The following is a 47017-nucleotide window of genomic DNA, read 5'->3' as shown; positions in this document are numbered from 1 at the left end:
TGGGCGCGCCATGCGCGCCATATGGGGCGCCATGAGGCCGACAAAGCTCAATGGGCCAACAATCAGCGTAGCGGCTGCAGTCAATGTCGAACAAAACAACAAGAGCCCTGCGCGCACGCGCGCAGGGCGCATGCCGATTGATCGCGCCAATGCATCGCCCATCGGCAGGATCTCGATCCAGCGACGAAAAAGCGGCGAAAGCAATAGCGAAAGAACGGCGATGAGTGCGGCGACGATCGCAACCATTCCAGTGGCGCGAAACGTCGGCCCCATTGTCCATGCGAGGACATAGGTTGCGCGCGGATCGCCACTGGCGACGATGACGGAAATGATCGAGGTGACCAATGCCCCCACTGCGACGCCCGCCAGCATGACCGGGCCAGGGGCGAAATTGTGCCGCTTGGCGATGACGAAGATGATGGCGAGTGCAAGAAGAGCGCCGATCATTCCGCCCGCCAATGGCAGGATCGGCGAGCTCATGCCGCCCAAAAACAGGGCCGCAATTATGCCCAAGCCAGCACCGCCGCTCACCCCCAACCCCTCGGGACTTGCCAAGGGGTTTCGCGCAACCGCCTGCAGGACGGCTCCTGCCAACGCCAGCATGGCCCCGGCGGACAACGATGTGAGAACCCTCGGCCAGCGGCCTTGCACAAGAACCGAAACCTCAATGTTCGCAGAAGAAACGTGCTCGCTCAGCGAAAGGACTGCGACCACGATCATCAGCGCGACCGATAGCGGCAGCGCAAGGTTTCTGGTGATGGGGGCCACGGCGTGGTGAACGCGCTCAATAGTTGCCTGGAATGGGGCCGCAGGTACCTCGCGCAGCATGAACAGCATCATGAGTGCGCCTCCAAGAGCGGTGATGGTTCCTGTCGGCACTTCTCCCATGTAAGGCGTCAGGACGAGCACCGCGCCATCGGCCAATAGCAACAAGCCACCGCCGATCAACGCACCCCACACAAGCCTTTGCGTGAACCTCCGCGCGCCACTAAGGCGCGCGATGTGGGGGGCAGCGAGGCCAATGAATGCGATGACCCCAATGCGGGCGACGACCATTGCCGACAGCGTCGTGGCCAGGATGAGCACGGCAAGGCGCAGCTTCGAGAGAGATACCCCAAGACTTCGTGCGCCCGCATCGTCAATCCCGGCAATCGCGAGCGGTCGGACAAAAAGCAGGAGCATTGGGATAAGGACGAGCATTCGCAACGAAAGCGCGCCGGCGTTGGAAAAGTCGTTTTGAATAAGCGACCCACTTCCCCAGATGAACACACTGCGTAGATATTCATGATGGAATAGTGCCATCACCACTGACGCGGAGCCGGCCGCAAAACTGACGATCATTCCCGACAGAAGCAGCGTAACCGGCGCAAAGCCACTCCTGGCTGCAAGCCCGCAGACAAGTGCGACCGCGGCCAATGCGCCGACAACGCCTGCAAGTTCGCGCCCTTGTGCCGACATACTGGCAAAGGTGAGGGAGGCGACCGTAATTGCCAGTTGAGCGCCCGAAAGCACGCCGAGCGTAGATGGTTCCGCAAGCGGATTTTTCAGAAGTTGCTGGAAGATCGTACCCGTAAAGCCCAGGGCCGTCCCTGCAAGAATGGCAACTGCTATGCGCGGCAACAGGGAAAAGTGAACATAGACTTCTCCAAACGCGGCGCTGTCGGGATTGACAAAAGCTTCGAGCAGTCGATCGGCTGGAACGTACCTCATTTGTCCAGTGAGGCTAAGGGCTAACCCGACGATCATGGCGACCCAGTAAAAACGAGCCGGCGTCACGTATTGGTTTTTAAGCAAAGCCAAGCGCCTTTCGAAGAACTTCAGCAAAGCGCATTGCTGATGGAAACGCTCCAAACACCCAGGTCGGAGGAATGGTTGAGACATCGCCCCGCTGGACTGCGGGCAGAGACTGCCACAGTGCGCTTTTCAAGAATGCATCGGGCGGACCGGGTTCGATGATGAGCAGCCGCGCCTCGGGGTGTCTTGCGATGGCGTCGAGGCCCGCTGTAGCAAAGCCCCAATTGTTGGTCGGTTCGTTCCAGGCATTCGTGATGCCGATCTTAGCGAGCACATCGTCGAACAGACTGCCGGTTCCATAGATGTCGATAATGCGGTCATCTGTAAACTTGACGATCATCAGCGGCCGGCCGTCATAGCTAATCATCTCAGCCTTGATGGCAGCCAGCCTGGCATGAGCGCCTTCCAGATACGCATCGGCTGCCGCCAAGCGTCCAATACGGTGTCCAATCGCAACCAGTGCCTCATGGGATCGCCGCAAGGGCTGCTGTTCGGCTGTGTAAAGCGGTAGCGCCATGGTTGGCGCTATGTCTTGCAAACGCGCTTCAGACACGCCGTAATTGGCCTGAGACAGGATAAGGTCGGGGTGCAACGACCTTAGGAGTTCCATGTTGGGCCACGAACGCAGACCAAGGTCGATCGTCTCCTCCGGAAGTGCCGGGACAACAACACGGTCGCCATAAAGTGGCGTTTCCGCGACAGCCTGCGGAGCGACGCCGATCGCCAGTAGGCTTTCTGCCCAGCCCCAATCCAGGACCGCGATCTTGGAATGAGCAAGTTCAGCGGACGCCGCATTCGGCATCATGAACGCAGCCAACGCGGCAGCAAATTGCCGCCGCGTCAGTTGACCGGGATGAGGTTTTCGAGGTCTTTCCACCGTCACCAGCTATACTTCAACGTGGCATAGACGGTGCGTCCTTCGCCCCAGTAGCATCCGGTCGCGGCTATGCAGGTCGACACGTATTTGCGGTCGAACAGATTGCTCACATTGAGCGCTGCTTTCAGCCCCTCCAGCTTCGGATTGGCTTTGCCAAAATCGTAGCGGATGGCGGCGTCGAAGACGGTATAGCTCGGGATGTCGAACTTGTTGGCGTTGTCACCGAATGTCTGGCCCGTGTATCGGGCTCCAGCGCCAAGGCTCAATCCATCCCAGTTCGTCGAGCTCTGCAAGGCGTAGTCCAGCCAGATGGACGCCTGGTTTCGTGGCACGAAGGCAAAGCGGTTGCCTGTATTGCTGACGCCCGCAGCATTCGGATTGTCCTTGGTAATTTCGCTGTCTGTGTATGCATAGGAGGCAATTACCGAGAAGGCGTCGCTCAGCTCGGCCTTTCCTTCAATTTCGAGGCCCTTCATCGTAACCTGGCCCGTCTGCACCCGGAAATTTGTGTTGACGGGATCGGGCGAAAGCACGTTGTCTTGTGTCAGGTGATAGGCCGACAGCGTAACGAAGCTGTTCATCCCTTCCGGCTGGTACTTCACACCGACTTCGAACTGCTCGCCCGTCGTTGGACTGAACGCATTTCCGAACCGATCCGTGCCGCTTGCGGGATTGAAGGACGTCGAGTAGCCCGCGTATGGCGAAATTCCATTGTCGAAGTTGTAGACAATGCCTGTCTTCCAGGTGAAGCGTCCATCATTCTGATCGACTAAGGTGTTGGACGAACTTGTTCGTGTCCGGGTATCGGTATTAGCCCAATCATAGCGACCGCCGACGGAAAACGCGAAACGATCCCATTCGATCTGATCCTGAGCATAGATTCCGAGCTGGCTACGGTGTTGATCGATCCTCGTTGCAATTGGTGGCCTTGTGACAGTGCTGGCGCCGTAGTTGGGATCATAGGCGTTGAACGGCGTCAGAATGCCTGCAAGCGTGGACTCCTCGTAGCGACTGCTTTCATAGGAATAATCGAGCCCGAACAAGGCCGTGTGATCAAACTCACCCGTAGAGAACTTTGCAACGGCCTGATTGTCGACCGTCACAGCCCGTGCACTCTCAGGGAACGCCCAGGCATAGCGATAGAAGCCGGCCGGATTGCACACCGCGGTCGGGCAATATGGCTGTACGCGCTGGGTGTCTGTTCCGATGTAGGAGTATCGCAGGTTCTGGCGAACGGTCCACGTGTCATCGAACTCGTGCTCGAATTCGTAGCCGACCGATGCCTGGTCACTCTTGTAATAGTCGTAGCCGGGTTCGCCGGGAAAGGCTCCACGGGACAGCTCGGGATAGATGCTAGTGTAAAGCGTCCCATTTGCCGGTAACGCCGGCGCACCACCACCACCGGGCGAATAGATCTTCTGGTAGTCAGCGTGAATGGTAAGCGATGTTGCTTCGTCCGGCTTGAACGTGAACGACGGTGCGATGTAGGCCTTCCGTTCCTTGACGAAGTCGTACTGGGTATCCGTTATGCGGCCAACGCCCACGATACGGTACAGGAAGGCATCGTCGCCATTAACCGGGCCACCAAGATCAAAAGCCGTCTGGACACGGTTGTCGGTCCCAAGTTGCAGTTCGACCTCGTTCTTGGCCGTCGCACTTGGTCGCTTCGAGACCATGTTGATCAGGCCACCAGGCTCGCCTTGGCCATACAAGACGGATGAGGGGCCCTTGAGGACTTCTGCCCGCTCCAGGCTGTAGGGCTCGACGCGCGGCTGCGCATAGCCGCGTGAACCGAACGGCAAGCGCAGACCGTCGAGATAACGCCCTGGGCGAAAGCCGCGGATGGTGAACCAGTCATAGCGGGAATCGTCGCCGTACTGGCTGATGACGCCCGGCGTATAGCGAAGCGCCTGTGTCAGTGTCGCAGATCCTTGTGCCGCCATCTGGTCCTTGGTGACGACATTGATGGCCTGAGGCGTCTCCTTCAGCGATGTATCGGTCTTGGTTCCGGTTGCACTCTGTCTGGCAACGATGCCGTCGACGGGGCCGAGGGCCTGTTCGCCGGTCACGCTGATTGGCTGAAGCACCGTCGATCCATCCGAAGGTGCGGAACTGACCCCTCCCGCCGGGTTCATCAAGACAACGCTGTTTGCCGATGAAAACCGGTAAGACAGGCCGGTTCCAGCCAGAAGTCGAGAGAGGCCGGCTTCTGCGGGCATGTCACCCGAAAGCCCGGTGGTGCGCAGATTGCCGGGTAGTGCACCGTCGAAGACGACATCGACGCCTGTGATCGACGAATAACGGACAAGCGCGGCCGATAGCGACTGGCCTGGTATCGAAAACTGATAGCTCTTGGCAGTCTGGGCGTGAAGCGTCGTTACTGCAGCAAATGGGCAAAAGACGACGCAGGTCGCAAGCAGGGCCCCACGCGCCAACCCCAGTACGCTTCGACGATTGCTTGCGAAATAGTTCAACACAGACACTCAACGCCCCCTTAGAAACATGGTCGGACCCCGGCGATACGAGGCTTCAAAGAGAGGGACGAACGAGGGTGGGAAAAACCTGAGTGGTTTTGAAATATTTTTTATCGCGGGTAGATTTTTTATCGCGGGTAGATAAGTGCAAGCCAGGGAGAGTAGGTAGCCACGCGGATTGGCAGCCCGTTCTCCAATGTCTGGAGAATGCTGCCCGCGCGCCTGACATCGACGATCACGGTCACCGGCCGCCGGGCAAGCGCGGTGTCCATGACGATCATCTTGCCAGGGCGCCACTTCGACAATGCTCGAACGGCGTCTTCCAGGGGCGTCGAAATGAAGACCAGCTTGCCGTCGCGCCACGAAAGCCGCGATCCGACATCGGTTTCGGACGGTGTCGAGATCCTGTCGTTGGCGAACACGATGGACTGTCCCTCCTGCACGTCGATAGCTTCGAAGGGCGAAGATACACGGACTGAATGTTCGGCGACCGCGACAACGATGCGATCGTCTTCCGCAGAGACCGAGAATTGCGTTCCAAGCGCAACGGTTTTAAGTGGCCCCGCATTGACGACAAAGGGGCGGGAGCTGTCTTTTGCGACGGTGAAGAATACCTCGCCTTCGACCAGAGTGACGACGCGCTGCGTGATCGTATAGGCAAGGGAGATCGCCGATGCGGTAGATAGTTCGGCGGTCGAGCCATCCGGCAATGTGACGGTTCGGGTCTCGCCTGTCCCCGTCCTGAAGTCTGCCGGGAGAGGGCGCAGATAGGCGGCCGTTGCCAAGGCGGATGACGCGACAACCACGAATGCACTTCCCGTCTTCAGCAGCTTTCGACGCGACAGTCGCGTTGGTTCCGATTTATCCGGTACCATGCCTGCACCCAGCCAAAGCCGTTCAATGTCAGCATAGGCTGCAGCGTGTGACGGATCGGCCTGCAGCCATGCCCTGAAATCGGCCAGGTCATTTGGTGTCGCACTGTCGTCCAGCAGATGCGCAAACCATTCGGCAGCGCTTCGTGATACGTCGCGCGGGTTTTGCGGCTGGGGTCTTTGGCTTGTGTCCTGCATGGATCTCACGGCTCCCGACACACTACCGGGTGATATGGCATCGGCTGCCAGTCATCTGTTACTCATCTGCCAGCATCGCGCTTCTAAGGCGTTCAAGCGCAACGACCATATGGCTGAAAACGGTCTTGGGGGAAATTCCGAGATGGTTCCCGATCTCCTGGTAGGTCAGGCCGTCGATACGAGACATCAGGAAGACCTGCCTTGCACGGGGCGGCATGCCATCGATGACCGCCGAGATACGCCGCAGTTCGTTGAGACCAATCGCCACCTGTTCGGCCGATGGTGAAGGATCGGATACCGCTTCCAGCCCATCGATCCCATCGACGAAGGGCGCGATCTTCTTGCGCCGCTGGTGGTCGAGTGCGAGATTGCGCCCTGTCGTCATGAAATAGCCAGCCAGGTCCGCGACCTCTCGCAATAACGAGCGCCGCTCCCAAAAGCGAAGGAAAGTGTCCTGCAGCAAGTCCGCTGTCGTCGCGCTGCATCGAACTCGCTGGTAGATGACAGCCGAAAGACGCGTGCGTACGTGCAGAAAAGTATCGAGGATTTCGGGTCGATGAACGCTGGTCATGGGATGCTGCTACCATCCGGCGACGGATGGGTGCAATATTAAAGTGGATTATAAAAATCATATTTTTAAGGCGCGGCTCTTTTGTCACAAAGCCTACGCCCTGCAATGATGACCGTCACCCCATGAAGAACCCGGTTGTGCGAGGCAGTGTTCAAACAGACAGGCGCGAAACCCGCCAGACGCCCGGTCGTCGACAGGTGACTATGACGAGCTTTTGCAGCGTCTGGCGGCGATCTTCCGACTATTTCCTGGACAGGAGTTCAGCTCTTTGAGCTGACGTAAGCGGGCGAATTGCGTGCGGACGCAACAGCAGATGCAGCTTGGCAGTTTCTTCAAGCTCCTCGGTTGCGTACTGCGCTTCGCGCAACGTTTTGCCCGCGACGACCGGGCCATGGTTGGCCAAAAGCACCGCGTGGCTGTCCTTTGCCTTGTCCGCGACTGCCGCTGCAAGGGCGGGATCGCCAGGCGGAAAGTATTCGACAAGCGGAAGCGTTCCCACGCGCATCACGTAATAGGCCGTCAAAGGTGGCAATACATCAGCTGGATCGACATCGTCGAGAACGCTGACCGCCACCGCGTATGTGGAGTGAAGATGGACGACGGCGCCACTCATCTTCTGCTGGCAGTACATGCATTGATGCAGAAATGCTTCTTTCGTGGGTTTGTCTCCATCCACGTGGACGCCCTCGGCCGTGAAGCGCGACAGGCGGGCCGGATCCAGATCGCCAAGCGACGCATTGGTCGGCGTCATGAGAACATCACCATTGGCAAGCCGCGCGCTGATATTGCCCGTTGATCCAAACGTCAGCGACCGATCGAACAGGGATCGACCGACAGTGGAGATGTCGTCCCTCAACTTCGTCTCTTCCGAAATGATAGCCACCATCACACCACATCCCATGCACGCAAAAAGAAGTCGTCGCCGCCAAAGTTGCCTGATTTGAGCGCAAGTGCCAGGGGTTCCTTGCGGCCGATGCTAACCGTCCACGGAACCCCCGGATCGATCTCGGGACCGATCAATAGCGCCTGGACGCCGAGCTGATTGACCACCGCGCCAGACGTTTCGCCACCTGCTACGAGGAAGCGGCAGTAGCCGAGGCTCGTCAGGCGGGCGGCCACTTGTGCCAACAGCTGCTCTATCAATTCACCCGCACGATCGCGTCCAAGCGCCTCCTGTGCGCGCCTGACATCGTCTGGTTCGGAGCTCGAATAGACAAGGGGGATCGCGTCAGTGGCGGACATGACCCAGTCGACGACCGCATCAACGGTGGTGCGGCCGGCCGCAATGTCGAGCGGGTCCAGTTTCAGTGCCGGTGTTGCGGCCTCAATCGCGACCGAGACCTGGCGGCGGGTGGCCGCCGAGCAGGACCCCGCGAGGATCACGGCCTTGCCCTGCGGCGCCGCGAAGTCCGCTGCGGTGCTTTGCGAGCGCAGCTTGCCAGCGCGCCGGAAGTTTTCGGGCAGGCCGAGCGCGATGCCAGAACCGCCCGTGATCAGGCGCATTCCGGCTGCCGCGCGTCCGATCGCGCGAAGATCGTAGTCGGTGATGGCGTCGACAATGACGATCTCCTCGCCTCGGGCAGCCGCCTGTGTGAACGCAGCACCGATCTGGTCGCTGCCCTTGCTAACCCAGTCGCGGGTAATCAATCCGACCTTAAGTGCCGTCTGCTGCTGGAGCACGCGAACAAGATTGGACTCCGTCATCGGCGTCAACGGATGGTTCTTCATCGGGCTGTCTGACAAGAGCATGTCGCCGACAAACAGATGGCCGCGATAGACCGTTCGGCCGTTTGCGGGAAAGGCAGGGCATGCCAGCGTGAGCGCCCCGCCCAGATGCCCGTGCAAGGCTTCCGCGACCGGGCCAATATTGCCTTCAGGCGTCGAATCGAATGTCGAACAATATTTGAAGATGACCTGTTCGGCGCCAGCCGCTATCAGGCGGCGGCAGGCCTCGAGAGACAAAGCGACCGCTTCGTCTGCCGCTATGGTTCGCGATTTCAGCGCGACAACCACGGCCTCGGCATCGCCATAGTCGAAGTCGACCGGTGGAATACCGACCACCTGCACCGTCCGCATTCCCTCTCGAGACAGCGTCAGAGCGAGGTCCGTCGCTCCCGTCAAATCATCAGCCACCGCGCCCAACAGCATCTTCATTTACTCCCCAAAGACAGAAATTTTCAGGCCGTTGCGCCATCGATGATATCGAAACCTGTATCGACCACCACGCGTCCCTCCGGCCGGGTAGGGCTCTCCAGAAGCTTCTCGACCGCCGTCTTGCCGATCAGGAACCGGTTAGAGCGTATCGTCGAAAGAGGCATTGGAAGCACCTGGCCGATGTCCAGGCCGTTGAAGCCGAAGAGCGCAAGCCGGTCGCGCACGGCAATGCCGGCCGCAAGGCAATGGAAAAACCCTCCAACGGCCATGTCGTCGTTGGAAAAGACGACAGCATCAATATCGGGTGCGCGCGAACACAAGCTCGCAAGCGTGTCGCGACCCGCCATCGTCGAGCTCGGGCCGTCAAAGCGCTGCTCGGCCCGTAGCGTCAATCCCGCTTCCGACAGGGCCTGGCACAGGCCCTCATATCGCAGCCGGGCACGCCGATCGGCGACCCAGTCGTGACCGACATAGCCGAGGCGTCGGTAGCCACGCTTAATCAGGTGGCGCGCGGTCGCGTATCCGGCCTGGCGGTGAGAGAGGCCAACGGCAACGTCGATCGGCTCGGCATCGATATCCATCAATTCAGCGACGCGCACCCGGCTGTTGTCCAGCATGCGCCGCGCAGCGTCCGTATGGTCGAACCCGGTGGTGACGATGGCGGCCGGCTGCCATGCGAGCAGCGAAGACAGGATATCCTGTTCCTTGTTCGCATCATAATTCGTCACACCCACCATCGGCTGATAGGCGGTGGTGGCAAGCGCTGCATGGATCCCCTGCAGCACTTCAGGAAAGACGATGTTGGAAAGCGACGGCAAGAGAACGCCGATCAACAACGAACCGGAAGAGGCAAGCGATCCCGCCGCGCGGTTCGGTACATAGCCCAGGGTTTCAATTGCCTTGACGACGCGGCTGCGCGTTTCATCGGCGATCGGTCCTTTGTTGCGGATGACGCGCGACACTGTGTTTTCGCTGACACCGGCAAGCTTGGCCACGTGTGCAAGGGTCGGCACTTCATACTGAGTCACAAGGCCCTCCTTTCCGCGGCAATGGATTGAAGCCAAATTCGGTATCTCAGCGCTAACATATTTCGCTTGAAGATTGCTAGTGGATGTGCTTATTATTTTTATGTTAGCGCTGAGATAGTGCTTTTGGGAGCGTTTTTAAGGTTTTCGGGAGGAAACACCGTGAAGAATAATCGGAGAGCCGTCGTCGCGATGGCGGCGTCACTGTGCGCATTTACGACCCTTTCAGGGGCTTGGTCCGCAGCACATGCAGAAGACACGTTTCGGCCGGAGTGCTTCTCGCCGGCACCTGACAACAAGAAGGTCATCCGCTACGAGAAGCGCGAGGGACCATACAAGATTGCCTTCGTAAACGGCTTTGCAGGCAATGACTGGCGCGTGACCGCCATTCAGGGTGCCAAAGCTTGGGCCGCGCGCCCGGAAAACAAGGCAAAGCTCGCCGAGTTCACGGTGGTATCTGTGGGTAACGACAGCGCCGCGCAGATCGCCGCCATCGATAATTTCATCGCCGCCGGCTATGACGGCATCAGCTTCATCGCCGTCAATCCGACGGCATTCAAGGCAGTAATCAAGCGTGCCGCGCAAGCCGGCACCGTTCTTGTCCCTTTCGATAACGTGCTTGATACCGACGAGATCGTCCAGGTCAACGAGAACCAGTTCGAACTTGGAAAGATGAAGGCCCAGGCCGTGGTGGATGCCATCAAGAAGGCCAAGGGCAAGGTCGAAGGCAGCGTGCTCGAAGTCTCGGGCCTTCCGGGCAACGCGACGGACCGCGACAACCACGATGGTATGCGCTCGGTGCTCGACAAGGAAGCAGGTCTCAAGGTCGTGCAGGTCGTGGGAAACTGGGATGCCGGCACGGTGCAGAAGGTGACCGCGGACGCGATCGCGACCAATGGTCAGTTTGATGGCGTGATGGTGCAGGAAGGCTCGATCGGCGCCCTCAACGCCATGAAGAACGCCAGCCATCCGGTCGTCCCCTTCGGCGGCGATGCCGGCAACGGCACGCGGCGGCTGCTTGCCGAAGGCAAGTATCCTGGTGTGACAGCGGCGCAGGCTCCGGTCATGTCGTCGGTTTCGCTAGAGGCAATCGTCTCGCTGCTTGAGGGCAATGCCCTGCCGCAGAAGATCTTCCTGCCGATCCCAAGCAAGGACAATGCCGAACTGAAGGAAGGGGCGGACTTCTTCCCGAAGCTGCCGGACACCTTCTACACGACAACGGGCTACCCGAATTGCTTCCCGGTTTTCATGCCGGAAGAGCTTCTCGGCCAGAAGCCTGACAATACCTGATCGAGGAAGGCCGGGGCAGGGCGCTGCCCATGCTCCGGCCGGATCACGGATAGATCGATGACAGATAATTCCCCCCTGATTGCACTTGCGGGCATATCAAAGACCTACGGCGCTGTGACGGCGCTCAGAGATGTCGATTTCACCTGCGATGCCGGGACGATCCATGCGATCCTCGGCGAAAACGGCGCCGGGAAGTCGACCCTGATGAAGCTTCTCGCCGGCGTCATAGCGCCGACATCAGGAACGATCCGGCTCGACGGCGTGCCCGTGAGTTTCTTCGGCACACGCGATGCGGCAAACCATGGCATCGTGTGCATGTTCCAGGAGCTCTCGCTGATGCCAAGCCTCACCGTTGGCGACAATATCGTCCTGGCGCGTCCACGGACCATGTTCGGTTTCGTCCGGCGCGCAGCCTACCGTGATGCGGCGGCTTGCCTAGCAATGATCGGTGCAGAGCGCATTCGGCTCGACAGCCTGATCAGCGAACTCACGCTTGCCGAACGCCAACTCGTCGAGATCGCCAAGGCGCTCTATCAGAAGCCGCGACTGCTGATCCTGGACGAGGCGACATCAGCGTTGGGCGCCGACGCAGTCGAGCGCGTATTCTCCGTCATACGCCGGCTGCGCGATCAGGGCACGTGCGTGCTGTTCATATCGCATCGCTTCCATGAGGTTCATGCGCTGGCCGACCGCATCTCTGTCTTCCGCAATGGCGCCCATGTGAAGACCTTCCCGGCTGGAACTGTCGATCACCAGGGGATCGTCTCGTTAATGATCGGACAGTCGATGGAGCAACTGTTTCCGCAAAGACGGCCCGCGGTTCCAGCGGACGTCGCACCGCTTTTGAGTGTGCGACACATGTCCTGGGCGGGCGAACTTGACGATGTTACCTTCGATGTGCGCCCCGGCGAAATCTATGGCCTTGGTGGTCTGGAGGGGCAGGGGCAGCAGCGAGTGCTTGAAGCTATCTTCGGCATCCTCAACGGGGTGTCGGGTGCAGTCGAGATTGCTGGCAACCCATTCAACCGTCGCTCGCCCTTCCGTGCCAAAGCCGCAGATGTCGGCATCGCCTTCATCCCTGAAGACCGCAAGACGGAGGGGATGATTCCGGGCCTTTCCATCGAGGATAACATGCGCCTGGCGGGCATCGGGCGCGACGGTATCCTGTCGAGCGACAATGTGGCGCGCGAGGCTCACTACGAGGCTCTGCTCCACCGCCTTGAGCTCGTCTACGGACAGATGTCCGATCCGGTCTCCTCACTGTCTGGCGGCAACCAGCAGAAGGTGCTTTTGGCCAAATGGCTTGCCCTGAAGCCGCGTTGTCTCCTCCTGCTCGATCCGACCCGCGGCATAGACGTCAAGACCAAGGCGCAGATCTATCAGCTGCTGAGCGATCTTGCAGATGCCGGCGTGGCAATCGTGCTGCAGTCAACCGACTACGAAGAGCTCGTCCATCTCTGCGCGAGGGTTGCCGTCTTTTATCACGGGCGCATCGCGCGGGAATTGTCTGGCGATACCCTGACGCCGGAAAACCTCATCTCGGCCGCGATGGGCCTTGGCAGTGAACATGCCGATCAAGGAGAAGCCGCATGACGCGCATTGCACTTCAGCGCAACATCCGCTTTCTCATTCCGGCCGCTGCCTTCATCGTGCTGTTCGCGATATATGTCGGCACTCATCCGCGCGGATTTTCTACCTATGTTGTGACGATCTGGGCAAACCAGGGCGCGCTGCTGGTCTTTGCCGCGTTCGCTCAGTTCTTCGTGGTCCTTGTGCGCGGTATCGATCTGTCGGTTGGCGCCATGGTGGCGCTCAGCAATGTCGTCGCCTCCCATGTCCTTGCGGGAGAGGGCGCCATGCTATGGCCAGGCATCGCCGCCGTTATCGGGACTGGGCTTGTCTGTGGGGTCATAAACGGGCTGGTCGTGACCCTCGGCCGCATTCCGCCGATTATCGCGACGCTTGCGACCGGTGCCGTCTATTCCGGCATCGCACTCTTTCTGCGCCCGACACCCGGCGGTGATGTCAACAGCGACCTCTCCGACGCGCTGACATATTCAATCGCCGGCGTGCCGACGTCGTTGATACTGATCGTCGTCGTGTTGATCGCCTTCGCGCTGATCCTGCGTTACACCGCTTTCGGCCTGTCTTTGTACGGTCTCGGCTCGTCCGAGCATTCCGCGCAACTGACGGGCATCTCGTTGCTGCGGATGCGCATCGCCGCGCACGCGCTTGGTGGTCTGTGCGCTGGGATGGCCGGATTTTATGTAGCGATGGTGACCCTGACCGGAGACGCCGGGATTGGCCCGACCTACACCCTCAATTCGATCGCCGCGATCGTCCTCGGTGGCGTCTCACTTTCTGGCGGCATCGGCGGCCCATTTGGCGTGGTGGTCGGCGCGCTGCTGCTCAAGACGGTTGCCGCTTTGATGTTCTTCTCTGGCCTGCCGCCACTTGCCCAACCATTCTTCGAGGGCCTGATATTGGCGCTTGCCATTGCGCTCGGTTCGCTCGGCATTCTCAAGGTTCGCAATCGTTTGAAGTTGTTTGCACAATGACAGTGATCACCCCAGAACTTCCCCGACGCCTCCTTGGCCGGTTCACTGCTGATCCCGCCATTCCTGTCGTTACAGCGGGCTGTATCCTGTTGCTGGCGATTGGCGGCATAATTTTCCCGGCCTTTCTAAGTCCGGGCTATCTCCTCCAGCAATTGCAGATCGCCTCATTTCTCGGTGTGATAGCCGCCGGAGCGACACTCGTCATTCTGCTCGGACATATCGACCTCTCAGTGCCCGCTGGCATCACGGCAGTCGCGGTGTTGACCACCACGGTCGCTGGTTCGTCCACGCCCTCGGTTGCGGCAGTAGCCATTCCGGTCGGCCTTCTCGGCGGAGCGCTGATCGGGCTGATCAACGGCATCGGCGTTGCCTTCTTCCGCTTACCGTCCATGGTCTGGACCTTGGCCATGAATTCGATGCTCGTCGGCGCGGTGGTGTTCTTCACAGGCGGCTTCAAGCCGCGCGGCGTGGCGCCGCCGCTTTCGATATCGCTGGCGCTCGAGCGCACGCTTGGTATCCCCAACGCCTTCCTCTTTTGGATCGCCGTCATGATCGTCATCGGCCTTCTCTTCAAACGCACGGTCTATGGGCGCTACCTTTTTGCCACCGGCAACTCCGAAAAGGCGGTGTATCTCTCTGGTATCAGGGTACGGCTGGTGACGACGATGACCTTTGTGGCCGCCGGCGTCTTCACCGCCATCGGTGCGATCCTTCTGGCCGGCTACGCCAACCAGGCCTATCAGGGTATGGGCGATGCCTACATGCTACCGGTGCTCACCGCCGTCGTCATCGGCGGAACGTCCATCCTCGGTGGCAAGGGCAGTTACGCCGGAACCGTGGTCGGCGCACTGTTCATCACGCTCCTGTCTTCCATTCTTTCGGTGCTGCAGATGCCGGAAGCATTCCGTCAGATCGTTTTCGGTCTGATCATACTCTCCATGTTGCTGATACGCAGCTTTGAAAGGAACAATCGATAATGGCCGGATCCACCCACGTAGCAATCGTCGGATTGGGCTCGATGGGCCTTGGCATGGCACGCTCGCTTCTGCGGGCCGGCCACACGGTTACTGGCTGCGACATCAGCGATGCGGCCCTTTCCAGCCTCGAGGCCGCCGGCGGAAGGCCAGTTCAGACGCCGGCAATGGCCGCAAGGGATGCGCAGATCGCCGTTATCGTCGTCGTCAACGCGGCACAGACAGAGGCCGTCCTGTTTGGTCCCGACGGCGCTGTTGCGGCGTTGGCGCCCGGCTCCGTCGTGATATCGTCCGCAACCATCTCGCCGGCCGAGGCCAAGAACTTCGCCCAAAGGGCAGGCAAGCATGGGATCCTCTATCTCGATGCCCCGATCAGTGGCGGTTCGGCCAAGGCCGATCAGGGCGCGCTGACGGTCATGGCCTCGGGTTTGCCCCAGAGCTTCGCCGCAGCACGGCCGGCGCTCGATGCGATGGCATCAACCGTTTACGAACTCGGCGACGATGTCGGCGTTGGCTCATCCTTCAAGATCGTCAACCAGCTGCTGGCGGGCGTCCATATCGCCGTTGCCTGCGAAGCGATCACCTTCGCCAAGAGCCTCGGGCTCGATATCTCGCGGGTCTTCGACGTCATTACAAAATCGGCCGGCAACAGCTGGATGTTCGAAAACCGCATTCCGCATGTCGTCGCCGGCGATTACACGCCCCACAGCGCCGTATCGATCTTCACCAAGGATCTCGGCATCGTCTCCGACATCGGCCGGCAGCAGAAATTCCCCCTTCCGATCGCCAGCGCCGCTTTGCAGCTTTTCCTGATGACCGAAGCGGCTGGCATGGGGCGAGACGACGATTCTTCCGTCGCCCGCCTTCTGGCGTCGATCGCCGGGCTGCAACTGCCAGGCATGGACAAGGAGGTTTGAGATGCCACGTTTTGCCGCGAACCTCACCATGATGTTCAACGAACACGCGTTTCTCGATCGCTTTCAGGCAGCAGCCGACGCTGGTTTCGAAGCCGTCGAATATCTCTTCCCATATGACCATCCAGCCGACGTCATTGCCCAGAGGCTCCATGCGACCGGATTGAAACAGGCACTCTTCAACATGCCGCCCGGCGATTGGTCCGCCGGCGCTCGTGGCCTGGCCGCCTTGCCGGAGCATCGAGACGAATTCCGCCAGGCGGTGGGCAAGGCGGTCGAGTATGCCAAGGTCATCGGATCGCCGCTCCTGCACATGATGGCGGGGATCGCGGATGCGAACGATCCAGCGGCAATTGCCTCCTACCGCGACGCGCTCGGCTATGCTGCCGACGCCACGGCGCGCGACGGGATCGGCCTCGTGATCGAGCCGATCAACGGCCGCGATATGCCCGGTTACTTCCTCAACGATTTCAACCGCGCCATCAGCTTCATCTCCGATCTGAACCACACAAACGTGAAGCTGCAGTTCGATATCTATCACCGGCAAATCATCCACGGCGACGTGCTTGTCGGCCTGGAAAGGGCAATGCCTGTGATCGGGCATGTGCAGACCGCATCGGTACCCAGACGCAACGAGCCGGGAACAGGAGAGCTCGACGATTTCAGGATTTTCGCCGCGCTCGATGGCCTTGGCTATAAGGGCTATGTCGGCTGCGAATATCGCCCGGCGGGCGAAACGGTTGCCGGGCTTGGATGGATGAAGCGGCACTGAGGCGATCGACAGGACGGGAGGGGATGACGTGCTGACAAAATGGTTCGAAGTGCGCGACGAGCGGTTTGAAAAACTCGTGCTGCCGAATGTTCATGTGGACACGCTGTTTTCCGAGGGAAGATGGCTGGAGGGACCGGTCTATGTACCGGCCGGCCGCTATCTGCTTTTTTCGGATATCCCGAACAACCGCGTGCTGCGCTTCGACGAGGTCACAGGCCTCGTCACCCCGTTCCAGCACACCGCCAGCTTCACCAATGGTCACACGCTCGATGCACGGGGGCGCGTGTTATCGTGCGAGCATCTGTCGCGCTCGGTGACACGTGTGGAGCATGATGGCAGCGTCACGGTGATCGCGGACACGTTCGAAGGCCGGCGGCTGAACTCGCCCAACGACGTGGTTGTCGCTTCCGACGAGGCGGTGTGGTTTACCGATCCGACCTATGGAATCTCCACCGAATATGAAGGCGGGCGGATCAAGAGCGAGATCGGCAGTCGCAACGTCTATCGCGTTGCGACGGACGGATCGATCAAGGCGGTGTTGACGGATTTCGTCCAGCCCAACGGGATCGCTTTTTCACCGGATGGCCGAACACTCTATGTCGTCGACAGCGGCCGTAAGCCGGCAGCGCTTTATGCCTTTGATGTCGGCCATGACAACGTTCTGGAAAACAAACGATTGCTGCGTGAATGCGATATTGGCATCTATGACGGTATTCGCCTCGACCGGCACGGCAACATCTGGGCCGGGGTTGGCGATGGCGTTCAATGCCTGGCGCCAGACGGCGCGTTGCTCGGCCGGATCATCCTGCCGGAAGCCGTCGCCAATCTGAGCTTCGGGGGACCAGCCAGGAACAGATTGTATATCTGTGCGACGCGTAGCCTTTTTGCTGTCTACCTGAACACGACCGCCGCGCATCCGCAGCAGGCATATCGCACGGATGCGACCGGAGTATGATCCGTCACGGTGGAGGAGGTCGTCAAGCTGCCTGGCCGGCCAGCCGAATTTGCCCGGCCGTCGATGGCAAACAGCCTGTGCCACCAGTGCGAACATCGGCGCTCCATTTGCATCGGGCGATCGCCAGGACACAAGCTCCAGGGTCGAGCACCTGACGATACCAGCCAGTCTAGCCGCTCTACTGCACCCTTTGCGGCCGGCATTTGAAGCGAGATGCAGTGACGCCCGGCGAGAGATTTGCAGACTGCATTGAACCCTGTCACCTTACTGGTTACGACCGCTGGGGGGCCATCCGCATGACGAGCGATCAGAAGCCAACGAGACACTATCCTGCGCTCGACGGAGTTAGGGGTGTGGCCGCGCTGTCGGTCGTGCTTTTCCACCTCGAACGATGGCTTGGTGAGCCGGGGCTCGCAACGAACGGAAATATGTCCGTCGACATGTTTTTTACCCTGAGCGGGTTCGTTCTAGCGGTAGCATATTCCCGGCGGATCCATTCCATGAGCCTGTGGGAGTTTCTGCTGAAGCGCGCGATCAGGTTCATGCCGATAATCGTTCTGGCAACCGTGATAAGCAGTTCGTACCTTCTGTCGAAAGCCATATGGCGAACCGACGAGATCTTGTATTCAACATTGTTGCTCGCGTTTTTGACTGGCGCTTTGAACCTGCCTTTTTTCGGTGCCCCGTCCAACATAGGTGGCCCGCAGCTCTTTCCACTCAATGGACCTCAGTTTTCACTGTTTTTCGAAGTGGTTGCAAACGGTGTCTGGTGGGCTGTCCGGTTTGGGCCTCAAGTCTCCATTGCGGTTGCAACCTTCCTTCTTTCGGCATCTTGCGTCATTGTTTATGGCATTGGTGGCGATACGACAGCCACGTTCTGGCTCGGTTTCGCACATGTCGGTTCATCGTTCTCATTAGGTGTGCTGATTTATCACCTGAACGAAGCTCTAGCGCCAAAAAAGCGCCATGCGCTCAGCGCTCTATTTTGGTGCTTGGCACTGCTGATGCTAGGGCTGTTTTGCATTCAGGTTGAGGCCCCATTTTCCATCAAGCTGCTGTGGAAGTTCGCGTTTGCCCCCGCTCTTGTCTGGACTGGCTCAAGTGTGGACCTCAGCGCAATCCAGACCAGGCTCTGTCGCTATCTGGGAGACCTTTCCTATCCAATATATGCATTGCATTATCCCATCTTTTGCTGGGTAAATGGCGTAATTCAGGCGTTTACAGGTGGAAAAAATCCCGCACTGGAGACGCTGGTCGTGGTGTTTGCCGTACTGGCAGCCAGCCATCTGTTCCTTCAACTATACGACAAGCCTGTTCGGTCATATCTCGACAGACGTGTCGCGTGGAGGCGCTCAACAAACTCCGCGACGCCGTCCGGGTCCTGACAATATCCAGCCTGTCAGGCCTTCCTCGATGATCGCCACGGCTCGGTCACTGCCAGCCATTGCCGCGTTCTCGCCTCGGGATCAGCGTTGCGGGTGATGTCGGTCACGACAGCGGCGCTATCTGCGCCATGGACAAATACGCCCTCGATGCGTTCGACGTTCAGGCCGCCGATCGCCACCAAAGGCAAGTCGCCAATCCGTTCTTTCCATCCACGCAATCGCTCGAGCCCCTGTGGCGCCCATTTCATCTCCTTCAGGATCGTCGCGTAGACTGGACCGAGCGCGACATAATCGGGCCGCGCGACGAGGGCGGTCTGAAGTTCGACCGCGTCGTGGGTGGACAGGCCGAGCTTGACGCCGGCGGCGCGGATGGCGGCAAGGTCAGCGGTTTCCAGATCCTCCTGGCCGAGATGGACAAAATCGCAGCCTTCCTCGATCGCCAGCTGCCAGTAATCGTTGACAATCAGCTGGCAGCGATGCTGCACGCAGATCGCCCGAGCGCTGCGGATCTCTTGGCGTAGAGCGGCCATGGAGCGATCCTTGATGCGCAGTTGCACCAACTTGACGCCAACAGGTACCAGCCGCTCGATCCAGTCGGCACTGTCGACGATGAGGTAGAAGGGATCGAGCTTCATGAAAATACCGCCTTTCCGATAACGGGAGTTGATGGGACGGCGATGTCGCGCGGTTCCAGCACCCCCGCCTCGAAGGCCTTGCGGCCCGCCTCGATGGCGGCGCAAAAGGCGCCGGCCATCAAGACAGGATCGCCAGCACCCGCGACCGCTGTGTTGAGCAGAACGGCGTCGAAGCCGAGTTCCATCACGACAGTTGCGTGCGAGGGTCGGCCGATGCCGGCGTCGACAACAACAGGCACGTCAGGGAAATGCGCGCGAATGGAGCGCAGCGCCATTGGGTTTAGCGGGCCGGCGGCGCTACCGATCGGTGCGCACCATGGCATCAGCACCTGGCAACCGGCCTCTAGCAGCCTTTCGGCGACGACGAGGTCGTCAGTCGTATAGGGGAAGACCTGAAAGCCTTCACTGACCAGAATGCGGGCCGCCTCGACGAGGCCGAAGACATCCGGCTGCAGCGTGTCGTGGTTGCCGATCACTTCGAGCTTAATCCAGTCGGTGGCAAACAGCTCGCGCGCCATCTTCGCCGTCAGCACCGCCTCCGACACGCCATGGCAGCCGGCAGTGTTGGGAAGCACCTTGACGCCGAGCGAGCGGACCGTGTCGAAGAAGGCGCCACCATTGCGGCCGCCCGCCGTCTCACGTCGGAGCGACACGGTGACAATTTCGGTCCCGGAGCGGCTGACCGCTTCGGCCATGATTGACGGTGACGGGTAGCGTGCCGTGCCCAGAAGAAGGCGCGAGCTCAGCTTCGTTCCGTAGAGTTCAAGCATCGGTCACCCTCCCTGCATCGGCGACAGGATCTCGATCCGGTCGTCAGTATTCAGCGAGTGCACGGAGCGGTCCTCCCGATGAACGAGCTCACCGTTCACGGCGGTCGCCAGCCAGTCGCCTTCGTAATCCATCAGCGCCAGCAATTCCTCGAGCGTTACGGCGGCAATCTCCTTGGGTTCGCCATTGACGATCAGTTTCATGATGTGTGCCCTCCTGCAGTATCGGGGTTAAAGACAAGGTCGATCGCTTTCGCGGCCATGGCGGGCGCCAAGAGAAAGCCGTGGCGGTAGAGGCCGTTCAGCGAGATTAGCTTTCCGCGTCGCTCGACACGGGGGAAGTTGTCGGGAAAGGCGGGGCGGATGCCGGCGCCGGTTTCCACCACGATCGCATCGGCGAATGCCGGGTGCAGCGCGTAAGCGGCGTTCAACAGCTCCATCAGCGAGCGGGCGGTGATCGGGCCTGCGAACTCCGTCTCGATCATCGTCGCGCCGACCATGAAGAGGCCGTCGCCGCGCGGGACGACATAGACGGGGATGCGCGGATGCAAAAGCCGAACCGGGCGCTCAAGGCGGACCTCGGCAGTCCTGAGACAGAGCATCTCGCCACGAACGCCGCGCAGCGAGGCGGTCTCGGCGATGCGCGCCGCGCCGGTGCAATCGACAATATGGTCGAAGTCCTGTTCGTCGGGGAGTATGTCGATGATGCGCACGCCGCGTACGATCAACCCGTCGCGCAGTTTGGTTAGCACCCGGCGCGGATCGAGATGGGCTTCGCGCGGGAAAAACAGCGCTTGCCGGAAGCGCCCGGCCAGGGAAGGCTCGAGCGTCGCGATCTGCTGCTCGTCCAACCACTCATATCCCGTCGTGCGACCGGCGAAGCGCTTGAGCTCCCCCTGGTCGCGCGCGGGTGCCAGCACCAGCGTGCCGTTTCGTTTGACGTCGCCCGGCACCATCGCCTCCCAGCGGTCGGGCGCATCCTGCCCCTCGCGCAACACGGCCTCATTGGCACTCTCGCGCTCGCACCACGGAGCCAGCATGCCGCCGGCGAGCCAGGAGGCGGCACCCGCAAATCCGCAGCCGGGATCTGAAACCGTGACCGCGGCGCCGCGCGCGGCGAGCGCATGGGCGACCGTGAGGCCGGCGACGCCGGCTCCCTTGACGAGAACGCGCATCTCAGCCGGCCACCTGGCCCTCGGCATCAACAGCCATGTAGAGATCGCCGCCGTCGCGATACTTCGCAGCCATGGCGTCCAGCCCTTCTTTCTGTGCTTCGGCGCGGATATCGTGGGATATCCGCATGGAGCAGAATTTCGGGCCGCACATCGAGCAGAAATGCGCCACCTTATGCGCCTCCTTCGGCAGCGTCTCGTCGTGGAAGCTGCGGGCGGTTTCCGGATCGAGCGAGAGGTTGAACTGGTCCTCCCAGCGAAATTCGAAGCGAGCACGCGACAGCGCATCGTCGCGCAGCTGGGCGGCCGGATGTCCCTTGGCGAGATCGGCGGCGTGGGCAGCGATCTTATAGGTGATGACGCCGGTTTTCACATCGTTTCGATCCGGCAGGCCGAGATGCTCCTTCGGCGTGACGTAGCAGAGCATCGCCGTGCCGAACCAACCGATCATCGCCGCACCGATACCGGACGTGATGTGGTCGTAGCCCGGTGCGATATCTGTCGTCAGCGGCCCGAGCGTATAAAACGGCGCCTCGCCGCAGACGGCCAGCTGCTTGTCCATGTTTTCCTTGATCTTGTGCATCGGCACGTGGCCTGGGCCCTCGATCATGACCTGGCAATCCTTCGCCCAGGCGATCTTCGTCAATTCGCCCAGCGTTTCCAGCTCGGCGAATTGCGCGGCGTCGTTGGCATCGGCGATCGAGCCGGGGCGCAGGCCGTCACCAAGCGAAAAGGATACGTCATAGGCGCGGCAGATGTCGCAGATCTCCTCAAAGTGCTCATAGAGGAAGCTCTCGCGATGGTGATGAAGACACCACTTGGCCATGATCGAGCCGCCGCGCGAAACGATGCCGGTGACACGGTTGACGGTCAAAGGGATGTAATGAAGTCGAACGCCGGCATGGATGGTGAAGTAATCGACGCCCTGTTCGGCCTGCTCGATCAGCGTGTCGCGATAGACCTCCCAGGTCAGGTTCTCGGCAATGCCCTCCACTTTTTCCAGCGCCTGGTAGAGCGGCACGGTACCGATCGGCAGCGGCGAGTTGCGGATGATCCATTCCCGGATGTTATGGATGTTGCGGCCGGTGGACAGATCCATGACCGTATCGGCGCCCCAGCGCGCGGCCCAGACCATCTTCTCGACCTCTTCGGCCATCGAGGAGGTCACGGCGGAGTTACCGATATTGGCGTTGATCTTCACCAGGAAATTGCGGCCGATGATCATCGGCTCGGCTTCCGGATGGTTGATGTTGGCGGGAATGATGGCGCGCCCTGCTGCCACTTCCTGGCGGACGAACTCGGGGGCGACGTGATCGGGAACATGGGCTCCGAAGCTCTCGCCGTCACGGATCATGGCCTCAGCTTTGATCTTGCGGCCGAGGTTTTCGCGGATGGCGATGAATTCCATTTCGGGCGTGATGATGCCGGCGCGGGCATAAGCGAGCTGGGTCACCGCCTTGCCCTCAGTGGCGCGCAGCGGCTGGCGCTTGCCCGGGAATTCGGGTGTCAGGCGCTCGCCGCTGGCAAAGCCGTTGTCTTCGGGGCGCACCAGTCTTCCGTCATAGGCCCCGACGTCGCCGCGGGCGACAACCCAGTCGCGACGCAGCGCAGGCAGGCCGCGTTCGATGCTGATGTCGGCGCCTAAAACAGTGTAGATGCCGGAGGAATCGTAAACCGTGACCGGCGGCTCTCCGGAGGTGGGGTGCAAACTGATCTCGCGCATGGGAACGCGGATATCGGGGTGGATGTCGCCCGGGATATGGATCTTTCGCGAAGCCGGAAGCGGGCCGGTGGTGACTGTGGGTGTGATGGTCTTTGCGGCGATATTCATGGTTCGAGGCTCCAAGTTTTCGATTGGAGACCCAGTCCTCAGCCGGAATGATGAAAAGACGCGGGCACGGATTCCACGCGGAAATCCAGAGCCTGAAGCGCTTGCACCGTCCCTACGCCAGTATGAACTGGATCAGGTTCAACGGGTCACTGCGCGCGATAGCAGAATCTCAGCCCCTTGTCGGGACACCCCTGGTTAATGGAACGAGGGTATTGCGGCCCAAGCGGTTCCGTCAAGCGCAAAACATTTGATGGACGTTTGTGAAGAGAGCAGGCGACACAATACTCCCTACCGCTTCTAGCTTTAGCGGCGAACACCGTACCAGGTACGAAGAGCCGGGCACGTGCGGTTTTTTGACGTTAATCGCCACAGGTGCCGATGACGGGTCGCCATTTTTCGACATCTGTCTTTCTTTTGGCGGTGGGAGTGGCGAGCTTGGTTCCACAGAGTTTACGAGTGTCGAGGGTGCTCACAATCAACGTGGCCAGCCTTTGCGCCTGTTGTCGGCTTGGGGCGGGACTTGCCCGGGGCCAACGCTTCACGGATTAAGTCCCGCACAGCGTGCTGTATTCAAAACATGGCCTTCCATTTCTTGGCGGGCTCTAACTGGGTCATTCTCACGTAGTGCCGAAATTATCTTCCGGTGTTCGGCAATTGAGGCCTCCATCCGGGCAGGCTCAGTGATCGGGATCGGCTGGCGTTGCGTCTCCGTGAGTTGCTCACGTACGACTTGATAGAGCGCACGCATCATCGAATTGCTGCAAGCCGAGGCGATAATCGCGTGAAACTCGAGGTCTGCCTCCACGTTCGCTAGAAGATCCTGCTTCGCCCAACAAACTTCCATCTGTTTGGTCGCAGCTTCCATCGCCTGCAGTTGGTTGCCGGTGAGGCGGCCGGCGGCAAGTGCTGCGATACTGCCTTCGAGCATGATGCGGGTCTGGAAGACATCGAAAACGGAGTAACTGTCAGAATAGCGCCATGGAGCCATCCCGCTGTTCGTGGCGCTTCCACGCGCAACGACAAACGTTCCCCGACCGGCCTCCGTCTTGATCAGGCCAAGCGTTTCAAGCGTCAGCAACGCCTCGCGCAGCGACGCGCGGCTGATACCGAGCTTCGTGGAGAACTCGCGTTGAGACGGAATCTTATCGCCTGCGGCGAGTTCACCGTTTTGAATCATGTCCTGGATTAAGCGCGCCGCCGATTGCGGTACCAATGTCCTGTTCAGCATTCTTTCCATTCTCTCGGAGCCTAAGGCGAGGCAACCGAGTTGTCTCAGCATTTAAATCCATCAGTCGCTTGCAAATGACAATAGAGCATGATTGATTTGGCGTGACTGGTCAGACCGGTTAGACCAGTAGCAAAAATGTGCGCCACATAACAAGGGGAACCTAAAATGCGTCGTTTTTCGATTTTGAAGACTGTCATGCTTTCCGGCGTGCTAGCGATGGCTGGAGCCGCCGCTCATGCCGCGGATCTGTCCGTTGGTGCCAATGTCGGTAACGTCCCGTGGGAGTTTCAAGACGAGTCCGGGAAGACAGTTGGCTTCGAGGTCGATCTCGTCACAGAGATCGCGAAGCGCCTCAACAAGTCGGTGGAGTTCGTCAATATTCCGTTCAACGGGCTGTTCTCCGCCGTTCAATCGGGCCGCATCAATATGGCGATCTCGTCGATCACCATTACCGACAAGCGCCTGGAGTCTGTGAGTTTTGCCCAGCCCTATTATGACAGTGATCAGTCGCTAACTGTCATGGGAGCGAGTGGCATAAAAGACCTGAAAGATATGAGCGGCAAGACCGTCGGCGTCGATACGGGCTCGACCGGGGATGTGTGGGCGACCAGCAATACCGCAAAGTACAGCCTCGGCGAAATCCGCCGGTTTGAGGGCCTACAACCGGCGATGCTAGATCTCGCCGCAGGCCGTATCGACGGCTATATCAGCGATATTCCAGCACTCCAGTACTACGTCAAGGACAAGCCGGAGATCAAAGTCGTCGAGCGAATTCCGACCGGCGAAAAGTATTCGATCATGTTCAATAAGGGTGATCCGCTGGCCAAGCAGGTCAACGACGTCATCACGACGCTGAAGGGAGAGGGCTTCATTGCCAAGCTGCATGAAACCTGGTTCGGCGCCAAGGCGGAAGACACGACCTCGACGGTCAAGGTGGCAGATATGCCCACCGCAAAATAGGACCGGATGGTCAAGGTCACGGATGACGGGTTTGCCCGTCATCCGCCCCGAAACGGCTGATCGGTTTCTCAATGGATATTTTCACAACTTTTTTTAATCTGGCGGTGCTGGAGCGGTCGTTTCCGCTGCTGCTCTCTGGGCTCTGGATCACGCTCGAGCTTGGCATCGTCAGCATCGTTGGCGGCCTTATTGGCGGCCTGATCCTCGCGTTGCTACGCCTTTATGGGCATCGCGTGGCGCAAGCGATTGCCAAGATCTACATCGATATCTTTCGTTCAATTCCGCTGCTGGTGCTGCTGATTGTCATCTACTACGCTTTGCCGTTCGTAGGCATCCGGCTTTCGCCCTTTGTTTCCGCGGTTTCAGCGCTGACGTTGGTCTCGACGGCCTACACTGCCGAGATTTTTCGCGCCGGCATCGAGGCGATCCCGCGCGGGCAGTTTGAGGCGTCGGAGGCGCTTGGCCTTTCCTATCGGCACATGATGGCCGAGATCATTCTGCCGCAAGCAGTCAAGATCGTCATTCCGCCGCTCACCAACAACTGCATCAACGTGATGAAGGATACGGCGCTCGCCTCTGTCGTGGCGATGCCTGATCTTCTCAAACAAGCAACCCAAGCCCAGGCGCTGACGGCCAACCCGTCGCCCCTTATTGGCGCCGCTGTCATCTACATCGCCTTTCTCTGGCCGATGGTCATCATCGTCGCCCGCCTCGAAAAACGTTTCAGTGCCGGGAGACGGAGATGAAAACCATCGTCAGCATCCAAAATCTTGACAAATCCTACGGCCATTTCCAGGTGCTGCACGGCATCGACCTTTCGATCGCTGAAGGTGAGGTCGTGTGCGTTATTGGTCCCTCAGGCTCTGGTAAATCCACTCTTATCCGATGCATCAATCACCTCGAAAGTTTCTCGGACGAAAGCCGCATTGAAGTAGATGGCATCAGGGTTGTGCGTGGAAAAAATCTGGCACAAGTGCGAGCCGAAGTTGGCATGGTGTTTCAGTCATTCAATCTCTTTCCACATCTGACAGTCCTGAAAAACATCATGATCGCGCCGATGCGGGTACGCGGCACGCCGCCTGGAGAGGCGGCGCGCAAGGCGAGGGAATTGCTTGCCCGCGTTGGCATAACCGAACAGGCCGACAAGTATCCCGAGCAGTTGTCAGGTGGCCAACAGCAACGCGTGGCGATTGCTCGGGCGCTCGCGATGGAGCCACGAGTGCTGCTGTTTGACGAGCCAACGTCTGCACTCGATCCCGAGATGGTCGGGGAGGTTCTCGACGTCATGCGCAAGCTAGCCGGTACGGGCGTCACCATGATCGTCGTCACCCACGAGATGGGATTTGCCCGGCAGGTGGCGGATCGCGTGATCTTCATGGATGGCGGCCGCATCGTTGAGGCCGGTACCCCGGCCGAGATTTTCGACAATCCGCGCGAGGAACGCACGAAAAGCTTCCTACGCGCCGTTCTCAATCACTGACAAGAAAAGACAAGGTTCCGGAGGAACAACATGGAAGCGCAAACCCAATTCGACATCGATTTCGTCCGGAGCCAGTTCCCCGGCCTTGATCGTGGCTGGGTGTTTTTCGACAATGCCGGCGGCTCGCAAATTCTGAAACGCGCCGTAGAGAGGATTAATACGTTTCTCTACGACAAGAACGTTCAGATCGGCGGCAGCTACGACGTCTCGCAGCAGGCTGCCAAAGCCCTGATGGATAGCCGCATCGCGGCCATGCACCTCGTCAATGCCGCGCGTCCTGAAGAGATCGTCTTCGGCAGCTCCACAACCGTGCTTTTGCAAAATCTGGCGCGTTCGATGCGCAGCCAGCTTTCGGCGGGCGACGAGATCATCGTGACAATTTCCGATCATGAGTCGAATATCGGCCCCTGGGACGGCTTGCGGGACATTGGCGTCATAATCAAGTTCTGGCCACTCGATGCAACGACCTACGAACTCGACATTGCCGATCTCACGCCGCTGCTCACCGAGAAAACAAAACTCGTCTGCGTTACGCATGTTTCCAACATTCTGGGCGCCATCAACCCGATCGCCAAAATCGCTGAAGTAGTGCATGCCCACGGGGCTCGGATTTGCGTCGACGCTGTCGCCTATGCGCCGCACCGTGCTGTCGATGTTCAGGCCATGAACGTCGACTACTACGTCTTCAGCTTCTACAAGACCTATGGTCCGCATTACGCGATGATGTACGGGAAGTACAAGCATCTGCTGGAGCTTGATCCGCTTTACCATTTCTTCTATGGCCGCGATAAGGTGCCAGGCAAGCTGGAGCCGGGCAACCCGAACTATGAGCTTGCCTACGCGGTGACCGGGATCGTCGACTATCTTTGCGAACTCGGCACGAAAGCGGGAGCTAAGGGCTCTGCGCGCGAGCTGATCCTGGCCGCCTTTGACGCGATCACCGTTCAGGAGAATGCGCTGACCGAGCGTTTGCTGTCCTACCTGCGCAGCCGCAACGATTGCCGCATCATTGGCGAGACCGCCAACCGCAATGGCAGGCGCATTCCGACAATAAGCTTTGTCTTGGAGGGCCGGAATTCGGAGGACATCTGCAAGGCGATGGACGCCTACAAGATCGCGATCCGATTTGGCGATTTTCATGCGCGCCGCCTCGGCGACCATGTCGGCCTGCCGCAATATAACGGCGCCGTGCGCGTCTCCATGGTTCATTACAACACTATCGGTGAAGTCGACCGGCTGATCGCCGCGCTCGATGAGATACTCGCCGACCACAAGCGGGGCGCTGCCTAATGCATTTCGACACGATCATCAAGGATGGCACCGTCGTCACCGCCAGCGATACGTTTCGAAGCGATGTCGGCATTCGCGATGGGAAAATCGCGGCGCTTGCAGCGTCTCTTGATGGCGCGGACGAAATCATCGACGCCTCGGGCCTCTATGTGATGCCGGGCGGGATCGACAGCCATGTCCATCTCGCCCAACCATCCGGCGACGGTATCATCATGGCCGACGACTTTGCGAGTGGCACGCTATCGGCGGCCTTCGGCGGCAACACGACGGTTCTTACTTTTTGCATGCAGGAGAAGGGCGCGACGCTTCGTGAATCACTTAAGGCCTACCATGCGAAGGCCGAGGGCGAGTGCTTCATCGACGTCTCGTTTCATCTGGTCGTGACTGATCCTACATCCTACGTGCTTGGTCAGGAGCTGCCGGCGCTCGTTGAGGATGGATACACGTCGATCAAGGTTTTCATGACCTATGAGAACCTTCGCCTGCGCGACGACCAGATCCTCGACACGCTTGATAGCGCCAGACAATCAGGTGCGCTCGTCATGGTTCATTGCGAGAACGAAGATGCGATCCGATACCTGATCGGAAAGCACGAAAGGAATGGTGAACTCGCCCCGAAGTTCCATGCGCTGAGCCGGCCGGTTGCCGCGGAACGCGAGGCGACCCATCGTGCTCTTTCTCTCGCCGAAATCGTTGGCACATCGATCGTCATCGTTCATGTCTCGAACCGGCAGGCGATGGAAGAAATCGAGCGGGCTCGCAAGCGGGGCAGCAAGGTAGCCGGGGAAACTTGCCCACAGTATCTCCTCCTGACCGCCGATGATCTCGATGCTGCCGAACTGGAAGGCGCGAAGTTTGTCTGCTCCCCGCCGCCGCGCGACAAGGAAAGTCAAGACGCGTGCTGGGAGGGCCTGCAAAACGGCACGTTCGAGCTGTTTTCGTCCGACCACTGCCCGTTTCGCTATAATGATGACAGCGGTAAACTGAACGAGAAAGGCAAACGCCATTTCCGTTGGATACCGAATGGCATCCCAGGCGTCGAAACGCGGCTCCCTATCTTGTTCTCCGAAGGCGTTAGTAAAGGCCGTATCGATATCAACCGCTTCGTTGCGCTGTCATCGACGAACCATGCCAAGCAATATGGTCTCTATCCGCAGAAGGGCACAATCGCGATCGGTTCAGACGCCGATATCACGCTCTGGGATCCCTTGAAGCAAGTGACAGTAACCAACGATATCCTACACCACGGAGCTGACTATACACCGTACGAGGGGCTGGAAGTTTTGGGTTGGCCTGTTCTTACCATGCTGCGCGGCAGGCCAATAGTTCGCGACAGCGAGATCCAGAGCAGCGTGAAACAAGGCCGCTACTTGCAAAGAAATCGCGTCCTGCAACCAGAAGCGACCTAAAAGACCTGGTTCTGAAGGGCCGATATTCTGATTGCGGAACGACAACTTCCTCTGCAGACGTTGCCTTCAGGGCCCCGTAGGTGGCAAGCTTGCGCCCAACGAACATCTGTTCGGCGGGATGTCACAGTGGTGAGGAACAATGTTCACCGTGGCATTCGCCGCTGTCGATTGGCGCCGGCGGTGTTCCACACCGGACACCACACCTGTCTTAGCACTGTGATTCCAAGTAGGGTGATACCTGGCACCAACTGCGGTGCCACCCCTATATAATGCAGTGAGGTTGCGGCTGCCCTTGCAGCCCGCATAAAGCCCAAATGACTGCATCAACGCTTCTCCATTCACGCAATCTGAAAGCCACCTAGTCATCTCGGCTAAGGCGTTCCTTTGCACGACGGCCCTTTTTCGCCCTCCAGCCATCATTAATCCGCGCACGAAGAGCAAAGGCCACAAGCAATTCGTGAGCCGGCAATTTACATGATTGACATTTGTCGACTGGTGACTGACACTTGTAAAAATCGCTTCAATGGAGATGGAGCGATGACCCATCGACCACCAGAGGGATGGCCGGTGCATGGAGGAGCTGAGGTTGGAATATCTTCTTGAAGTCGAGGGGCTGAAAAAGTCCTTCAGTGGTGTCGCAGCGCTGCGTGACGGACGTTTTCAGCTCAAGGCTGGATCCGTGCATGCGCTGTGTGGAGGCAATGGCGCAGGGAAATCGACCTTCCTCAAGATCCTGATGGGCATTCACAAGCGTGACGCCGGATCGATCCGCCGCCGCGGCGCAGACGTCGAGTTCTCCGGTCCGGCGGCCGCCTTGGCATCAGGCATCGCCATCATCGAGCAGGAGCTCAGCCCCGTGCCGCACATGACGGTTGCGGAAAACATCTATCTCGGTCGGGAGCCCAAAGGCCGCTTTGGCGGCATCGACTTCAAGACGATGAACCAGAATGCGCAGCGGCTGCTCGAGCAACTCGAGTTCAACATCCGTCCGACGCAATTCATGATGAACCTGTCTGTCGCGCAGATCCAGCTGGTCGAAATCGCCAAAGCACTGAGCCACGATGCAGAAGTGATCTTCATGGACGAGCCGACGTCGGCGATCGGCGAGAAGGAAGCGCAGCAGCTTTTCAAGACCATCGAGCGATTGAAAGCTGCCGGAAAGGGTGTCGTTTACGTCTCTCACCGCCTGTCCGAGATTTTCCAGATCGCCGATGCTTACACGGTGTTTCGAGATGGCATGTACATCGGTGCGGGCGATCTTGCGGATATCGATCGTCCTGAATTGATCCGCATGATCGTCGGCCGTGAACTCGGCGAAGAATATGTCAAAACGAACACGCCGACTGACGTCACCGGGCTTGAGGTCACGGGTTTGAGCGCGACAGGCAAGGTCGATGATGTGTCCTTCTCCGTCAAGAAAGGCGAAATCTTCGGTATCTACGGGCTGATGGGCTCCGGCCGTTCTGAGATCTTCAATTGTCTGTTCGGTCTAGACCGGATGGACAAGGGTGAGATCAAGCTTGATGGCAAGGCGATCACCGTCAGCAAGCCAGTCGACGCGATGGAGCACGGGCTTGCCTTTGTCACCGAGGATCGCAAGCTGACGGGCCTCAATCTCGTCGACAGCGTTAGGGGCAACATCGCGCTCGCCAGCCTGCCGGAATTCAGCCCGGGCTTCATCATGCGTCGCGGCCAGGAGCAGGCTGCCAGCCAGAAGATGATCGAACGCTTCGGTATCAAGACCGCACGCGACACCATGGCGGTCTCGGGACTATCCGGCGGCAACCAGCAGAAGGTCGTTCTCGGGAAGTGGTTCCTGCGCAACCCGAAGGTGTTGTTGCTGGACGAGCCGACACGAGGAGTCGACGTCGGCGCCAAGCGCGAGATCTATCGCATCATCTGCGAATTCGCGGCCGCGGGAGGCACGGTGGTGATGATTTCATCGGAGATCGACGAGGTGCTCGGCATGTCCGACCGCATTCTTGTCATGCACAATGGTCGTTCGGCCGGCGTCTATCCGCGGTCGGAGACCGACGCGCAGGCGCTGGTGCATCTGTCGACGTGATCGGCGCACCGCGAATTTCTCAATACGGATCGGCATGGGAAGAGGTCAGAAACAGTGTCCCTTACAGACAACAAACCAACGACGGGCTGGTTCAACTCGGATCGCCGCAGGCTGCTCATTCAGGAATACGGCATCTTTCTCGCCTTCCTGCTTCTGTCTGTGATCCTATCGTTTTCCAACGAGTACTTCCTCACGGCCGGCAATATCTCGAACGTGCTGTTGCAGACGTCGATCAACGGTGTTCTCGCGATCGGCATGACTTTCGTCATCCTGACGCGCGGCATCGATCTGTCGGTCGGATCGGTCGTGGCGCTCGCCGGCATCGTCAGCGCCAGCTTCGTCACGACCTCGGCAACAGCCGGCATTGCGGGTGCGCCTTATCCTGCAGCCGTCGCTTTGCTGGTCGGTATCGGCGTGGGCCTGGCCTGTGGCGCCATCGTAGGCTTCATCGTTTCCCGCTTCGCCGTCCCCGCCTTCGTTGCCACGCTCGGCATGCTGTCGGCAGCACGCGGCATGACCCTGATCTACGGCGGCGGAAAGCCTGTGCCGGCACTGATCCCGGAGTTCCGCTGGATTGGCACCGGAAACATTCTCGGTGTGCCGATGCCGGTGGTCATCCTTGCCGTCGTCTTCATTGTGTCCTGGTGGGTCCTGACGCGCACGCGCTTTGGCCGTTATATCTATGCCGTCGGCGGCAACCCGCATGCAGCAATCACCTCGGGTATCAACGTCACCCGTATCCGCTTCGCCGTTTACGGCATCTCGGGCTCGCTTGCAGGTCTCGCTGGCATGATACTCTCCGCCCGCACAGGATCGGCACTGCCGCAGGCTGGCATTGCCTACGAACTCGACGCAATTGCGGCAGTCGTCATCGGTGGCACCAGCCTCTCGGGCGGTGTCGGCAGGGTGACTGGAACGCTGATCGGCGCACTCATCATCGGCGTCATGAACAACGGCCTCGATCTGATGGGTATCCAATCCTACTACCAGCAAGTGCTCAAGGGCGCACTCATCGTCGGCGCAGTCATGCTGGACCAGAAACGAAATCAAGGTCTCTGACCTGATAATTCGGATCGTATCCGCGATCCGTTGGCAAACCGCGCGTCATACCGGCGACCGGACATCTCTATGGAGGAGAAACAGATGAAGAAGTTGATGCTCGCACTTATCGCCAGTGCGGCGATCCTGACTGCGCCAGCCATGGCGCAGGAAAAGAAGCTGAAGATCGGTGCCACGACCTACGGCCTGAATGCCGAGTTCATGCAGATCTGGTCGGCCGCGCTGAAACAGCATCCGGCAGTGAAGAGCGGTCAGGTGGAACTGACGGTGTTCGACGGTCGCTATGACGCACTGGTCCAGCAGGAGCAGTTCAACACCATGATCACGCAGAAGTTCGACGCGATCATCTTCGTGCCGATGGACATCGAAGCTGGTGCTGCTGCCGTTCAGGCCGCCCATGATGCTGGTATCCCGGTCGTCGGCTCCAACGCTCGCGTCAACTCCGATCTCCTGACCTCCTATGTCGGTTCGAACGACGTCGAAGCAGGCGAACTCGAAGCCAAGGCTGTTCTCGACAAGATGGGTTGCAAGGGCAACCTGGTCATCCTCGAAGGCCCGATCGGACAGTCCGGCCAGATCCAGCGCCTTGAAGGCAACGAAAAGGCGCTCAAGGCGTGCCCTGACGTCAAGGTTCTCGAAAAGCAGACCGCCAACTGGTCGCGCGCCGAAGCCCAGACTTTGATGGAAAACTGGCTGACGTCGCATCCGGGCCAGATCAACGGTGTCATCGGCCAGAACGACGAAATGGCGCTCGGCGCGATCGAGGCGATCAAGGCTGCAAACCTGAAGGTTGAAGACTTCGCAATCGCCGGCGTCGACGGCGTCACCGATGCCATCAATGCCGTCAAGCGTGGCGAAATGGCATCGATCCTGCAGGATGCCAACGCACAGGCACAGGGCGCGCTCGACGTCGCCATCAAGGCCGCGAACAAGGATGCCAAGCCGGAATCGGCGATCTGGACCCAGTATCCGGAAATGAAGTGGGAAGACGGCGCCTCCAAGGACTACCTCGTCCCCTGGACGCCAGTCACCAAGGAAAATGCCGACAAGCTGCTCGAATCCCGCAAGTAACGAACGCAAAGCCAGGGCGGGCAACATCCCGCCCTGGCCTCCACACCGCAAAGGCTTGAAGAGATGACAGACACTGCACCCCAAATTGACCTCAACTTCCCGCTGACGGGCAAGATCGCCGTCGTGACTGGCGCCGCATCCGGGATCGGCTCGGCGATCTCCGACGCGCTGACGGCAAAAGGCGCCACGGTGGCCGTACTCGATATCAATGCCGATATCGCCGCTGCCAAGGCGGCCGCGCTCGGTGGCGGTGCCAAATCTTTCGTCTGTGACGTCTCCCAGCCAGACTCGGTCAATCGCGCCATATCGGATGTCGTCGCAGCATTCGGCCGCATCGACATTGCCGTCAACAGCGCGGGCGTTGTCTTCCTGGCGCCAGCCGAAGATCTGTCGCTCGACTATTGGGACAAGACGATCAACACCAATCTCAAGGGCAGTTTTCTCGTTACCCAAGCCGTCGGCCGCGCCATGATCGCTGCAGGACAAGGCGGCAAGATCATCAATCTTGCGTCGCAGGCGGGCACCGTCGCGATCGAGGAGCATGTCGCCTACTGCGCCTCGAAATTCGGCGTCATCGGCATGTCGAAAACCTTCGCTGCCGAATGGGGCAAATACGGCATCACAGTCAACACCATCTCACCGACCGTGGTCCTGACCGAGCTCGGCAAGAAGGCTTGGGCTGGTGAAAAGGGAGAGGCCGCCAAGAAGCGCATTCCCACCGGTCGTTTCGCCTATCCCGAAGAGATCGCTGCCGCTGCCGTCTTCCTGGTTTCGGATGGCGCCAACATGATCAACGGCGCCGATCTCCTGATCGATGGCGGCTACACAATTCTCTGAGCCGAAGCGCCAGGACATTTTCAAGGAGACTTCATGCAACGCTTCGTCAACAATCCCGACCTCGTCGTCGAGGATACAGTCAAGGGCTTCATCAAAGCCCATTCCGATATCGTGCGCCTTGCCGAGAACCCGCGTGTGGTTGTCGCCAAGAATGCACCGGTGAGCGGCAAGGTCGGCGTTATCACCGGAGGCGGCTCCGGCCACGAGCCTGGCTTCATGGGCTACACCGGCAAGAACATGCTGGATGCCGTTGCCGTTGGCGAACTCTTTTCTTCCCCGACTGCCAAGAGCTTTCATGACGCCATCCGAGCAGCTGATGGCGGGGCAGGCGTGGTCTGCCTCTACGGCAATTATGCCGGCGACAACATGAACGTGAAGATGGCGACAAAGCTCGCCACCAAGGACGGTATCGAGGTCGCAACCGTCGTTGCCAATGACGACGTCTGCTCCGCACCGCTGTCGGAGCGCGAAAAGCGTCGCGGTGTTGCCGGCGAGATCTTCATGTGGAAGATCGGAAGCGCCAAGGCCACGCAGGGCGGAAGTCTCGAAGAGGTTCGAGCGGCCGCACAAAAGGCGATCGACAACTGCCGGTCGATCGGCGTCGGCCTCGGGCCGTGCACCCTGCCGGCTGTCGGTCATCCTAATTTCCAGATTGAGCCGGGTACGATGGAAGTTGGTATCGGCCATCACGGGGAGCCTGGTGTGCGCGTCGAGCCACTCAAGCAAGCGGCAGATGTCGCCAGGGACATGTGCAAGATCGTTCTGGATGATCACAATCTTCCTGCTGGAACCGAGGTTGCCGTTCTGGTCTCGGGACTGGGTGCGACACCGCTCAACGAACTTTACATTCTCAACGACACAATCGAGAGCGAGATCACCGGTCGCGGCCTCGTCGTCTACAAGACCTATGTCGGGAACTACTTCACATCGCTTGAAATGGTAGGCGCCACATTGACGGTCTTTGCGCTCGATGCCGAGACCAAGCCGCTTCTCGACCTCGAAACGTCCTGCACAATCTTGCTCTGAGGAACGCTGACATGCAAACTTTCAAGAACGCCTCGGCGGGCGCCATCGTCCTTTCGCTGGCAGAGCGCATCATCGAAAATCGGGCCTATCTCAGCGAGATCGACGGCAGGATCGGTGATGGTGACCACGGGGTCAATATGGCGAAGGGTTTTGGAATGGCAGCCGAACGCCTCAAGGGGCAGGATGCCTCGCTGAGTGTAGCGTTCGAGACCCTCGGAACGTTGCTGATGACAGAGATCGGCGGTTCGATGGGTCCGCTTTATGGTGTCATGTTCACCGAATTCGGTGAGACGCTCGAAGGCAAGGACGCTGTGGACGCCAGGCTGTTCAGCCACATGCTCCACGCAGGGCTGGATGGTATCCAGTCGATCGGATCTGCCAAGGTCGGCGACAAGACGCTGATTGACGCCTTCGTCCCCGCGGTGAATGCTTTCGACGAGGCCACGGCATCCGGAAAGTCCTTCGCCCAGGCACTGACCGCGCTGACTGAAGCCGCCGAAAAGGGGCGCGATTCGACGATCGATCTGGTCGCGAAAATTGGCCGCGCCAGCCGTCTCGGTGAGCGGTCGCTCGGCATTTTGGACGCCGGCGCCACTTCCTGTGCACTCATTTTAAGCGAAATCTCGATCGGCGTCTCCTCCCGGCTGGAAGGCGTTTGATCTTCCCTGTTGTCTCCCAAGACGGCGCGGCCTGTCTGATCGCGGCAGGCCGCGTACCACGCGGTTGCAAACAGGTCGCATTGGCGGCATCTTCCCGGCACATGTAAGCGGGAGTTCATTCCACGGTGGCAACGGTTAAGACACAGCAGGCGAGAAAGGCCGGCCCAGGCAAAAGCGACCTCGCTCAGGCACCTGATGCGATGCCTTTGCGCTACGGCGACGACCCTTACGTCTGGGCGTGCTGGCTCTATTACGAAGACGGTCTGACCCAGGGCGATATCGCCGACGTAATGGGCATATCCCGTGCGACCGTGAACAGCTATCTAGCCGAGGCGCGAGATCGCGGCATCGTCAACATCACCATTGAGCCGGCCCGGCTTGCATCACTGACGGTAGCACAAGCACTCAAGAGACACTTCGGCCTTGCCGATTGTCTCGTCGTTCCAAGCGAAGACACCGCCAGGCCGTTGATCGACAGGATAGGTGTCGCCGGTGGGCAGGCGCTTCATAGATTGATCAAGTCGGGTGATACGATCGCGGTCTCGTGGGGGCGCACGGTCCTGGCGATCAGTGAGCGCGCCGAGGTTCCGGGTTTGCAGGATGTCACCGTCGTGCAAGCAACCGGCGGGACGCGCGCGAGTTTCGCCTATACGCCGGAGCTCTGCGCATCGGCGTTGGCCGATGCCGTCAATGGAAAGCTGATCAATATTTCAGCGCCTGCCATTGTTTCGTCAACCGCAGTGAGAGAGGCCTTTTTGCAGGAGCCTCTCATCGAGAGCCAGTTCGACGTGCTCGCGCGCGCAAACAAGGCGCTGTTCGGCATTTCGTCGCTGCGTCCCAATTCCACCATCCATACCAGTGGCTTTTTTGAATCCGTGCCACTGCAGGAGTATCTTGCCAAAGGTGCCGTCGGCGTCGTGGCTGGTCGCTTTATCGACGGACATGGTCGCCCAATCGCAGGTCCGCTCGATGAGCGGACAATCGGCATTTCCCTCGATATGCTGAAGAACATCAATCTGCGCATCGCTGCTGCGGGTGGCTTCGACAAGGTACCGGCCATTCTCGCTGCGTTGCGCGGCGGCTATGTGAACGTATTGATTACGGATGCTGCGACCGGCCGCGGCATATTGAACGCTGATGGCGTAACCGATATCGACCAGCGATCGTCGCAACGTCTGCGGCCCGATAATCAGGCACCGCTGCCATCGTCCACACGCACGCGCGTGAAGAAGTTCCTGAACGATCCCGACAAGATCGTCGAAGAGATGCTCGATGGCGTGGTACGCGCGCATCGCAAATATTTGTCGCCGATCGACAAGTCGAACCGGGCCCTTGTCGCTCGCGACGGGCCAAGACCGGGAAAGGTCGGTCTCGTTATTGGCGGCGGCTCCGGACATGAGCCAGGATTCCTCGGCTATGTCGGCAAGGGGCTCGCCGATGCCGTATCGATCGGAAACATCTTCTCTTCACCCCCTCCCTTGCCCATCCTCCATTGCGCGCAGGCAGCATCTGGAGGGGCCGGCGTTCTTTTCGTTTACGGCAACTATGCAGGCGACGTGATGAATTTCGAGATGGCCGCGGAGATGGCAGAAAGTGCCGGAATTCCAATTCGAACGGTTCTGACCACCGACGACATCACCTCTTCACCCCTCGAGGATCGAGATGGCCGTCGCGGCGTGGCAGGCAACTTCTTCATCTTCAAGATCGCCGGAGCCGCCTGCGATCGCGGTCTTCCACTCGACCTTTGCGAAGCAGTGACCCGCAAAGCCAATATGCAGACGTACACGGTGGGGGTGGCGCTCGAGGCGTGTTCGATGCCGCAGACCCAGCGCCCCAATTTCGAGATCGGGGCAGACGACATTGAGTTTGGCATGGGTATCCATGGTGAGCCGGGCGTTATTCGCGAAAAAATGATCAGCGCCGACGAGATCGTCGACAGAGTGATGGACCGGATCCTTGCCGAGATGAACCCGGCCGAAGGCAGTCGAGTTGCTGTCCTCGTAAATTCGTTCGGGGCTACCCCTATGATGGAGCTCTACGTCCTCTTCAGACGCGTCGAGCAGCGTTTGAGCGCCAGGGGTATTGCCATCGAGGCGAACTGGATTGGGCACTACTGTACGTCACTCGACATGGCCGGAGCTTCGATTTCCATCATGGAGCTTGATCAGGAACTGACGGAACTCCTGCACCATCCATGCGACACCGCAGTCCTAACGATAAAATAAGACAACGAGATACGTTCGGCGCCTAGACGAGCGTGCCTTGATAGTGGGAGGGCAATCAATGCAAGAGAATGATGCGCGCAAACTCAACCAGATGTTCAACCGGATATCGAACCTGATTGCCGCCGAAAAGGACTATCTGACCGAACTGGACGGCGCGATCGGTGATGCCGACCATGGTATCACAATGATGCTCGGGTTTGGCGCCGTGGCCAGTGAGCTGGCACGATCCGATTTCGAAGACATGCTTCCGTCAGCCGTGATGACCACAGCCGCGTCCGTGTTCCTCAACGCCGTCGGGGCGTCGACCGGACCGTTATATGCGACGGCCTTCCTGCGTGCGGCAAAGACGCTTGAAGCGCGCCAGTCTCTTGATGCCGCCGGCCAGGTCGCTCTGTTGCAAGCGATAACCGTTGGAATACAGGAGCGCGGGAAGGGACAGCGCGGCGACAAGACAATGCTCGACACCTGGATCCCCGCGGCAGAGGCCGGCGTCGCAGCTCTGGAGCGTGAAAGCGGACCTGGCGAACTCTGGCGCGATATCACGGCCGCGGGCGAAAGCGGCGCTTCAGCCACACGTTCGATGGTCGCGGTACGCGGCCGCGCCGCTCGTCTTGGGGAGCGCTCGCTCGGTCATGTCGACCCCGGGGCCGCGTCTGCGGTCCTCATTTTGAAGGCTATGGCAGAGGTTTTCGCTGTTTGAGAGTTTCCTTTGAGGTCCCTCAATCTCCTTCAGTTGGAATTTTCACGAAATCGAAATGTGCAAGCGGTCATGAAGCGCCGTCACACTAGCCGTACGGGATTGGCTGCTGCGACGGTTCGACCAGGCGGTGCGGGGAAGGGCGGACTGGCGCGCGACTGCAAGCTTCTCGAATTTTTGACAGGCGGGCTGCATTTTCTTGTCCGTGCGGAAAGCGCCCGGTGCTCAATCATCGCGCAGGGAGGCGGCACCGGCGGCGATCATGACAATGATCGCGTCGAGTTCTTCTCCCAACCGTTCCGGCGGCAGACCGACGAAACGAGCCTCCAGGGTTATGCTGATGATGCCGTGAACTGCGCCGAACAGGGTCCTTGCGCGCACGGCGCGATCTTCAATGCTCATCTCGGGCTGGAGCTGAGACAAGGGCTCGGCAATCAGGCTCAACAGGAAGAGATGTTCATCGAGATGCCATTGCGGGGATGGCGTGTCTTCGGGCGGATAGTGCTCGAATAAAGCTTTCCACAGATTGCGGTTGGACATGGCAAACCTCAGATAGCCCTGCGCCAGCCCACGCAGCCGGTCGGTAGGTGACCCTGTCCTCACTTGCGCCGACCCCAGGGACTGCTCAAGCGCCTTCAGCGTCGTTGAATTCACATGGATGATAAGGTCGCTGAGATCAGTGAAGGCGCTATACAGGCCGCCCAGCGCACAGCCGGCATCCTGGGTCACGTCGCGGGCACGCAAGTTCGCCAGACCGTCGCGTTCGATGCGGTCGCGCGCTGCCTCAAGCAGCCTTGCTTTTAGATCTTCCCGCTTTTCTTCCCGCCTTCCCATCATTGCTCTCCAAAATAATTGAACGCCGTTCAAAATATTTCTTGAACGTCGTTCACGATTGTGCGACACATCCATTCGTGAACAACGTTCATAAACGGGAGAGGCCAGATGTTCAATCTAATTGCAACGCTCCTGCGCGCCAGAGCGCACGACGCCGAGCAGATGCTCGCCGACACGCATGCAGCGCCGCTGCTTGCTCAGCAGATACGCGATAGCGCCCGAGCCATTCAGTCCGCCCGGCTTGCACTGGCCGTCGCTATCGCCCAGAACGAAAAGGAACGCAGCCAGCACGCGGTGATCGTGTCACGGATTGCCGATCTGGAGGAGCGTACGCTGGCAGCCCTTTCCAAGGGCAATGACAGCCTCGCCCGGGAAGCCGCCGACACAATCGCCTTTTTCGAAGCGGAGCGCGCAGCCTGCGAAAAGGCACAGACACAGTTCACCAGCGCCATTACCAAGCTCAGGCAAACAGTCCGCTCCTGTGAAGGGCGCCTGACGGACTTGCAACGCGGCGAACGGCTGGCGCGCGCGACACATGCTGCCCAGAAGATCGATCACGCAGCGGCCGGCACCCGCCTCGCCACGCTTGATGATGCCGAACGGACGCTCGAACGTCTTCGCGATCGTCAGAAACAGACAGACATGGTTTCTACTGCGCTCAAGCAGATGGAGGCTCCGGCGCGGTGCGCCGATCTGACCGAACGACTGGCTGAAGCTGGATGCGGAGCGCCGCTGCGATCCTGCGCCGACGACGTACTGGCACGCCTACGCGCGCGGCTGGAAGCCAACGCCTGAACTTTCCACCTCAATTCTCACAAGGGATCAGAACCATGAACGACAGTTTTCAAAAACATTCGCAAAGCTGGGTCAGCTTCTCCTACATTTCTTTTGGTGCCGCAGCATTCATGCTCGCGCTCGGGCTGTGGATGATGCCACTCGACTTGTGGGGCAAGGGATATCTCGCCATGGGCATCGTGATGCTGGTCCAGACGACGGTCAACATCACCAAGACTTTGCGTGACAATTCGGAATCGGAAAAGCTGATCCGCAAGATCGAAGATGCCAAGACCGAAAAGCTGCTGGTTAAGTTCAATCGCGACAGCGACAGTTAAACCTCGTTAACGACGTCACGGAGTTATTCGGGTTCTCAACGATTGCCTAATAACTCCGTGGTTTTCCTGCAGTGATCCAAAAGGAAAGCCCCAATGCACGACAGCCTGATGAAATCGAGGAAATTCGCGCCGTTGTTCTGGACGCAATTCCTCTCCGCCTTCAACGACAACTTCCTCAAACAGACGCTGATCTTCCTGATCCTGGCGACGATGGCGGCCGATGGTGCAGCCCTTGTGACCCTGGCCGGCGGTATTTTCATCGTGCCCTTCCTTGCCCTGTCAGCACTTGGCGGCGAACTTGCCGACAAGCACGACAAGGCGCAGATGGCCTCGCGGCTGAAATTTGCCGAAATCGGCGTTGCCGCCCTCTCCGTTGTCGGCATTGCCTTCTCGTCGATCTCCGTTCTCATGGTTGCGCTGTTCGGCTTCGGCGGCATCTCTGCGCTGTTCGGGCCGATCAAATACGGCATCTTGCCAGATCTTCTCGAAACCGCGGAGCTTCCCAAGGCCAACGCCTGGATTGAAGGCGGAACTTTTATCGCCATCCTGACAGGTACGATCGTTGCCGCGCTAGCCTTTGCCAAGGGCGACAACGTGTGGGTGTTCGGCCCGATGATGATGGCGCTCTCGATCCTATGCTGGCTTTCGGCGCGCATGATCCCGCGCATCGGCCCGCAGGCTCCGTCACTCGTTGTTGACAAGAACCTGTTGCGATCCAGCATGACACTCGTTAAGGAACTGGGCGAGGACCCCCGGGTTTTGCGATCGGCCCTGATGAATTGCTGGTTCTGGTTTGTCGGTGCCTTCATTATGTCCATGCTGCCGATCATGGTCACCGAAATCCTCGGCGGTTCGGAACTCGTTGTGCCTGCCTATCTGGCGATCTTCGCGATCTCAATTGCCGTTGGCTCGGCAGTTGCCGGCTGGATGTCGGCGGGCCGCATCGTGCTTCTGCCAGCGCCTGTCGGCACGACCATCGTCGCGCTGTTCGGGCTTGATCTTGCTTGGAACCTGTGGGGCCTGCAGTCGGCCGCGCACGCTGAAACGATCCTGGAGTTCTTCGCCGGTCAGAACACGATCCGGGTGGCGGCCGATCTCGCCGGCATGGCCATTGGCGGTGCGTTCCTCGCCGTTCCTACCTTTGCCGCCATGCAGACTTGGGCGGATGAAAAGCGCCGAGCCCGCGTCATCGGTGGTGCCAACGTGCTGTCAGCCCTATTCATCACCCTGGGGCTGGCCTTGGTCGCGATCCTGCAGGCGATCGGTGTTTCCGTACCAATGATCGTCCTTGGTCTTTCCATCATCAACGTCGGCGTCGCCTGGTTGATGCTGCGATCGCTGCCGACCAACCCATTCCGCGACTTCATCTCGATCCTCTTTCGCGCCTTCATGCGTCTGGAAGTCGAGGGCCTTGAAAACATCCGCAAGGCCGGCCGCGCGCCGATCATCGCGCTTAATCATGTGAGCTTCCTGGACGGCGCGCTGGCGCTTGCCATCACCGAAGATGAACCGGTCTTTGCAGTCGACTACAAGATCGCGCAGGCATGGTGGGTTCGGCCGTTCCTGAAAATGTGCAGGTTTCTGCCACTCGATCCAACCAAGCCGATGGCGACCCGCTCGCTTATCAAGGTCGTCCAAGACGGCAGTGCCATCGGCATTTTCCCGGAAGGCCGTTTGACGGTTACCGGTACGCTGATGAAAGTCTATGACGGCGCTGCCATGGTTGCCGACAAAACAGGCTCGATGATCGTGCCCGTGCGCATCGACGGTCTGGAGAGAAGCTATTTCTCAAGGCTCTCGGCCGGCCAGGTGCGTCGCCGGCTCTTCCCCAAGGTCAAGGTGACTATCCTTGAGCCGGTGCGTCTTGAAATTCCGGACGATCTCAAGGGGCGCAAGCGCCGTGTTGCCGCCGGTGCAAGCCTATACAAGATCATGTCAACGCTTCTGTTCAAGACGACCAACACCAACCTGACCGTGCTGGAGCGCATAATCGAGACCGCCCAGGAACGCGGAGGCAGCAAGCTTGCCGTAGAGGACCCGATCAGTGGCCCGCTCTCTTACAGCAAGTTGCTGACAGGTGCCGCCGTTCTCGGTGCGAAGTTCAAAAAGATGTTTCCCGGCGAAAAGACCCTTGGTGTGATGCTGCCGAATGCCAATGGCACCGCAGCAGCCGTCCTCGGCGTCATGTCTGCAGGCAAGGTTCCCGCCATGCTGAATTTCACCGCCGGTGCAGCCAACATTCTTTCTGCCTGCAAGGCGGCTGAGGTGAAACATGTGCTTTGCTCGCGCGCATTCGTCACGCAAGGCAAGCTTGGCCCGATCATTGCCGAGCTGGAAAAAGAGGTGACCCTTGTGTGGCTGGACGATCTGCGCCAGACGATCACCACCGTCGAGAAGATCGTCGGACTTCTACGACGTTACAAGCCGCTGGCGAGACAGTCGGCACAAGACACCGCCGTCATCCTTTTCACATCCGGCTCGGAAGGTGCACCCAAGGGCGTTGTGCTGACCCATCGCAACATCCTGTCGAACGCTGCCCAGGCGGCCGCGCGCATCGATTTCCACTCTGGCGACAAGGTCTTCAACATCCTGCCGGTCTTCCATTCCTTCGGCCTCACCGCCGGAACAGTCCTCCCGCTGGTCGCCGGTGTGCCTGTCTATTTCTATCCGTCACCGCTCCACTACCGCATCGTGCCGGAACTCATCTACACGTCGAATGCAACGATCATTTTCGGCACTGATACGTTCTTGAACGGCTACGCGCGCACGGCCCATCCATATGATTTCCGGTCGATCCGCTACATTTTCTCCGGGGCCGAACCGGTCAAGGCATCAACGCGCGAGACCTATATGGAGAAATTTGGACTGCGTATCCTTGAAGGTTACGGAGTAACCGAAACCGCGCCGGTCATTTCGCTCAACACCCCGATGTTCAACCGCTCGGGCACTGTTGGCAAGATCATGCCGGGAATGGAATGGAGGCTCGATCCGGTTCCCGGCATCGATGAAGGCGGCCGCCTGTTCATCCGCGGCGCAAATGTCATGGCCGGGTACCTCAAGGCTGAAAATCCCGGCGTGATCGAACCGCTCGCAGACGGCTGGCATGACACCGGCGATATTGTGACAATCGATGAGGATGGCTTTGTCACTATCCGGGGCCGAGCCAAACGTTTTGCCAAGATCGGCGGTGAGATGGTGTCACTGGCGGCGGTGGAGGCCCTCGCTGGTCAGCTTTGGCCCGGCAACCTTTCGGTTGTCTCATCCATTCCTGACGCCAAGAAGGGCGAGCGTCTCATCCTTCTGACCGATGCACCAAGTGCCACTCGCGCTGAGTTCGCAAGCTTTGCCAAGGCCAAAGGCGCGATGGACATGATGGTTCCGGCCGAAGTGAATGTCGGCACGGTGCCGGTCCTGGGTTCGGGTAAGATCGACTTCGTTGCCGCAAGAAAACTCGCACTGTCCGGGCAGCCGTCTCTGGATGCCGCGTAGAAAGGTGCGGGCACGCGAACGGCGGTCGACGCCTGCCGTTCGCGTGCTGCAAGGTGGTGGCGCTCGCGGACCTTCATACTCCGCTTTCAAAGGTGGTCTTCCGCCGGCGCGCTAGCGCATGGAGTAACCGCCGTCATTGTAGAGCACAGAACCGGTCATGTTCCCATGGTCGAGGAGAAAAAATGCGGCGTTGACTGCTTGGTCGGTCGTCTTCTCCCTAGTCAATCAGCGAACCACAACAGAACTTGAGGGCAAGATCGCCTTCGCATCCCCCGCGGCGAGCCGCCATGCATGTCTGGTGACGGCCACCATCTATAGCCGTTCTCCCCTACAGACCGGTCGACGTATTCTTGTCGACCAGGCAAAGACTAGCCTTCTCCTCCTGCCCAAACCGCTGAACGATGGGCACAGTCACGCCTTGAAGCAACGGTGAGCCGAATATCCGGCCGGGTTCGTCACATCGGCGCCAAAGGCAGGGCTAACCCGTACCGATGGAAGATGATGGCAAGTAAAGCCAACGAGGAAGGTGAACGGCTTATCGAGAAATAGGGGCGCAAAAGCATTGCAGTTGAACGAGCGCGGTTGGATAGCCCTTGCGGAAATACCATCACAGGTTACTCTCTCTTCAGGGATTCGTTTCACGCAGTTGAACTGGGAGGGAATCAGGATGCATCGGAAGAACGAGTATTTCTGGGAAGACGAGCCCATCGAGTTTTTGCTGCTTGCATCCACGTTGGCTGGGGCAACGATCGTTGCAGCCGCCGTGATGGTCATCATGGCTTTTCTTTGAGAAATGCCGCCCGATTTTGAGCGAACGTCACACCATTATACCGGCGCTTGGTCAGAGCCCGATATGGATGGTCCAGCGCAAGCAACTCCTTGACGGATAGTGTCTCGGATTGTCGGGACTCTAGCTTAACAGCACCGATGAGCACACTCCAGGCGATCGCGTACTGTCTCGCAAGGCGCCAAGCAGCTACTTGAAGCCTTCCTCGAGCTGGCACCAGACGGCAAGTAGTGGCTGCGAGGTGCATCGTATTGCGAAGGTCTGCGCTTCCTCAACCGCAAAGACCGATCCAGCATCAGCCTTCATCCATGCTTCCCCATCGATGCATATCTCTGATGGGCTCAGCAGTACGAATGCCTTTGAGCGGGCCTGCACATTATCGGGGAACCGGGTATACGGTTCCATGAGGATCAGACAGATCCTGATGTCCGGGCGCGTCTCAAGCCCTGAAGGTCCAACCAAGACGCTGTGTGCGTGTGCTTTCGAGAAGTTTACGCTGGCAAATGGACCAGATCGGCCGCTCTTCCATACAATATGCCGGCTGAGATTGGCGAGCGCATTTGCCAAGCTCGGTCCTGGCCGGACGGATCTCTGAGCGTGGCGCACCGCTGTTTCGAATGACTGCTTGCGTTGCGCCGCTTCTTCCAGATTGAAGCTCCCTGTTCGTTCTGTGCGCTGAAGCACTTTGCCTGCAATGAAGCTCGCCGTTGGAGAAGCGTTAGACGACAACATTACGGAAGCAAAGGCATTGAGGAAGGCTTGCAACTCGTTCGGGCGACGAACCCCGCCTCGCACGACAAGCCTTGCCACCACACCGTCCTTCTCCGTCACAAGGAGGTCCGCGGAGTGGTCGGTCTTCTTACTCATTCACTCGGATCCACATCTGGCTCGTTGTCGAGATCGCTCAGGTCTTGCGATACCTGTACCAGGGGGCGTGTTAGCCACGACTGCCATCTGGAAGCAAGCCCAAGGAGCGTTTGAACTGGCAGCGTATGAATTTTACCCTCATCCAGCGTCGGATCGAACCCTTCATGCGGTCATTGCGCCGGAGCGCCAAGAACGATCATCTGCAGAGGCTCGCCTATTTCAAGAGGCCTTTTGGTCTTGAACATTTATTGTCGAGTGCCGATCTACGCTGAGTGTCAGGAGCCATTCTCATGCTTGCCGTTATCGTGTCTGTCTGCGCCTCGATTTGCGCGATCGTCTATATTCGTTACTATGCCTTGAAAACCAGGCTGACCGAAAAGTCGATCGACGAAGCAATCGCCAGAAGGCTTCAGGCTTCACCCTTGATGGCGGAGGTCCGTGATCTGCGCGAACTCAACGGCGTGATGCGAAACTTGCTTGTCGACATTGTCGAAGCGGAAGATATGAAGCCGCAGAGCGCCATCGGGGAAATCTCGCAGCAAGAGCGAAAGCGACTGGTCTCGATCAGGGAGACAAGACGCCGTGAGATCTACGCGGAGGCGCTTGTCGTTCTGCGTCAGGCAGATGTTTCAGCACCTGGAACCACCGTCGAACGAGCGCACGGCAATCAAAGGCCGAATTTTTAAAAGCCTTGATTTGATGAC

At 59.3% G+C, this 47017-nt stretch carries 42 protein-coding genes and 1 riboswitch; of the genes, 25 read left to right on the top strand and 17 right to left on the bottom strand.

Going from position 1 to position 47017, the window contains the following annotated elements; genetic code table 11:
- The 8 genes from B3605_RS04590 to B3605_RS04555 form a co-directional block, all read right to left on the bottom strand.
- On the bottom strand, window positions 1-1824 hold a 1824-nt coding region (locus tag B3605_RS04590), incomplete at its 3' end, for an iron ABC transporter permease (RefSeq protein ID WP_296432602.1).
- Window positions 1787-2677 carry an ABC transporter substrate-binding protein gene (locus B3605_RS04585; RefSeq protein ID WP_296432599.1) on the bottom strand — a complete coding sequence of 297 codons (891 nt, stop codon included), beginning with the start codon at window positions 2675-2677 and terminating at the stop codon, window positions 1787-1789. The genes B3605_RS04585 and B3605_RS04590, both read right to left, overlap by 38 nt.
- Complete coding sequence (locus B3605_RS04580) at window positions 2674-5154, bottom strand: TonB-dependent siderophore receptor (RefSeq protein ID WP_296432597.1); 2481 nt, start codon at window positions 5152-5154, stop codon at window positions 2674-2676. The genes B3605_RS04585 and B3605_RS04580 overlap by 4 nt, the downstream gene beginning before the upstream one ends.
- A gap of 119 nt (window positions 5155-5273) precedes the next feature.
- Entirely contained in the window at window positions 5274-6215 is a 942-nt protein-coding gene (locus B3605_RS04575; protein ID WP_296432595.1) for a FecR family protein, read from the bottom strand.
- A gap of 58 nt (window positions 6216-6273) precedes the next feature.
- Window positions 6274-6786 carry an RNA polymerase sigma factor gene (locus tag B3605_RS04570; RefSeq protein WP_112942351.1) on the bottom strand — a complete coding sequence of 171 codons (513 nt, stop codon included), beginning with the start codon at window positions 6784-6786 and terminating at the stop codon, window positions 6274-6276.
- Window positions 6787-7027: 241 nt separating this feature from the next.
- Entirely contained in the window at window positions 7028-7672 is a 645-nt protein-coding gene (gene otnC, locus B3605_RS04565; RefSeq protein ID WP_296432593.1) for a 3-oxo-tetronate 4-phosphate decarboxylase, read from the bottom strand.
- Window positions 7672-8940, bottom strand: coding sequence for a 3-oxo-tetronate kinase (otnK, locus tag B3605_RS04560; RefSeq protein ID WP_349677251.1), 1269 nt, complete (start codon window positions 8938-8940; stop codon window positions 7672-7674). The genes otnC and otnK overlap by 1 nt, the downstream gene beginning before the upstream one ends.
- A gap of 23 nt (window positions 8941-8963) precedes the next feature.
- Window positions 8964-9968: a LacI family DNA-binding transcriptional regulator gene (locus B3605_RS04555; protein WP_296432591.1), complete on the bottom strand. Its 1005-nt coding sequence runs from the start codon at window positions 9966-9968 to the stop codon at window positions 8964-8966.
- A 159-nt stretch (window positions 9969-10127) separates the two neighbouring features.
- Here B3605_RS04555 and B3605_RS04550 point away from each other — a divergent pair, with 159 nt between their 5' ends.
- The 8 genes from B3605_RS04550 (at window position 10128) to B3605_RS04515 (ending at window position 18813) form a co-directional block, all read left to right on the top strand.
- A complete protein-coding gene (locus B3605_RS04550) occupies window positions 10128-11255 on the top strand; it encodes a sugar ABC transporter substrate-binding protein (RefSeq protein WP_296432589.1) in 1128 nt (375 codons plus the stop codon).
- Window positions 11256-11312: 57 nt separating this feature from the next.
- Entirely contained in the window at window positions 11313-12848 is a 1536-nt protein-coding gene (locus B3605_RS04545) for a sugar ABC transporter ATP-binding protein (RefSeq protein ID WP_296432587.1), read from the top strand.
- Window positions 12845-13813, top strand: coding sequence for an ABC transporter permease (locus B3605_RS04540; protein ID WP_296432585.1), 969 nt, complete (start codon window positions 12845-12847; stop codon window positions 13811-13813). The genes B3605_RS04545 and B3605_RS04540 overlap by 4 nt, the downstream gene beginning before the upstream one ends.
- A complete protein-coding gene (locus B3605_RS04535) occupies window positions 13810-14790 on the top strand; it encodes an ABC transporter permease (protein ID WP_296432583.1) in 981 nt (326 codons plus the stop codon). Before B3605_RS04540 ends, B3605_RS04535 begins: the two co-directional genes overlap by 4 nt.
- On the top strand, window positions 14790-15704 hold the full coding sequence (ltnD, locus tag B3605_RS04530; RefSeq protein ID WP_296432582.1) for an L-threonate dehydrogenase: 915 nt from the start codon (window positions 14790-14792) through the stop codon (window positions 15702-15704). Before B3605_RS04535 ends, ltnD begins: the two co-directional genes overlap by 1 nt.
- A 1-nt stretch (window position 15705) precedes the next feature.
- The gene (otnI, locus tag B3605_RS04525; RefSeq protein ID WP_296432580.1) at window positions 15706-16473 is read left to right on the top strand and encodes a 2-oxo-tetronate isomerase; all 768 of its coding nucleotides are present in this window, start codon (window positions 15706-15708) and stop codon (window positions 16471-16473) included.
- A gap of 28 nt (window positions 16474-16501) precedes the next feature.
- Window positions 16502-17428 carry an SMP-30/gluconolactonase/LRE family protein gene (locus tag B3605_RS04520; protein WP_296432579.1) on the top strand — a complete coding sequence of 309 codons (927 nt, stop codon included), beginning with the start codon at window positions 16502-16504 and terminating at the stop codon, window positions 17426-17428.
- Between the two features lie 296 nt (window positions 17429-17724).
- Window positions 17725-18813, top strand: coding sequence for an acyltransferase family protein (locus B3605_RS04515; RefSeq protein WP_296432577.1), 1089 nt, complete (start codon window positions 17725-17727; stop codon window positions 18811-18813).
- 14 nt (window positions 18814-18827) lie between these two features.
- Here the strand turns inward: B3605_RS04515 and B3605_RS04510 are convergent, their stop codons facing one another.
- From B3605_RS04510 to B3605_RS04485, 6 genes are all read right to left on the bottom strand, one after another.
- Window positions 18828-19448 carry a thiamine phosphate synthase gene (locus B3605_RS04510; protein WP_296432576.1) on the bottom strand — a complete coding sequence of 207 codons (621 nt, stop codon included), beginning with the start codon at window positions 19446-19448 and terminating at the stop codon, window positions 18828-18830.
- The gene (locus tag B3605_RS04505; RefSeq protein ID WP_296432574.1) at window positions 19445-20218 is read right to left on the bottom strand and encodes a thiazole synthase; all 774 of its coding nucleotides are present in this window, start codon (window positions 20216-20218) and stop codon (window positions 19445-19447) included. Before B3605_RS04505 ends, B3605_RS04510 begins: the two co-directional genes overlap by 4 nt.
- 3 nt (window positions 20219-20221) lie before the next feature.
- A complete protein-coding gene (gene thiS / locus B3605_RS04500; protein WP_113009574.1) occupies window positions 20222-20419 on the bottom strand; it encodes a sulfur carrier protein ThiS in 198 nt (65 codons plus the stop codon).
- Window positions 20416-21390 (bottom strand): glycine oxidase ThiO, encoded by a 975-nt coding sequence (thiO, locus tag B3605_RS04495; protein WP_296432570.1) that lies wholly within the window; start codon window positions 21388-21390, stop codon window positions 20416-20418. Before thiO ends, thiS begins: the two co-directional genes overlap by 4 nt.
- A gap of 1 nt (window position 21391) precedes the next feature.
- Complete coding sequence (thiC, locus tag B3605_RS04490; RefSeq protein ID WP_296432568.1) at window positions 21392-23218, bottom strand: phosphomethylpyrimidine synthase ThiC; 1827 nt, start codon at window positions 23216-23218, stop codon at window positions 21392-21394.
- A 91-nt stretch (window positions 23219-23309) separates the two neighbouring features.
- Window positions 23310-23421: riboswitch (TPP riboswitch) on the bottom strand.
- A 335-nt stretch (window positions 23422-23756) separates the two neighbouring features.
- Window positions 23757-24446 carry a FadR/GntR family transcriptional regulator gene (locus B3605_RS04485; RefSeq protein ID WP_296432566.1) on the bottom strand — a complete coding sequence of 230 codons (690 nt, stop codon included), beginning with the start codon at window positions 24444-24446 and terminating at the stop codon, window positions 23757-23759.
- Between the two features lie 165 nt (window positions 24447-24611).
- On the opposite strand from B3605_RS04485, the gene B3605_RS04480 reads away from it, so the two are divergent.
- The 13 genes from B3605_RS04480 to dhaL (B3605_RS04415) all read left to right on the top strand — a co-directional run bounded on the left by B3605_RS04480 (window position 24612) and on the right by dhaL (B3605_RS04415) (window position 39227).
- On the top strand, window positions 24612-25406 hold the full coding sequence (locus B3605_RS04480) for a transporter substrate-binding domain-containing protein (protein ID WP_296432564.1): 795 nt from the start codon (window positions 24612-24614) through the stop codon (window positions 25404-25406).
- Window positions 25407-25477: 71 nt separating this feature from the next.
- A complete protein-coding gene (locus B3605_RS04475; RefSeq protein ID WP_183794955.1) occupies window positions 25478-26152 on the top strand; it encodes an amino acid ABC transporter permease in 675 nt (224 codons plus the stop codon).
- On the top strand, window positions 26149-26886 hold the full coding sequence (locus B3605_RS04470; protein WP_296432561.1) for an amino acid ABC transporter ATP-binding protein: 738 nt from the start codon (window positions 26149-26151) through the stop codon (window positions 26884-26886). The genes B3605_RS04475 and B3605_RS04470 overlap by 4 nt, the downstream gene beginning before the upstream one ends.
- 30 nt (window positions 26887-26916) lie before the next feature.
- Window positions 26917-28176, top strand: coding sequence for a cysteine desulfurase-like protein (locus tag B3605_RS04465; protein ID WP_296432559.1), 1260 nt, complete (start codon window positions 26917-26919; stop codon window positions 28174-28176).
- Window positions 28176-29585, top strand: a complete 1410-nt coding sequence (hydA, locus tag B3605_RS04460; protein ID WP_296432557.1) for a dihydropyrimidinase — start codon at window positions 28176-28178, stop codon at window positions 29583-29585. Before B3605_RS04465 ends, hydA begins: the two co-directional genes overlap by 1 nt.
- 586 nt (window positions 29586-30171) lie before the next feature.
- Complete coding sequence (locus tag B3605_RS04450; protein WP_296432556.1) at window positions 30172-31650, top strand: sugar ABC transporter ATP-binding protein; 1479 nt, start codon at window positions 30172-30174, stop codon at window positions 31648-31650.
- Window positions 31651-31704: 54 nt separating this feature from the next.
- Window positions 31705-32709, top strand: coding sequence for an ABC transporter permease (locus B3605_RS04445; RefSeq protein ID WP_112942327.1), 1005 nt, complete (start codon window positions 31705-31707; stop codon window positions 32707-32709).
- 84 nt (window positions 32710-32793) lie between these two features.
- On the top strand, window positions 32794-33780 hold the full coding sequence (locus B3605_RS04440) for a substrate-binding domain-containing protein (protein ID WP_018897678.1): 987 nt from the start codon (window positions 32794-32796) through the stop codon (window positions 33778-33780).
- A gap of 63 nt (window positions 33781-33843) precedes the next feature.
- Complete coding sequence (locus tag B3605_RS04435) at window positions 33844-34617, top strand: SDR family oxidoreductase (protein WP_296432554.1); 774 nt, start codon at window positions 33844-33846, stop codon at window positions 34615-34617.
- 33 nt (window positions 34618-34650) lie between these two features.
- A complete protein-coding gene (locus B3605_RS04430) occupies window positions 34651-35643 on the top strand; it encodes a dihydroxyacetone kinase subunit DhaK (RefSeq protein ID WP_296432552.1) in 993 nt (330 codons plus the stop codon).
- Between the two features lie 11 nt (window positions 35644-35654).
- Complete coding sequence (gene dhaL, locus B3605_RS04425) at window positions 35655-36302, top strand: dihydroxyacetone kinase subunit DhaL (RefSeq protein ID WP_296432551.1); 648 nt, start codon at window positions 35655-35657, stop codon at window positions 36300-36302.
- Between the two features lie 200 nt (window positions 36303-36502).
- Window positions 36503-38527, top strand: coding sequence for a bifunctional sugar-binding transcriptional regulator/dihydroxyacetone kinase subunit DhaK (locus B3605_RS04420; protein WP_296432606.1), 2025 nt, complete (start codon window positions 36503-36505; stop codon window positions 38525-38527).
- A gap of 58 nt (window positions 38528-38585) precedes the next feature.
- Entirely contained in the window at window positions 38586-39227 is a 642-nt protein-coding gene (dhaL, locus tag B3605_RS04415) for a dihydroxyacetone kinase subunit DhaL (protein WP_112942322.1), read from the top strand.
- 222 nt (window positions 39228-39449) lie between these two features.
- On the opposite strand, the gene B3605_RS04410 is transcribed toward dhaL (B3605_RS04415), so the two are convergent.
- Entirely contained in the window at window positions 39450-40061 is a 612-nt protein-coding gene (locus B3605_RS04410) for a TetR/AcrR family transcriptional regulator (RefSeq protein WP_296432604.1), read from the bottom strand.
- 105 nt (window positions 40062-40166) lie between these two features.
- Here B3605_RS04410 and B3605_RS04405 point away from each other — a divergent pair, with 105 nt between their 5' ends.
- From B3605_RS04405 to B3605_RS04395, 3 genes are all read left to right on the top strand, one after another.
- A complete protein-coding gene (locus tag B3605_RS04405; protein WP_296432548.1) occupies window positions 40167-40853 on the top strand; it encodes a PspA/IM30 family protein in 687 nt (228 codons plus the stop codon).
- Window positions 40854-40888: 35 nt separating this feature from the next.
- A complete protein-coding gene (locus B3605_RS04400; RefSeq protein WP_112820740.1) occupies window positions 40889-41170 on the top strand; it encodes a YiaA/YiaB family inner membrane protein in 282 nt (93 codons plus the stop codon).
- A gap of 93 nt (window positions 41171-41263) precedes the next feature.
- Window positions 41264-44659, top strand: a complete 3396-nt coding sequence (locus B3605_RS04395) for an acyl-[ACP]--phospholipid O-acyltransferase (protein ID WP_296432545.1) — start codon at window positions 41264-41266, stop codon at window positions 44657-44659.
- A gap of 411 nt (window positions 44660-45070) precedes the next feature.
- On the opposite strand, the gene B3605_RS04390 is transcribed toward B3605_RS04395, so the two are convergent.
- Window positions 45071-45436: a hypothetical protein gene (locus B3605_RS04390; protein WP_296432543.1), complete on the bottom strand. Its 366-nt coding sequence runs from the start codon at window positions 45434-45436 to the stop codon at window positions 45071-45073.
- A gap of 199 nt (window positions 45437-45635) precedes the next feature.
- Entirely contained in the window at window positions 45636-46313 is a 678-nt protein-coding gene (locus B3605_RS04385; RefSeq protein ID WP_296432541.1) for a dimethylsulfonioproprionate lyase family protein, read from the bottom strand.
- 290 nt (window positions 46314-46603) lie between these two features.
- Between B3605_RS04385 and B3605_RS04380 the strand changes: the two genes are divergently transcribed.
- The gene (locus B3605_RS04380; protein WP_296432539.1) at window positions 46604-46999 is read left to right on the top strand and encodes a hypothetical protein; all 396 of its coding nucleotides are present in this window, start codon (window positions 46604-46606) and stop codon (window positions 46997-46999) included.
- The last annotated feature ends 18 nt before the right edge of the window (window positions 47000-47017 follow it).

Source organism: Rhizobium sp. UBA1881 (assembly GCF_002338015.1).
GTDB lineage: Bacteria > Pseudomonadota > Alphaproteobacteria > Rhizobiales > Rhizobiaceae > Rhizobium.
The sequence above is the reverse complement of the archived record's forward strand: the minus strand, read 5'-3'. Positions and strand labels throughout refer to the sequence as shown.

What these genes read in the sequence shown, in the direction of transcription:
- B3605_RS04575 (WP_296432595.1), bottom strand. Translation starts at nt 6,215, where the DNA reads ATGCAGGACACAAGCCAAAGACCCCAGCCGCAAAACCCGCGCGACGTA.
- B3605_RS04570 (WP_112942351.1), bottom strand. Translation starts at nt 6,786, where the DNA reads ATGACCAGCGTTCATCGACCCGAAATCCTCGATACTTTTCTGCACGTA.
- otnC (WP_296432593.1), bottom strand. Translation starts at nt 7,672, where the DNA reads ATGGTGGCTATCATTTCGGAAGAGACGAAGTTGAGGGACGACATCTCC.
- otnK (WP_349677251.1), bottom strand. Translation starts at nt 8,940, where the DNA reads ATGAAGATGCTGTTGGGCGCGGTGGCTGATGATTTGACGGGAGCGACG.
- B3605_RS04545 (WP_296432587.1), top strand. Translation starts at nt 11,313, where the DNA reads ATGACAGATAATTCCCCCCTGATTGCACTTGCGGGCATATCAAAGACC.
- B3605_RS04540 (WP_296432585.1), top strand. Translation starts at nt 12,845, where the DNA reads ATGACGCGCATTGCACTTCAGCGCAACATCCGCTTTCTCATTCCGGCC.
- B3605_RS04535 (WP_296432583.1), top strand. Translation starts at nt 13,810, where the DNA reads ATGACAGTGATCACCCCAGAACTTCCCCGACGCCTCCTTGGCCGGTTC.
- ltnD (WP_296432582.1), top strand. Translation starts at nt 14,790, where the DNA reads ATGGCCGGATCCACCCACGTAGCAATCGTCGGATTGGGCTCGATGGGC.
- otnI (WP_296432580.1), top strand. Translation starts at nt 15,706, where the DNA reads ATGCCACGTTTTGCCGCGAACCTCACCATGATGTTCAACGAACACGCG.
- B3605_RS04515 (WP_296432577.1), top strand. Translation starts at nt 17,725, where the DNA reads ATGACGAGCGATCAGAAGCCAACGAGACACTATCCTGCGCTCGACGGA.
- B3605_RS04510 (WP_296432576.1), bottom strand. Translation starts at nt 19,448, where the DNA reads ATGAAGCTCGATCCCTTCTACCTCATCGTCGACAGTGCCGACTGGATC.
- B3605_RS04505 (WP_296432574.1), bottom strand. Translation starts at nt 20,218, where the DNA reads ATGCTTGAACTCTACGGAACGAAGCTGAGCTCGCGCCTTCTTCTGGGC.
- thiS (WP_113009574.1), bottom strand. Translation starts at nt 20,419, where the DNA reads ATGAAACTGATCGTCAATGGCGAACCCAAGGAGATTGCCGCCGTAACG.
- thiO (WP_296432570.1), bottom strand. Translation starts at nt 21,390, where the DNA reads ATGCGCGTTCTCGTCAAGGGAGCCGGCGTCGCCGGCCTCACGGTCGCC.
- thiC (WP_296432568.1), bottom strand. Translation starts at nt 23,218, where the DNA reads ATGAATATCGCCGCAAAGACCATCACACCCACAGTCACCACCGGCCCG.
- B3605_RS04485 (WP_296432566.1), bottom strand. Translation starts at nt 24,446, where the DNA reads ATGCTGAACAGGACATTGGTACCGCAATCGGCGGCGCGCTTAATCCAG.
- B3605_RS04480 (WP_296432564.1), top strand. Translation starts at nt 24,612, where the DNA reads ATGCGTCGTTTTTCGATTTTGAAGACTGTCATGCTTTCCGGCGTGCTA.
- B3605_RS04475 (WP_183794955.1), top strand. Translation starts at nt 25,478, where the DNA reads ATGGATATTTTCACAACTTTTTTTAATCTGGCGGTGCTGGAGCGGTCG.
- B3605_RS04470 (WP_296432561.1), top strand. Translation starts at nt 26,149, where the DNA reads ATGAAAACCATCGTCAGCATCCAAAATCTTGACAAATCCTACGGCCAT.
- B3605_RS04465 (WP_296432559.1), top strand. Translation starts at nt 26,917, where the DNA reads ATGGAAGCGCAAACCCAATTCGACATCGATTTCGTCCGGAGCCAGTTC.
- hydA (WP_296432557.1), top strand. Translation starts at nt 28,176, where the DNA reads ATGCATTTCGACACGATCATCAAGGATGGCACCGTCGTCACCGCCAGC.
- B3605_RS04440 (WP_018897678.1), top strand. Translation starts at nt 32,794, where the DNA reads ATGAAGAAGTTGATGCTCGCACTTATCGCCAGTGCGGCGATCCTGACT.
- B3605_RS04435 (WP_296432554.1), top strand. Translation starts at nt 33,844, where the DNA reads ATGACAGACACTGCACCCCAAATTGACCTCAACTTCCCGCTGACGGGC.
- B3605_RS04430 (WP_296432552.1), top strand. Translation starts at nt 34,651, where the DNA reads ATGCAACGCTTCGTCAACAATCCCGACCTCGTCGTCGAGGATACAGTC.
- dhaL (WP_296432551.1), top strand. Translation starts at nt 35,655, where the DNA reads ATGCAAACTTTCAAGAACGCCTCGGCGGGCGCCATCGTCCTTTCGCTG.
- B3605_RS04420 (WP_296432606.1), top strand. Translation starts at nt 36,503, where the DNA reads ATGCCTTTGCGCTACGGCGACGACCCTTACGTCTGGGCGTGCTGGCTC.
- dhaL (WP_112942322.1), top strand. Translation starts at nt 38,586, where the DNA reads ATGCAAGAGAATGATGCGCGCAAACTCAACCAGATGTTCAACCGGATA.
- B3605_RS04410 (WP_296432604.1), bottom strand. Translation starts at nt 40,061, where the DNA reads ATGATGGGAAGGCGGGAAGAAAAGCGGGAAGATCTAAAAGCAAGGCTG.
- B3605_RS04405 (WP_296432548.1), top strand. Translation starts at nt 40,167, where the DNA reads ATGTTCAATCTAATTGCAACGCTCCTGCGCGCCAGAGCGCACGACGCC.
- B3605_RS04400 (WP_112820740.1), top strand. Translation starts at nt 40,889, where the DNA reads ATGAACGACAGTTTTCAAAAACATTCGCAAAGCTGGGTCAGCTTCTCC.
- B3605_RS04395 (WP_296432545.1), top strand. Translation starts at nt 41,264, where the DNA reads ATGCACGACAGCCTGATGAAATCGAGGAAATTCGCGCCGTTGTTCTGG.
- B3605_RS04390 (WP_296432543.1), bottom strand. Translation starts at nt 45,436, where the DNA reads ATGATGACCATCACGGCGGCTGCAACGATCGTTGCCCCAGCCAACGTG.
- B3605_RS04385 (WP_296432541.1), bottom strand. Translation starts at nt 46,313, where the DNA reads ATGAGTAAGAAGACCGACCACTCCGCGGACCTCCTTGTGACGGAGAAG.
- B3605_RS04380 (WP_296432539.1), top strand. Translation starts at nt 46,604, where the DNA reads ATGCTTGCCGTTATCGTGTCTGTCTGCGCCTCGATTTGCGCGATCGTC.